A 55,975-nucleotide genomic window follows, 5' to 3' on the forward strand; every position below is an offset into this window, starting at 1 on the left:
CGTTCCGCAATAGCTCAGCGGTAGAGCAACCGGCTGTTAACCGGTAGGTCGTAGGTTCAAATCCTACTTGCGGAGCCATTTATTACTTCTTCACCACGTACAATGGAGAGCTGTCCGAGTGGCCGAAGGAGCACGATTGGAAATCGTGTAGGCGTCAAAAGCGTCTCAAGGGTTCGAATCCCTTGCTCTCCGCCATCATCACTTTCAATTCAGAATGGCCCGTTGGTCAAGCGGTTAAGACACCGCCCTTTCACGGCGGTAACACGGGTTCGAATCCCGTACGGGTCACCATTTATAGCGTCGCGGGGTGGAGCAGTCTGGTAGCTCGTTGGGCTCATAACCCAAAGGTCGTCGGTTCAAATCCGGCCCCCGCAATTACATACGGTCCTGTGGTGTAGCGGTTAACATGCCTGCCTGTCACGCAGGAGATCGCGGGTTCGAATCCCGTCAGGACCGCCATTGTTAAGGCTTTGTAGCTCAGTTGGTAGAGCAAAGGACTGAAAATCCTTGTGTCGGCGGTTCGATTCCGTCCAAAGCCACCATCTTTATTAACAACATGATTTTCCCATTTGTGGGGGGGTAGCGAAGTGGCTAAACGCGGCGGACTGTAAATCCGCTCCCTCGGGTTCGGCGGTTCGAATCCGCCCCCCCCCACCACCATAGGGGCATAGTTTAGCGGTAGAACTACGGTCTCCAAAACCGTCAGCGCGGGTTCGATTCCTGCTGCCCCTGTTTACCATGGCGATTGTGGCGAAGTGGTTAACGCACCGGATTGTGATTCCGGCATTCGTGGGTTCAATTCCCATCAGTCGCCCTCTTATTATTGGGCTGTAGCCAAGTGGTAAGGCACTGGATTTTGATTCCAGCACGCGAAGGTTCGATCCCTTCCAGCCCAGCTTTTCAAGCGGAAGTAGTTCAGTGGTAGAATACGACCTTGCCAAGGTCGGGGTCGCGGGTTCGAATCCCGTCTTCCGCTCCAATGAGTGGCGCCATAGCCAAGTGGTAAGGCAGAGGACTGCAACTCCTTTATCGTCAGTTCGATTCTGACTGGCGCCTCCAACTATTTCTCAATTAAATAGTTTTGCAAGAGATTGTGCCGGTGTGGCGGAACTGGTAGACGCGCACGACTCAAAATCGTGTTCCTTTGGAGTGTCGGTTCGATTCCGACCACCGGTATCTTGCGGGTGTAGTTTAATGGTAAAACCTCAGCCTTCCAAGCTGATGACGAGGGTTCGATTCCCTTCACCCGCTTTATACTTTTTACACAATCTGATGTTTCACCTGATCATGCGGGTGTAGTTTAATGGTAAAACCTCAGCCTTCCAAGCTGATGACGAGGGTTCGATTCCCTTCACCCGCTTACCTAAAAAGAGCAATGTGTCGTTTTCGCTGACACCTTGCTCTTTTTGTTTAGGAAGGAATCTTAAGAGGAAAGGAGCGTGTCGTAATGGATGGTGTACAATTGAAATTGGCTTTACAAGAGTACGCAGTTGAGATTGGAATCGATGAGCTGAAGGTGACGACGGCTGACCCTTTTCTTGTCTTAAAACGTCGACTTCAAGCACAACAGGAGAAAGGATTTGCTTCTGGTTTTGAAGAGCCCGATCTCGATCTACGAACGACTCCTTCGTTACTCGTAGAAGATGCGGCTTCGATCATTGCCATTGCGGTCGCGTATCCAAGTACTCTCAAAAATGCACCTCGTGGCAAGGAAGGGGAGCGGCGGGGTATTTTTTGTCGATCGTCCTGGGGACTGGATTACCATCAGGCGTTGCGACAACGTTTGACGTTGCTTGAAGAAAAAATTCAAGAGTTGAGTCCAGGTGCAAGGACGCGCTCGATGGTCGATACAGGAGAACTCGTCGATCGTGCAGTAGCAGAACGAGCAGGTATTGGATTCAGTGGTAAAAATTGCTCGATCATCAGTGAAGAGCACGGATCGTATCTTTATCTCGGTGAATTGATTACTGACCTCGTCTTGCCGCCGGATCAGCCAGTCGAAGAATTATGTGGAACATGCAATAAATGTATCGATGCTTGTCCGACGGATGCGCTAGTTGAACCTGGTGTCATCGACGCTAAACGATGTATCTCGTTTTTAACACAGACGAAAACGTTACTGCCAGAACCGTTTCGGATGGCGCTTGGGAACCGTCTGTATGGGTGTGATACATGTCAGCAAGTATGTCCATATAACCGGAAGAAGAATGCGACACATCATGTTGAACTACAACCGGATCCGGAGCAGGTCAAACCGCTCCTTGTTCCACTCTTATCAATGAGTAACCGTGAGTTCAAGAGTCGTTTCGGAACATTATCCGGAGCATGGCGTGGTAAGAAGCCGATTCAACGTAATGCGATTTGTGCGCTTGTTCATTATCGAGACAAGAGTGCTATTGACGCGCTACGGTTAATGACGGAAACAGATGCCCGCGAAGACATGCGGGCGCTTGCACTCTGGGCAGTCGGTCGGATTGGCGGAATTGATGAGAAGTCGTACATCGAATCCCGTCTTTTAGCGGATACTGCAGTGGATGTTCAGACAGAAGGACAACGGTTAATTGAAGAGTGGGGGGAAGCAGATGCCATTTCAACAGCTCACTTATAAGTTCGGTACATTGCTCGTCGCATGGGAAAAAGAGCAAATCGTGTACCTCGACTTTGGGTTGAATAAAGATCGTGCTCGGACCTATTTAGCAGAAGAGACAGACGAAGGTACATTACCGAAAGCTTGGCGTATGGCGTTTGATCGTTATGCACAAGGCGAGGTACAAGCGCTTGATGCGCTTCCTTGTCAGTTGCGTGTCACACCATTTGCAGAGAAAGTGTTACAAGCTTTGCGAACCGTTCCGTTCGGTCAGACGATCAGTTATGGTGAACTGGCTCGAATGATTGGAAAACCACAGGCAGCACGAGCTGTTGGCGGTGCCTTGAATCGGAATCCGATCGCATTGATTTATCCATGCCACCGTGTCATCGGGGCGACCGGTAAATTGACGGGTTTCGCAAGCGGAATTGCCCATAAAGAAGCGCTTTTAGCGCATGAGATAGGAGAGAATTGAACCATGGCTATTCATGTCGTTATGTATCAACCGGAAATTCCTCAAAATACAGGTAATATTTCGCGAACATGTGCAGCGACGCATTCCGTCCTTCACTTGATCCGACCGCTCGGCTTCTCGACAGACGATAAGCAACTTAAACGTGCGGGTCTTGACTACTGGGAATTTGTCGATGTCCGTTATCATGATTCGTTAGAAGAACTGTGGGAAAAACATCCGGAAGGTATTTTCTACTATATTACGAAATACGGGGAACAGTACCCAAGTCAGATTGACTTATCGGACGTTGAACAGGACTATTTCTTCGTCTTTGGTCGGGAAACAAAAGGATTGCCGCTTGAAGTCATCGATGCAAACGCAGAACGGTGTATCCGTTTACCCCAATCGAATCTCGTTCGTTCACTGAACGTCTCGAACACGGCAGCGATCATCGTCTATGAAGCATTACGTCAGCAAGGATACGCAGGTCTTCTGTAAAGCAAAAGCTCCATCCTAATTCAGGATGGAGCTTTTATGAGTTATTCGTTACCTTCAGGTTTTTTGTTGTAGCCTGCAGTGAAGATTGCTGTCAAAAACGCAAGACTTACGCCGACCATTAAGATAAATGCCATTTTTGTTTCCCCCTTCAGTCTCTTGAACCGATATAATCTATTATAGTATACCTGTAAGTGAAATTGTGTGCTACATATGAATTTTCTATGAATGGAGACTCCACATGCGTACGAACGTTTACCTATTAAGTTATGCCCCACTGATCAGCATCTTGTTATTTAGTACATCCCTTGCGATCGCGACGACGGAACTTGCATTGCATTGGCTCGATCAAGTCGGCGTGTACGATGAACTGCTCCAGCTACTGACGGCACGTGATACGAAGCTCGTCGTTTGGCTTGGTTTTTTGATCGTCTATTTCATGATCTTTAGTTCGCTTAAACTACTATCGGACACGATCAATCAGCTCGGTTTCGCCTTTTTCATCAAAGAACAAGAGGGAACGACACTCGGTATGTTACGTCCGGGCAGTATTCTCCTGCTCGTCGGAGGATGTGTCAGCTTTGCTTTCATGACGTCCTTCTTGCACGTTGGGATCGTATTGCTTGTATCCTTCTTCATCTATTTTATCTTTTACACGGTACAGATTAGTAAAATGACGAGTGCGGCTGGAGCTGTTGGGTTGATCATCTTCTCCTTCTTAGCCTGGGGCGTTCTACTCGCTGGTCTATCATGGGTTGGTCTGACCTTATTCAATTCCTTTGGAGAAGCAATTTTATTTCCGAGTTGACTCAAGGACGTAAAATCGTCGCCCACGTCTGGACCTGTAACGTTGCATTGGCTTCAGCAGGGAAAGGGCGGGGACGGTCAGCTCCTAACCAAATACCCCCGATGTGTTGATTTTTGATACCGACGAACCACATATCCTTATTATCATTCGTTGTTCCTGTTTTTCCTCCGATATAGCGCGCGGAAGGATCGTATCCTTTGCGCCCTGTTCCATACGTCATGACATTTTTTAAACCAGCCCGTAATTCACGGTTCGTCTGACTGGACCAAATCCGTTGTTCCTTTTCCTGCGGTCGTTCGACCGTTCCGTTTCGAAACGTAATACTTTTAATCATCGAAGCCGGTCGATAGAGCCCGTCATTTACGAATACGGTATAGGCATTTGTCAGTTCAAACGGACTAATGCCGTACTGCAAACCGCCCAAAGCGCTCGTGAAGGCATCATCCTTCCGTGTCCACTGACTGAAATGGAACGGACGGATGGACTTCAATCCTTCTTGGAAAGAAACAGCAAAAGCGCGGATCGCTGGTGTGTTATAAGAATAAGCGATCGCATCGGCAATCGTCACTTGTCCAAGGATCCGATTTCCGCTATTTGATGGACAGTATCCATCGATACAGACAGGACTACCGTCTAACGTACTCGACAATCGAGCTTTCGTCTTCTCGAGATAAGGACCATAGACAAGTAAAGGTTTGATGGATGAACCAGGTTGTCGGTACGACTGCACTGCTCGGTTGAACTGACCGGTCAAATTTGATTTGTAGCCGACTAAAGCCGTAACCCCGTGTGTTTGTCCATCAATGCCAACATAGGCTCCCTCAATCGGGTCTGGTAGACGACGAAGAGCTTCTTTAGCTCGTTGTTGCTCGGCTGAGTCGAGATATGTCGAGATGATCGCACCTTGTTGATGTAGATATTCCGAAGCATGCTTCTCACTCCATCCGTGCTGTTGAGCGGTCATCCGGATGGCAGCTTGGACGGTTGCATCGATATAGTCCGGATAAGGAACCCGCGGCTTATAGGATCGAGGTGTCACATGAGAAATAGTAAAATCTTTCGTCAGTACACGATCGCGCACTAATGCTTGAGCGATTCGTTGCTGACGTTTTTTTGTATTTTCAGGAAAACGAAGCGGATCGTAGAGTGACGGATTGTTCGGAATCGCTGTCAAAAAGCTGATTTCAGACCAATTTAACTCGCGCGCTGGCTTATTGAAATATGATTTTGCGGCCAGTTCGATCCCGTAAATATTATTCGCGAAATATGCTTGATTGACATACGCCGTCATTAGTTCTTTTTTAGAATATTTCTGTTCTAAAGAAACAGCGATTAACAACTCTTTTATTTTTCTAGTATATGTTTTTTCGTTTGATAGGTATGTCATTCTTGCTAGTTGTTGTGTGATCGTACTTCCGCCTTGGGATTTAGAATCAGACTGGTTTTTAGTAAATGCACGTAAGATTCCTGTGATGTCATAACCGTCATGTTGATAAAAACGTTGATCTTCGATTGCTACAAACGCTTGCTCGACTTTTTTGGGTAATGTTCGAGGCGTTAAGTCATCCCGTCGCAATCCGTCATAGAGCTCGACCTGTTTGTTTTCATAGGTTACGGTGATTGGTTGGTAGGAGGTCAGTGGATGTCGTGTCGTCTGTTCGTCGGCCCAGAAAAAAAGTGTGCGTGCTGTTTTTAACTCATCTTTAATTGAAAATAAGGAAAACAGAAGCATCATCGTAAGACCAAATAAGACGAGATATCCTGTCGTAATTCGCATGAGAACTCCTTTCAAAAAGCCATTTCATTCCTATTATCGGTCTTTTATGGAGAAATCAATAGATTTTTTTTCGATTTTTGTATTTTAATAAACCTATTTTGCAGGAATGTTATATTAAAAAGAGAAAAGATTGGGTATATAGAAGTATCTGTGGATTTTATAACTCAAATTGTCTGAAAAAAAAGAGCATAAATGGAGGGGACGAAATGGCTAAAAAGAATGTCGTTGCGATGTTACTTGCGGGCGGAGAAGGGAAACGTCTGGGAGCTTTAACGAAACATACTGCAAAACCAGCTGTTGCATTTGGAGGAAAATACCGCATCATTGATTTCCCGCTTTCGAACTGTACGAACTCAGGAATCGATACAGTCGGCGTGTTAACGCAATATGAACCACTTGAATTGAACCGCTATCTCGGAATCGGGAGTGCGTGGGATTTAGATCGACGTAACGGTGGTTTAACGATTCTACCTCCTTACCAAGCTCAAAACGGAAAGAACTGGTATGAAGGAACAGCGAATGCCATTTATCGAAACATGAGTTACATCAACCAATTCGACCCTGACTATGTACTCGTCCTATCAGGCGATCATATTTATAAAATGGATTATGAAAAAATGATCGAGGAGCATCGACTTGGTGGAGCTGACGTGACGATTTCTGTACGTGAAGTCCCATGGGAAGAAGCACCACGATTCGGAATTCTCAATACTGACGATGATCTCCGGATCAATGAATTCGAAGAAAAGCCAGAGAATCCAAAATCGAATCTCGCATCGATGGGAATCTATGTCTTTAACTGGGATGTATTGAAACGTCATTTGATTCAAGATGCAGGGGATGCGGAATCAAGTTTCGACTTCGGTAAGAACATCATTCCGAACATGCTCTTTGAAAATCTGAATATCCGTGCGTATAAATTCAAAGGATACTGGAAAGACGTCGGAACGATTCAATCGCTCTGGGAAGCAAACATGGATTTGTTGACGGCAGAACCAGAATTTGATTTATACGATCCATCTTGGAAAGTCTATTCTGTCAACCCGAACCAACAACCTCAATATATCGGAAACGCTGCAACGGTCGAGTCATCAATCATCAATGAAGGATGCCATATCGAAGGTGAAATTAATCATTCAGTCCTCTTCCATGGTGTAGAAGTAGCGGAAGGATCACTCGTCAAAGACTCAGTCATCTTCCCGAACGTTAAAATCGGACGAGACGTCACGATTCACCGGGCGATTTTAGCAGATGGTGTCATCGTTGAAGATGGTGCGACGATTGGATCTCCGGACGGAGAAGTCTTCGTCATTGAAGCAGACAGCATCGTTAAAAAGAACGAAGTCATCAAAGAAGCAATTCAATAAGGGGGATATTCGAATGAAGGTCGATTTATTAGGCGTCATCAATCTAAGTGGTGAAGAAGGATTTTTCAAAGAACTAACAGAGCATCGTAACTTGGCAGCTGTGCCATTTGCGGGTCGTTATCGATTGATCGATTTTACATTAACGAACATGGTACAAAACGATATCGCGAACATCGGAATTTTTACGCTTGAAAAATATCGTGGGATGATGGATCACCTCGGCTCAGGAAAAGAGTGGGATCTTGACCGTTCAAACGGTGGACTCTACATCTTCCCACCTGCATTATCACAAGATGCGAATGAGTTCCGGGGAGATCTCTCAAACTTCCACCTTCATCGCGATTTCTTCCTGCGCAGTAAGGAGAACTATGTCGTCGTCTCTGGTTCGAACATCTTATCAGCCGTAGATTATCGTGATGTCTTGCGCGAACATAAAGAATCGAATGCGGATATCACAGTCGTTTATACGAAGCGTGAACTGCCTTGCAAATACTGCCGTCCAATTCGCTTTGGCGAGCAGAACCGCGTGACTGCAATCGGATCACGAGGGTTCCAGCCGACTGATGAGACGTTCTACATGGAAACGGTCGTTCTATCGAAGAACCTATTCGTTCGTTTGATTGATGAGGCGATTGCGCGTGGCGAGTACGATTTACTACAAAGCATCATCCGTTCGCAGCTAAATCGCTTGCATGTACATGGTTATGAATATCGTGGTACATCACAAGTCATCCACTCACTTCGTTCATACTACCGTGAGAGCATGCTATTGCTTGAACAGTGGGGAGCAATCAACGACTTCCAGCATGTCTACACGAAAATCAAGCATGAACCGCCGACACGTTATTTGCCAGGTTCAGCGATTAAGAACTCACTCGTCGCAAACGGCTGTAAGTTAGAAGGCACGACGACGGATAGCATCCTGTTCCGTGGTGTTAAAGTCGGAAAGCATGCGCGCGTCAAAAACTCGATCATCATGCAAAAATCGGTCATTGAAGAAGGCGCGGTCGTTGAGTACGCGATTCTCGACAAAGAAGTGACCGTCAAACGCGGTCAAGTCATTCGCGGTACGGCAGAAGAACCAATCGTCATCAAAAAACAAACAATCGTTTAAAGGAGATGTCATTCATGAAGGTATGGTTTGCTGCCACGGAAGCGACACCCTTCATCAAGACAGGGGGGCTAGCTGACGTCGTCGGCTCGCTCCCTTTAGCGCTTGCTGAGGAAGGGGCAGACGTTTCGGTCGTCTTACCCAATTATGGTCAAATCAAGGAACAATACAAATCAGAGATGGAGTTTTTATTCGACTTCATCGTACCAGTTGGCTGGCGACAGCAATTTGGTGCTGTCCTCCGATTAAAACAAGATGGTGTAACGTTCTATTTCATCGATAATGAGTACTATTTCAAACGCGATGGTGTCATTTATGGACATTACGATGATGCGGAACGATTTGCGTATTTTTCACGTGCCGTTCTTGAGATGATTCAACATCTCGATCGGAAAGAAGTACCGGACGTCATCCATTGTCACGATTGGCAAACAGGTGTGATTCCGGCGTTCCTACGAATCCATTATCAGCACCTAGAGCGCTATCAAGATATTAAAACGGTCTTTACGATTCACAATCTACAATATCAAGGTGTTTTCCCGGAGGAAGTACTCGGTGATTTACTTGGATTGAGTCATGAACACTTCACAGCCGATGGTATTGCTCATAACGGTCTCGTCAATTACATGAAGGCAGGACTCGTCCATTCCAATCAAATCACGACAGTCAGTCCATCATATCGTGATGAGATCATGGATCCGTATTACGGTGAGACGCTTGAACCCGTCTTACAACATCGCGCTGTCGACGTACGCGGAATCTTGAATGGAATCGACTATCGTCAATTTGATCCTGCACATGATACGCATCTCGTTGAGACGTATTCGGTCGATACCGTCACGGAAGGAAAGGCGAAGAACAAAGCTGCCTTACAAGAAGAACTAGGTCTCCCCATCAATCCGGATGTACCATTGTTTGGTTTCGTTTCTCGTCTCGTCGACCAAAAGGGGATTGATTTGCTCGCGCATATCTTGCCAGATTTGTTTGAACTCGATGCGCAGTTCATCATCCTTGGATCAGGTGAAGCGGAATATGAAGGGTTGTTCCATCATGCGACATCGATTCGTCCAGACAAAATCGCTTCTTACATCGGGTTCGACGTTGGTCTCGCGCAACGAATCTATGCGGGCAGTGACGCCTTCTTGATGCCTTCGCGTTTTGAACCATGTGGTCTCAGTCAGTTGATTTCCATGAAGTACGGCTGTTTACCAGTCGTCCGGGAAACAGGTGGTCTTCGTGATACGGTCAAGCCATTCAATCAGTTTACGTTAGAAGGAAATGGATTCTCGTTCGCGAATTATAATGCACATGAGTTTTTAGAAGCGATTAAACGTACTATTGAGGTCTATCATGATCGCCCGGTCTTTGAGCACTTGATTGAGACGGCGATGAATGAGGATTTCAGTTGGTTGCGTTCAGCCGACGAATACTTGGCGTTATATCGTTTGATTGCACCGTCCGCCACTTGATCGTATCACTGGGAAAAGGAGTTACGTCATGTTCAAAGATATAGAGAAGTTCAAGGAGAGGTTTACGGAACGATTCGTTTCGATGCATGGCAAGGCAATAACGGAAGCAACAGAAAACGATATCTATCAGACACTTGCTTATCTGGTACGTGAGACGGTCACGACCGATTGGTTAAGGACAAAGGAAACATATACCCATAAAAAAAGTAAGCAAGTCTATTACTTTTCACTCGAGTTTTTGCTCGGACGTTTCTTGCATAACAACCTATTAAGTCTTGACGTCTTAAAGGATGTGGAACGGGGACTGGAAGAACTCGGATATCAGCTCAGTGATCTGACAGAAGAAGAGCCGGAACCAGGACTCGGAAACGGAGGTCTCGGTCGTCTCGCAGCCTGTTTTCTTGATTCCTTGGCTGCGCTTGGTCTACCGGGACATGGGAACGGTATCCGATACCAATATGGTCTGTTTAAGCAAAAAATCATCGATGGCTATCAAGTCGAGCTACCGGATAACTGGCTGAAGAACGGAAACATGTGGGAAATTAGACGTTCTGATAAAGCGGTCGATATTTCATTCGGTGGACATGTGTGGCTCGAAGAAGTCGGTGATGGGTATCGCGTCCATCATGAACCGACTGAAATCGTCCGTGCTGTTCCGTACGATATGCCGATCGTTGGCTATCAAAACAAGGTTGTCAATAACCTGCGACTCTGGAGTGCTGAGTCTCCACTTGATGATGATGAATTACTTAGTCAATACCGTGGGAACTATAAAGATTTACTGGCACATAAACAATCGATTCAGACGATTTCAGAGTTCTTGTATCCGGATGATACGACGTACGAAGGAAAAGAACTCCGTCTGAAGCAACAATATTTCTTCGTCTCTGCAGGATTACGGAGTATCTTGACGTCCTTTAAAAAACGAAACCATTCATTGAAGCAACTCGGGAATCATATTGCCATTCATATCAATGATACGCATCCGGTCGTCGCGATTCCGGAATTGATGCGGATTCTTGTTGATGAAGAAAGGTTTGGATGGGAAGAAGCATGGCGGATCACGAAGAGTGTCATGTCGTTTACGAACCACACGTTATTATCAGAAGCACTCGAACGTTGGCCGGTTGATTTGTTCCGTCGCTTGTTGCCACGCATCTATCTCATCATCGAGGAAATCAACCGACGCTTCTGTAAAGATGTGCTGGCGAACTATCCACACATGGAAGCACATATGCGAGATATCGCCATTATCGCGGACGATCGGATCAACATGGCGAATCTGGCTGTCGTCGGCACGCATTCAACGAACGGTGTCGCTCAGATTCATACTGAGATTCTGAAGCAGCGCGAGATGCGACTATTTTATGAGATGTTTCCGCTTCGATTTAATAATAAGACGAACGGGATTACACATCGTCGCTGGCTTCTCTCATCGAACCCAGCACTGGCAAACCGTGTGACAGAAGCGATCGGGGATGGTTGGATTCAGCATCCGTCCGATTTGCAAAAATTGACGAAATGGGCAGAGGATTCAGCACTGCAGAAGGACATCGCCGAGATCAAGCTTCAGCGTAAGGAAGAATTAGCGTTGCTCATTGAAAAGGAAACAGGTATCGTCGTTGATCCAAACTCGATTTTTGATGTTCAAGTCAAGCGATTGCATGCGTACAAACGTCAACTCTTAAATGCGTTACACATTCATTCGCTCTATTATCGTCTGAAGGAAGACCGTTCCTTTACGATGACACCGCGGACATTCATCTTTGGTGCAAAGGCAGCGCCAGGCTATCATTATGCAAAAGAAGTCATTCGTTATATCAATGCGTTAGCTCGCTTAATTAATCAGGATCCAGAGGTCAGCCCATACTTGAAAGTCGTCTTCCTAGAAAACTATCGTGTATCGCTTGCTGAAAAGATTTTCCCGGCAAGTGATGTCAGTGAGCAGATTTCGACTGCCAGCTATGAAGCCTCTGGAACCGGCAATATGAAGTTCATGATGAATGGCGCTTTGACGATTGGAACGCTCGACGGAGCGAACATCGAAATTCGAGATGAAGTTGGGGATGCGAACATCTTCATCTTCGGCTTAACGCCGCAGGAAGTCATGAATTATAAGCAATACGGCGGTTATAGTGCGTATGATCAATACAGTGCCCAACCCGAGTTGCGACGAATCATCGATAGTCTCGTCGACGGGACATTATTTGCTCCGGGTGAATTCCAAGCAATTTACGATTCATTATTGACGTATAATGATGAGTATCTGATCCTGAAAGACTTCATGTCGTATCAACAAGCGCAGGAACGTATCGATCGGATGTATCAGCAACCGGAAGGATGGTATAAACGTGTCATTCTTAATATTGCTCGGTCAGGTGTGTTCTCAAGTGATCGAACGATTAAAGAGTATGCGAATGCGATCTGGAACATCAAACCAATTCAACTCTAAACAAAAAAACACTGACAGATATTTCTGTCAGCGTCTGATGTTTACGAACGGGAGACGTCTTCACCGCGGCTGACCCAATCACTATAAGAGCCGGCGTAGAGCCGGACATCGATTTTCCCGAGTGAGTGGAGAGCGATGACATTGACGCACGCTGTCACACCGCTTCCACAGTAGAGGATAGGTGCCGTGACCGGCAGGATGTCGGCGTATAGTTCTTTCAAATCTTCCGCGTCTCGTAAACGACCATCTGGTGAGAGTGCTTGTTCAAAGTAACAATTTACGGCACCCGGAATGTGTCCGGCGACATGATCGAGTGGTTCGATTTCTCCGCGATACCGATCGGGCGCTCGGGAATCGATGACCAGCGTTTCTGTCAGCTGATCCTTTAGCTCTTCGAACGAGACGAGCATCTCGTCTTGGAAACGCGGCGTGTACTGAGAGGGTTCATAAGTAAAAGTCTCGTCTGTAACCGGAAGATCGAACGCTAGGTAAGAGGAGAATCCGCCCTCGAGAACGACGACACGCTCATGTCCGATCCATTTAAATAACCACCATGCACGAGCGGCATATGGAAAACCATCGTCATACAAAACGACGAAGTCTTCCGGGGTCACACCATGCTGTTCCAGTGTGTGTTGCCACGCTTCTTTTGAAGGAAGCGGATGCCTACCGCCGACCTCATCGATTGGACCAGAAAGGTCAGTCGTTAAATCCAGGTGCTGTGCACCTTCGACGTGTTGTTCTAAGAAAGCATTTCGTCCATATTCAGGTTGTTGTAAGTCATAGCGGCAGTCAAACCAGCGAATCTGATCCGTACGGACGAGCTGTTGAAGGTCTGCCATTTGAATCGTAGGAAACATGCCTCATCACCTTACCCTTTCTAGTGTTAATCATATGAAAGGTATCGCATCATCGCAAGTCTTACCCTCATTCAAAAAGGAGTCGATTTACTATGTCATGGAAAGAAACCTATCAAAAATGGGATCAGTTCGCTGATCTTGACAGTACATTAAAAGAAGAACTCGTCACGCTAGCAGCGGATGAAAAAGCAGCTGAAGAAGCATTCTATAAAGAACTCGAGTTTGGAACAGGTGGTATGCGCGGGGAGATCGGTGTCGGAACGAACCGGATGAATGTGTATACGGTTCGAAAAGCATCACAAGGGTTCGCAGCATTCATTAAGGCATCAGGAGAAGAAGCGGCAGCAAAAGGAATCGTCATCGCACACGATTCACGCCATTTCTCACCAGAATTTGCGCTGGAGGCGGCACGGACGCTCGCAAGTAACGGCATCAAAGCGTATCTGTTCGACGGTCTACGTCCGACACCAGAACTTTCGTTTGCGGTTCGGTCTTTACAAGCAGCGGGCGGGATCGTCATTACGGCGAGTCATAACCCACCAGAATACAACGGATATAAAGTGTACGGAGACGACGGTGGACAACTTCCACCAAAAGAAGCGGATGAACTCGTATCGTACGTCAGTCAAATCGAAGACGAGCTGTCGATTGAACTTGAGCAAGAAGAAGTCCTTCGTGCGAACGGTTTAATCGTCCGTGTCGGCGAAGAACTTGACGAAGCGTATCAAGAAAAATTACAGACGATTCGTGTCTTACCTTCAATCCAATCGGAATTAGCCGATCCACTAAAAATCGTTTTCACTCCACTTCACGGAACAGGTCTTGTACCGGTAACAGAAGGCTTGAAACGTTACGGTTTCGAACACGTGACAGTCGTCAAGGAGCAAGCAGAGCCAGACGGTGCATTCCCGACCGTGACGTCACCGAACCCGGAAGAACATGCTGCCTTTAAACTGGCGATCGAATACGGAGATCGTACAGATGCCGATATCTTGATTGCGACGGATCCCGATGCTGACCGCGTCGGAGTAGCAACACGTGATGCAGACGGAGAATGGACAGTCTTGACAGGGAATCAGACGGGGGCATTGTTGCTTGACTACATCCTTTCACAAAAAGCGGCGCAGGGGACACTACCAGAGAACGGATTTGTCGCGAAGACAATCGTTACTTCAGAACTAGGTGCGTTGATTGCACGTCATTATGATCTCCATGTCGAGAACACGTTGACAGGCTTTAAGTTCATCGGGGAAAAAATCAAACAATACAATGCATCGGGTCAATATGAGTATCTCTTCGGCTATGAAGAGAGCTATGGATATCTCATCGGGGACTTCTGCCGCGACAAGGATGCCGTCCAAGCGTGCTTGTTAGCTGCTGAGATGGCTGCGTATCACAAAAAAGAAGGACGGACGCTCTATGAGGCATTACAGTCGATTTACGAGCAGTTCGGGTACTTTGAAGAGTCACTCCGCTCTCTGACGCTCAAAGGGAAGGATGGCGTGGCACAGATTGCTCGTATCATGGATACGTTCCGTGAGAATCCACCAAAACAAGTGGCTGGAGAACAGGTCGTCTTGTTCGAGGATTATGATGCGAGCATCGCTCACGATCTGAAGACACATCAACCCTCACCGATCAATCTGCCAAAATCCAATGTCTTGAAGTTCACGCTCAGTGATGGATCGTGGTTCTGCCTTCGTCCATCGGGCACGGAACCAAAAATTAAGTTCTATTTCAGCGTCACGTCACCAGATGCTGCTGAGACGACACGAAAACGTCAGCAAATCGAAGATGAAGTCATGCAGGAAGTCGAGCAAATTCAATAAGTCCTAAACAGGATTCCGTCGATGACGGAATCCTGTTTTTTTGTCTTAGAGCATTGAAAATTGAAATTCGTGCAACCGTTACCATTTTGAGGTACAGTAAACGAGATAGAGTTCATACGATAGAGGAGTGGAAGAAACATGGAACGGATTCAGCTAACAGAAGATTTATCATTCTCACGGATCATTCATGGTCTGTGGCGATTGAATGAATGGGAAATGACGAAGGAAGAGCGTCTTGAATTGATTGAAGCATGCCTTGCTTTAGGAATTACGACGTTTGATCACGCAGATATCTATGGCGATTATACGAATGAACGCTTATTCGGGGAAGCTCTTGCCTTAAAACCGGAATTACGTGACCGGATGGAGATCGTCACGAAGACGGGCATCAAGATGAAAGGGAATCATTTCTCGGATCAGTCATTATCGTTCTATGATACGACGAAAGAGCATATTATCAAACAGGTCAATCGTTCCCTGCAAGAACTCGGTGTCGAGTACGTCGATACGTTGTTGATTCACCGTCCAGATCCATTGATGGATCCGAACGAGATTGCAGAAGCGTTCGTTGAGCTGAAGGACGCGGGTAAGGTACGGACATTCGGTCTATCGAACCATACACCTGCACAACAGAGTCTTATACAATCACGCTTACCGTTCATGCTCGTGACGAACCAACTCGAGTTATCGGTTTCGGAACTGAAACATTTCGAGGATGGATCCGTCGATCTGTGTCATGAAAATGAGATGCCATTGATGGCATGGAGTCCGCTTGCGGGCGGTCGTCTCTTTAAGGACGAGCGATACGCACCGTTACGTGAAAAATTAGCTGAGATCGCTGAAAAGATCGGGGCAAAAGAAATCGACGAAGTCGCATATGCATGGTTACTTAAACATCCAGCACGTATCATGCCGATCGTTGGTTCTGGTAAGATTGAACGCATCGAATCTGCTGTTCGTTCGACGAATCTGTCGTTGACGCGCGAGCAATGGTTTGAGATTTTGAAGGCATCACGAGGTCGTGATGTCGATTAATCTAGACTGTGAGATAGAAATAAACGCATAAAATATTTTCTGTTTAAGAAATGCAGCGAGAGGATCGACCAGTACACGATCTGGAAACGATCCTCTCTTTTATGAATAGAGTAACAGTAAACAAAAAAAGTCCCATCTCAAGGGGGAGGAGAGATGGGAGATCTATGAGGTTAAGCTTCTAAGCGAAGCATCTCCTGACGATATTTATCTAAACGATCTTTACTTGCTGACATGCCAGCTTGGTCATTGGCTTGAATCGCATCGAAGAGCGTACTGAGCTCATAATCGATTTCGAGACGTAGCACTGGAATTCGCTGCTCTGCATCTTGTCTACGGAAAGCTTCAATTACTTGTTTCATCTCGGCCACGCTCCTTTATAATTTGTCAGATAATTCTGATTTTTATTAGTATACTTGATTATTCCCGGATTGACTAGTGCTAAACCTCAAAAAATCTAAAAAAATACACTTGAAATCCTAACGGTTCCAAGTGTGAAAAATTCATTCTGGAATGCTGAAACGTGCTTCTAAACGATGTTGGACGCTTTGAATAAGTGTTGACATGATCCAGTAAATTGCAGCGGAGAACAAAAGTAGCGGCATGACGAGGTATGTCGTCGCTGAAATCTGGTCAGAGACGTACGTTAATTCCTCGACAGCAACGATCGTACCGAGTGATGTCGACTTGATGATATCGATGACAGAGTTCGAAAGCGGTGGAATCGCCCGAGATAGTGCTTGCGGCAAGATAACGTCCTTGAATGTCTTGCGACGCGGAATTCCAAGTGAGTCAGCAGCTTCCCATTGTCCACGATCGACAGAGGAGATGGCAGCGCGGAACGATTCCGAAATATATGCGGAAAAGTGAAGCGACAAACCGAAGGCAAGTGCTTGGAATCCAGTTAATTGAAGCGTGACGAGACCATTATAAAGAATCAAGATTTGCAACAAGAGTGGCGTTCCGCGGAAGAACGAGACGTATAAACGTGCAAAACCGCTGAAAACGGCAACGCGGCTATCACGCATGACGGCAAGAATCAACCCGAGAATAAGCGCAAAGACGATGGCGAGACCACTTGCTAGAAGGGTCGTGCCAATCGCCTTTGCGTAGACGTCCGAGTTATCTCGGACGATCGTCAGTAATTCACTCACTTACTGATATCCTCGTTGAAGTACTTCTTACCGATTTTTGCAAGAGTGCCGTCTTCTTGCATCTCAGCGAGTGCTTTGTTGAAGTCTTTTGTATACTTGCTATTTTTCGCCATCATGAAGCCAGATTCGTTCTTATCGAACGTCTCACCGACAGCTTTGACTTTATAACCCGCTTTTTTCAACTCCGTCAAAACGAAGAGGCGATCGTTCATGGCTGCATCAACGCGACCCGCTTCAAGGTCTTTTAAGACTTGATTCGCACCTTTATAGTATTTTACTTTAGCGCCTGCTTTTTCAGCCGTTTTTGCATAAAGTGAACCTTGTGTCGAACCGACTGTTTTTCCTTTTAAGTCATCGAGTGTTTTGATGTCATTCGTTTTATTGTTAACGATGATCGTTGAACCAGAAACCGTATACGCATCAGAAAAAGCGTACTTTTCTTGACGCTCAGGTGTGATCCCCATTTGGTTCGCAATGACATCGATTCGTTTTGAATCGAGTGCCGGGATGAGTCCTTTAAAGTCCATCGCTTTGTAATCGACTTTATAGCCAGCACGTTTTGCGACTTCGTTCATGACATCTACATCATAACCCATCAATTTTCCTTTTTCTTTGTACGTGAATGGTGGGTATGTTGCTTCCGTTCCGACTGTAATGACTTTTGACTCTTTACCAGAACCTGCGTTGTCGTTCGAAGCGCCGCATGCTGCAAGCACCCCCGCTGTCGATAATGCTGCTACAGCTAATTTCAAACCGTGTTTCATAGCGCTCTCTCCTTTTATAAATGAATGATTTCAATTCCTAGTTTTCGAATAGGATTAATTTTAAGCTACAAGCAGTATCATACAAAGTTACAGGAACGTCTGTCAATAAAAAAGACTGCCCTTAAATGGACAGTCTGAAACATCATAACTGATCGATGATGTGATTAACGAATCGTTGCTTCTGTTGAAGCATCGAAGAAGTGTGCTTTTGTCATATCGAAGAAGAGATCAAGCTGTGATCCCATCTCGACATGTGAACGTGAATCGACACGTGCCGTGAATGCTTGTTGTCCGACTTTTGAGTAGAGATAAGACTCTGCACCCATCAATTCAGAAACTTCGATATGCGCTGGGAAACGATGTGCTGTTTTAGTGTCTTGGTAGATCAATTCCGCATGGATGTCTTCTGGACGAATTCCGAGGACGAGATCTTTATTCGTGTAACCGCGGTCGCGGAGAACTTTCATTTTTCCTTCTGGTACTTCGAATTTCTCTTCTGTTCCTGAAACATGGAAGAGACCGTCTTCTGCCAGTTTACCTGTCAAGAAGTTCATCGATGGTGAACCGATGAATCCAGCAACGAACATGTTATCCGGGTGATCATAGACTTCCTTCGGCGTACCGACTTGTTGAATGATTCCGGCTTTCATGATGACGATCCGTGTCGCAAGCGTCATCGCTTCCGTCTGATCGTGCGTGACGTAAATCGTCGTCGTCTCAAGACGTTTGTGTAACTGAATGATCTCCTTACGCATTTGTACACGTAATTTAGCGTCCAAGTTCGAGAGCGGCTCATCCATTAAGAAGACTTTAGCATCACGAACGATGGCGCGACCAATCGCGACCCGTTGACGCTGACCACCAGAGAGTGCTTTTGGCTTCCGCTCGAGATATTCTTCAAGACCAAGGATACGAGCTGCGTTATCAACGCGTTGCTTGATTTCATCTTTCGGGAACTTCCGAAGCTTTAATCCGAACGCCATGTTATCGAAGACGTTCATGTGTGGATACAAAGCGTAGTTTTGGAAGACCATCGCGATATCGCGATCTTTTGGCGCTACATCATTCATGCGTTTACCGTCGATGATAAAGTCTCCACCTGAGATTTCTTCAAGTCCAGCGATCATCCGGAGTGTCGTCGATTTCCCACAACCAGATGGTCCAACGAAGACGATGAATTCCTTATCTTTAATATGCAGATTGAAATCATCAACCGCTTTTGCATCACCTGAGTAGATTTTATCGATATGTTCAAGACGAATTTCAGCCATGTTGTAGTTCCCCCTAGTAAATGATGAAATAATAACGCTTACAAGAAATAGTATAAAAGAAGTCAGGTAGTCTGCCTATGGACAACCTGACTAAATGCAAACGTTTTCAATTAGGCATCATGCTACAAGTAACAAGGTATAAAGAAAAGTGGCCCCTTCAAACGACCGAACATCGATTTCTGTCTGTTCCGTTAAGCGGTCAAGTCGATACTGGAGACTGTTCCGATGTAAGTATAGATGTTTTGCTGTCAAAGAGACATTCAAGTTAGCTCGGCAAAAAGCGAGGATCGTCTCACGAGACTCTGGCTCGAGGGACAGGATGAACTGATCGACGAGTGTTGCTCGATATCGGTCATCTAGACTTGCAAGACGAGTCATGGCAGGTAAAAAACGTTCGATTTGCGTAGAAGGGACGAAGGTGAGCGCTGCTTGTTCGAGTTGAAATTGAACGGCAATGTCGCCGGTAGCACGCTGTTGACCAAGCAACACCTTACCATCAAGCACAAAATCAGATTGTAGTGCTAAAAATAAATCGTGTAGTTCTGCCTCAATAACGAATTCTTCTCGTTCGATGATCGTAAAACGATGAGTACTGAAAGGAATGAGCGTACTGGTCTGCGAAAAGAAAGAGGAGAGCAGTTGTTGGATTTCCTCACTCGTACGTTCATCAGTTGGATTAAATAAAAAGTGGACAAGTCGAAATGGTCGATCTTCCACAGCATGAGCAGATTGGAGACGTTCTCGCCATAGATCGATATCTGACCGCGACGTCGTGATGATGCGCTCGGCAAATACATCAAGCAGTTGTTGTTCACGGTCGGAGATGGCAGTCGTCTTGATCCCAAAACAAAGCCCATCTGTAAGACGATATACGCTATACTGTTCCTGGCAATACAGATTCGGATCGGTCGTAAGCTGGTCATTGAATACAGTCATCAGTTGTCGTAACACACGGCATCACTCCTAAATCGTACATAACTAACTATCTCGACTTTACCATAAGTCGAAAATCGGAAGGAATGATAACTTATGTCAGACACTTTGTTACTCGTGTTGAAGCTTGTTGGAATCGTCATCATCGGTGCCCTCATCGGAGCGATCACGAACCATTTGGCGATCCGAATGTTGTTTCGACCACTTGAACCGAAATACATTGGAAAATTTCGCGTACCATTCACGCCTGGTCTGATTCCAAAACGACGGAATGAACTGGCAGCAAATCTCGGACGGACAGTCGTCAAGCATCTCTTGACGCCAGAAGGAATCGGGAAACGTCTCGCATCACCAGCTGTTCGTGGAGCCGTCACGCGTCTCGTCGAACAAGAAGTCATGAAATGGACACGCTCGGAAGAGACGACAGAAGCATGGATCAGTCGCTTTATCGATGAACCAAAACAACGGATCCAAGGGAAGATCAGTTATCACTTGGAGCAGGAGTTTTCGCGTCTGATGAATAAATGGCGGGAGCAATCTGTGCGAAAATTGATCGGAGCAAGCGGAGAACAAAAAATCGAAGAAGTCATGCCGCGACTAGTCGCATCCGTATTACACCAAGCAGAAGCATACTTTGACGGACCAGAAGGACGTCTACAACTCGAGGAAACCGTTGCTCGTTTTATCCAACAGCGTCTCGGAGGTGGGATGTTTGGGATGTTACTCGCGAACGTCAACGTCGTTGATATGATTCAGCCGGAGCTGAAACGGGTACTTCAATCAGAGTCGACGTCTCAATTCATTCTTGCCTTATTACGTCAGGAATGGCAAAAGGGGCTGGATCGTCCGCTGTCGTCTTATCTGACAGAAGAGACCGAGTCACGGATTCGACAGACTGTCAAAGAACAAATCATGGCACGTTTACCGATTGAATCGATGCTTGCTACACCGTTACGCATCTGGTTGAATCCACTCGAGTCACAACTACTCGAGCAACATGTACCTGTCGTCATCGATCACCTATTCGAACGGACGACGAATCAAATCGGACAGATCCTACAGACGCTCGACCTCGAAACGATCGTTCGAGAAGAAGTCGATTTGCTGGACACTGCGTATCTCGAGGAAATCGTCTTATCGATTTCCAAGCGGGAATTCCGGGCTATCACTTGGCTTGGAGGGTTGTTAGGTGGTTTAATTGGATTGATACAGGCGGGGCTTTATCTCGTCTAAACAAATTGGAGGTTTTACTCATGGCAGAAACAAACTTATACGATCACGCGTACACACTGGAGCGCGCATTGCGCGAAACTTCGGAGTACACGACATTAAAAGATTTGTATACGCAAGTTAACGCAGATCCGGAATCAAACGAATTGTTCGCATCGTTCCGTAACATCCAACTCGAATTACAACAAAAACAGATGCAGGGTGAAGAAATTACACCAGACGATATGGCGTCTGCCCAAACAAAGATGCTTGAAGTCCAAAACAACCCATTGATCAGTCAGCTGATGCAAGAAGAGCAACGGATGCACACGATGTTGACGGAAGTCACACAAATCATCATGAAGCCGTTAGAAGAGCTCTATGCGCCAATGATGGAGCAACAAGACGACGTGCAATAAGTAAACAAAAGGAAGACGTGCCGATATAGCGCGTCTTCCTTTTTTAGTATGGTTTAAGATGAAGCAGGAACGATTCGTGGTAAGTAAGAGCGCTCGAAATGAATGAGACGACCTGAACGTGTAATGCGAGCTGCATGATGGGCATAACCGCTTTCATTCAAGCGCCGAATCCCTGCTTCTCGTGCCTGACCATCCGTCTCTGCTTCAAAGACGTCATCGAGTAACGTTTCACCACGATCTGAAAATACTGTAATCGTATACTGCATACTTGTTCCCCCTTGTCTGATTGGTCTTGTACTCAGTATAATGAATCGCTATTCATTTCACAAGCGTAAGTCCAAGTCCTGCCACGTCAACTGTCTCGCAGCGGGAGGAGCTGTGAGGTGACTCACCGTCATACCAATCAAGCGGATTGGTCCATCGAAGGTAATGCCATTGAACAGTTTCGTTGTTTCCTCAAGTAATCGTTCTTCGTCCGCCGTCTCTTCTGCAAACGTATGCCGTTTCGAACGTGACTGGAATGTGTCGGTCTTCCACTTGATCGTAATCGTTCGGCAGACGAGTTCTTTTTTTTGAAGACTTGCAATGACAGATTTTGATTCTCGAATCAACGTCTCAAATATCGTATCGATATCCTCGGTATCTTCTTCAAAGGTAGTCTCAGAACCAATCGATTTTCGCTCGCGTTCCGGACGAACTGGTCGTTCATCGATCCCATGCGCCATCGCATGTAGTTCCGCTCCCCGATCACGTCCAAGCAAAGCCCGCAATTGTTCGACGGGCATTGCTTGGACATCTGCGACGGTTTCAATCCCTTGTTTTCGTAACGCTTGTTCCGTGACTTTTCCGACGCCATGTAAATCTCCAATTTTCAATGGAGACAAGAAATTGAGAACTTCTTCTGGTGGGACGACGGTCATCCCGTTTGGCTTCTCGTATCCGGAAGCGACCTTCGCGACGAGCTTAGAGTTAGAGACACCGGCAGAGGCTGTCAGACCCGTTCGTTCTTTAATTTGTTTCAGGATATATTGCGCGATATACGTCGCACTTTTTTGATCGAAATAATTTTCCGTGACGTCAAGATACGCCTCATCAAGCGAGAGCGGCTCGACGAGCGGTGTCACTTCTCGAAAAAGCTCCATGATTTGCGCACTGACGGTACGGTAGACGTCAAAACGAGGACGAATGAAGACGGCACGAGGGCACAGTTGGAACGCGCGTCTTGAAGGCATCGCGCTATGGATACCGTATTTCCGTGCTTCATAGGAACAGGTCGCTACGACACCACGGGCATGAGGCGGTCCACCAACGACGACAGGAACACCTTTTAATCGAGGACGATCGCGTTGCTCGACGGAAGCATAAAAGGCGTCCATATCAATATGAATGATTTTTCGTTCCATCGGACAAGCGTCTCCTTTCAGTGGATATGATACAATTAGTATAACGAACTTATGTTCTGATATCTATTTTTTTGGTCGACTATTCTTTGGCATACGCACAAGAGCGCCTAACCATCCACGCCAGCGCATCCAGTAAAAGATACCACTAGTCGATAAAAAGATTAGACCGAGGGATATGGCGTAGCCGTATTTCCAGTCTAATTCCGGCATGATTTTAAAGTTCATCCCCCAAATCGCACCGAGGGCCATCGTCGGTGTCGCGACGGCAGTAAAGATCGTTAATGCCTTCATAATCTCGTTTCCTCGGAAGTTCGAAACGGTCGTTGATAAGTCGAGAAGGACTTCAATGTCTTTTTGGTAGTGTTCAATGAGCATCAACAGACGGCGGACACGTTTCGTAGCTAGTTTCAAGGAAATGTCCTCAAGATACGTTTCTTCCTCGAGAAACGACTCTTCGCCAGCCATGACGAGTTCTTGAAATGGAACGATCAAATCGGACCAGTTCTCAATCGTGTCGCGTAGCGCGAAGATGCTATCAAGTGAATCTTCATTGATGCTGCCGCGTAGTTCATCTTGTCTTGAAAACAGTTCTGTCTCAAACTGATCGATACCGGCGAAATACGTATTCAACTGTAAAGCGAGAATCGTATAAAAAGCCGCGAATGGATGAGCGGGAGAATAGGGTGCGACTAGGGACACGATTGAATCCGACAATCCGATCGTGATCAGTTTTTCTTTCGTTACATAAAAGCAAATCGAGCGACGGTCACTTTTGTCGACAGGGTTTTGCCATGTGACGACAGCACCATAAAGAACCCCTTTTTCTGAACGCGTGAAGTTCATATCTTTCGATCGCAACTGCGTGATCCAGTCCATTTCGGATTGGTCGACGGCAGCCGTCGGAAATATTTGTTCATAGTCAGCTAAATCGAGATAGCGGGACCAATTAAATTGAGGTTCCAGTTCCATGTTCATGACTCCCATATAGTAGAATGAAATAGTATATGCCTTAAGTGTAGTCAATGGAATATAAAAAAGACACCTATTTTACAGATAAAGGACGTGTTTCAAGAATGAAAGGAATCGGGAAGTTAGCAGTTGGAGAAACGCTCGATCAACGAGCGATGATCAAGCAAGCAGTCAAAGGAATTGCAGCAAATGGAAAACCATACCTGACGCTCATCTTGACGGATAAGACAGGCGAAATCGAGACGAAGATGTGGGATACGAGTGACCTTGAAAAATATGCGCCAAAGTCAATCGTTCATGCTGCTGGAGAAGTCATGGACTATCGAGGACGGACACAACTGAAGCTCAAACAAATTACGGTCCTAGAGGAGACGAATGTCGAGGACTATGTTCAATCAGCACCTATTCCACGAGAGCAGATTGAGACGGAAGTACTCGCGTTCGTAGAATCGATTCAAAACAGTGACATGAAAAAGCTCGTCAAACATTTGATCACTTCACGATTTGACGCCTACTTCACGCATCCGGCAGCGGTCAAGAATCATCATGCCTTTTACTCGGGACTGTCGTACCACGTCCTTTCGATGTTGCGCTTAGCGGATCAAATCGCTCAACTCTATCCGACCTTAAACCGTGACGTGCTAATCAGTGGCATCATTCTACACGATTATGCGAAAATCAAGGAGTTATCCGATCCGGTTGCACCGGAATATACGTTGCCTGGTAAACTCGTCGGTCATATTACGATGATGGTAGCGGAACTCGAAAAAGTCGGAGCAGAATTACAAATTGACGCAGAAGTACTGACTGTCTTGCAACATCTCGTCTTAAGTCATCATGGACGACCGGAATGGGGATCTGCTGTAGCACCACAAATGCGTGAGGCTGAAGTCTTGTTCTTGATCGATAACCTCGATGCGCGAATGACGATGATGGATCGTCTTCTTGAATATGTCGAACCGGGACAGTTCTCAGAACGATCATTTGCACTAGATAATCGTGCTTTCTATCGTCCGAAGCTATAAGGGGGAAGAAAGATGAAGACGAAGTTGTTTGATACGGTTCAACTCGGAACGTTGACATTCCGCAATCGGGTCATTATGGCGCCAATGTGCATGTACAGTGCAAAAGAAGATGGACTCGTGACGGATTGGCACGTCACACACTATGCAACCCGTGCAATGGGAGGCGTTGGTGGTGTCATTTTAGAAGCGAGTGCTGTCACGCCAGATGGTCGCATTTCAGCTGGGGACCTTGGGATCTGGTCAGATTCACATATCGAAGGATTACAACGAATCGCACAGCAAGTCAAAGCAGCGGGCGCAAAAGCGGGGATCCAACTGGCCCATGCCGGGCGTAAAAGCACGACGGCAGAACCACCCGTCGCACCGAGCGCTTTACCGTTTGATGATACGTATATGCATCCCCGTGCATTGACACTTGAGGAAATCGCGACAATCAAACAACAGTTCATCGATGCAGCATTAAGAGCGGAACGAGCAGGATATGACTTCATTGAAATCCATGGCGCACATGGTTATTTATTGAACACGTTCCTCTCTCCGTTATCCAATATTCGAGAAGACCAGTACGGCGGATCGACTGAAAATCGGATGCGCTTGTTGTTAGAAATCATTGATGGAATTCAAGCAGTTTCACAGCTCTCGATTTGGGTCCGGATTTCAGCAGCGGATCACGCAACAGGGGGAATGACAGCGACGGATTATATTCCACTTGCGAAAGAACTAGCAGCACGTAACATCGACCTACTCGATTGTAGTTCAGGTGCTGTCGTCGCCAATGCTGTACCGGAAGTATATCCGGGCTATCAAGTCAGCTATGCGGAAGAATTGAAACGAGAGACAGGCATGGCAACAGGAGCGGTTGGATTGATTACGACAGCAGCTCATGCAGAAGAGATCGTCCGTAACGGTCGAGCAGATATTGTCCTACTCGCACGTGAACTTCTTCGCCAACCTTATTGGGTCTATCATGCGGCAGCCGAACTAGGAGATACGGTCGCCTTGCCGAAGCAATACGAACGAGCTCCGATCCGGACGGTTCGCTAATTCTTCACTCTCTATGAAAAACAACGTAAAAAAGGAAGCCTTCACGGCTTCCTTTTTTTGATTATTGCTGTTGTTGCATCATTTGTTGTTGCATTTGTTGTTGTTCTTGTTTGTCTAGATCGAAAGCGTCTTTGAAGTCTTTGTTTTCGACTTTGACATTGTATTCTTTCATGAGTGAACGATAAATATCGTTCGGGTTGACTTGTGCTGTTTTTTCTTCAGCAAGTGCTTTTTTAATACGTGCTTTTTCTTTATCGAGCGTGAAGTTTTTCTTCTCTTTACGATCGACTACTTTAATGATGTGATAGCCGAACTGTGTTTTGATCGGATCGGAGATTTTACCTTCAACGCCATCCTTGAACGCGTAATCTTCGAATTCCTTGACCATCTTTCCTTTTGTGAAGTACCCGAGGTCTCCACCTTTTGCACCGCTACCTGTATCTGTTGATTTTTCTTTTGCAAGTTTCGCGAAGTCTGCGCCTTTATCCAATTGCTTTTTGATGTCTTTTGCTTCTGACTCTTTCGCAACAAGGATATGGCTTGCTTTGACTTCGACTTTTTCTTGATCGAAACGCTCTTGGATTTCTTTATCTGTTACTTTAGATTTCGCAGATTTTGCTTCTGTTAAGAGCATTTGTGTGCGAAGTACTTTTTCGAATTCTTTTTCGTTCTTGATTCCAGCAGATTTCAGTGTTGAGCTGAACTGCTCTTTATCCGGGAACTGGTCTTTTGTTTTCTTGACTTCTGCTTCGACTTCTTTGTCCGTGACTTCCTTGCCGTATTTCTTTTCAAGCAATTTGTTCATCGTTTGCTGGAAGGCGATTTGAGCACCAGCTTTTTCGTATGCTTCATCTTGGACGTCAGCCTTGTTGACTTCGCCACCTTTGTAATTGATGACGGCTTCGTCATTTGATCCACATGCTGCTAACGTAAATACACTTGCGACTGCTGCTGCGCCTAACAATTTCTTTTTCATACATACACCCCTAATTTACCATTTATTTCAACCGTTTTATCATATCATATTCTCGTTTGGTTGACAGCTGTATCTTGTCATGCCAAGAGATACTTGCTCTTTTCCATGCTATCACATCCAGGTAGTCGGTTGAGGATAATTTTTATGGGAAATTGTGAGGGAAATAACGCTCTTGAGACATAGTAGTAATGTCCCTGTCATGAGGAAATAAGACCTAAAAAAAGCATTCTAGCTGAAGGCTAAAACGCTTTTGATGATAGTATGCTTATGCTTTTTTTATCGAGTCCATGACAGGATCTTGCGGACGGCGATCTGCTTCTTCCGTGATCATCTTCGATGTCTCGGCAAAGATGTCCATGAAGCTGTCTCCGTACAAACGACGCACGATTGCAGAAATATCCGTCAGTTCTGGGAACTTACCGTACAATTCCTGAAGAGGAAGTGATGCGCGGAAGACGCCATTTTCTTCGGGACGGAATGCTTGGATCGTCTCGAGTAAAAGTGATTCGCCTGCCGGTGTCAACTGGACATAGGTATTTCGTTTATCGGTTTCCTTTTTCGAGAACGTCAACAATCCGCGGTCCTCTAACTTCTTCGAGAAGTTGAATGCCGTCGAGACGTGCATGACACCATACTTCGCGATCTCAGAAATCGAGGCACCACCTAGGGCATGCGAAATCCATAAAATATGGTGTTCGTTGATGTTCAGATCAAAAGGCTTGATCCAATTTTGCCAATCTTTTTCTACCGTTTTCCATAGTGCTTTGCTTAATTGGACAATTTTATGGCTATACAATAATGCTTCTTGTCCAGGATATAACTTTTCGTGTTCCATATCTGACTCATCCTTTCGAAAGGTGACAATGGCTCAAACGCGCAAAATGCAAACTATACAAAAACAAATCGAAGCAACGGATCTTACTTTTGTGGAGAAAGCTGGTCTGCTTCCTGTTTCGCTTCATCAGCGAGAGACTGGATCTTCGTGAGCGATGCTTGGACTTCCGTTTGGTATTCCGAGACGCTCTGCATGACTTCTTCCTTGAAGTGCATACCAGACGCTTTTGCTGTCTCTACTAAGTTCTTGCCCTCGTGGGTCAAATCCTGCACATTCGTTACGATTGTAGAATAAGAATTTCGACGTTGATGACCGTTCGAAGAGTCGCTTTTCGTACCTTGGCGAAGCGCCTTCAGACCATAAAAAGTCACAAGTGTTAGCGTAGCACCAAAAGCGACCCAGTTACGGGCGGGACGCTTCGACATGATAAACCTCCTTTTTAATATTAAAATATTTGTTTCATATTATTTTACCGAAAATTGAATGAAAGAAACCTATTTCGGCAATATTTTTCTAAGAAGAGAAGAAAAAGAACAGCCTTAGATATGCGAAGCGATTGAATTTGCGAGCTCAGCCAATTCTTCTGCCGTATACTCGTCGTTATGGACTTCCCACTTCGCGCCGAATCCGTCTTGCTTATCGTGACGAGGAATGAGATGCAAATGGAAGTGTGAGACTGATTGACCCGCTACTTTTCCTGTATTGGATAGAAGGTTCATACCAGCTGCATTTGTCTCTTGTTGAAGCGCACGGCTGATTTGCGGAATCGTCGCAAACACGTCCTGTGCCTGTTCAGGCGAGAGATCATACATATTATCGGCATGCTGTTTTGGGATAACGAGCGTATGTCCTTTCGTCACTTGTGACAAGTCGAGGAAGGCGAGAACGGTTTCGTTCTCAAATACGATATGACCAGGGACTTCTTTGCGAGCGATTTTACAGAAGATACATGATTCTTTTTGCATGGAACAGTCACTCCTTTGGGTAAGATAATATTAGTATACGGAAAGTTTCCGCCTTCCGCACGATTGACAGTCAACTTGAACCCGATACACTTAAGACCATACAGCTAATGGAGAAAAAGGAGCGAAGTGCATGGCATCACGAATAGCCTCAACGGCACAGAAAAAACGAAAACGACGCTTACTCATTGGTAGCGCCTTCATCGCCTGTCTGTTTTTGTTAGTTGCCTTTTGGTTTGGGCGCAACATGCAAGAGGCGGCAAAAATGGAGAAAACGGACGAGCGGCTTGCTACTCTATTGAAGGAAAAGGATCAGCGTGGATTCCAACAACTAGTCATGATGAACGATAAACCATTACCGATGAGTGAGGCGACACGACTCATTACTTGGTTGACGACTGAATCAGAACGAACAGATCGGGTCATCAAACAAGTCAAACAGGATCAAGACTCTGGTAAACAAGTAAAGGCACATCTATTTACGTTACAAAAAGAGGATGGATGGCTTTGGTATGACCGGTATTCTCTCGATCTGAATCCACAACGACTGATCGTTTCAAGTGATGTCCCTAAAACAGAAGTATCATTAGACGGGGAAGTCATTGGAACGATGGATGGAACATCACTAGAAATCAAGCGTTCTCCAGGAGAATATGATGTCCAGGTGAGTGCCGACCAATCAGGACAGACCGTTCAGGACTCAAAAACCGTTCAACTCGGTGATGAACCAAACACGGCAGTTGATTTTAAATTAGCTGATCAGTTCAATACGACTGTATCAAACGAATATGCAGTCGATATTAAAACATTACTTGAGACGGAAGTGAAAGCGCGAACTGGAAAAAGTATCGATACGATGACCAGCTATCTCGGGAAATCGCGCGACGCATTCGAGAACGCGTTCGGAACGCCTGATTCGACAGTTGCGAATCGAGCACGGTACGATGGATATGAAGTGACCTATCAGTCGGGACAGGTGGAGGAGTTATTAATCCGATTGAATAAAACTCCAGATGAATTGGAAGCTGTCGCCGGAAAACCAGAACGAAAGAAGCGAGAGCGCGTCGGTACGGTTTGGGAATATCCGTCTAGCTTTCTCGAAGGCGTGTTCGAATGGTTGAATTTACGATCGGAAAAACGTGTCTTCGAGCGAGAAGATGGCATGTGGTTACAAATAAAAGATTAAAGTATAAAAAACTAACGCATAAAAAATCCTCGGACATCATGTCCGAGGATTTTTTGTTTATCGTTTATTCACCGCACGGAGAATGAACGATACAATGAGGATGAGAATAATAGCTCCGAGTAAAGCAGGTACGATTGCGAATCCAGCAACCATTGGACCCCAATTTCCGAATAATGCTTGACCAATCAATGCACCAACGAAACCAGCGATGATGTTACCAATGATACCGCCTGGTACGTCTTTACCTAAAATTAGACTTGCTAACCATCCAATAATACCACCAACGATTAATGCCCATAAGAATCCCATTTCAAAACACTCCTTTTCGATTAAAATATATGATTACTTGCGTACTGCCCGGAGAATAAGTGAGACGATGAAGATCAAAATGACTGCCCCGAGAATAGCCGGAATGACTGCAAATCCGCCAATTTCTGGTCCCATTGAACCAAAGATAGCTTGACCAATCATCGAACCGATGAAACCAGCGATGATGTTACCGATGATGCCGCCCGGCACATCTTTTCCAATGATTAAACTTGCGATCCAACCGATGAGACCACCAACGATTAATGCCCATAAGAATCCCATTTTTAAACAACTCCTCTACATATTAGTTTTACCTGTTTTCAGGCAGTTATAAACACGTGTGAAAGTGAAAAAATTGAAATCATTCATTCATTGAAAGGACTAGAAGATTAGACCACTTGATAAAGATTAAATGAACGATTCATCGTTTTCACTTTCGATTTGCATGTAAATCGTTTTCATATATTGATGTAACGATTACACTTAGAGTAATTGCCGAAAAAACAAGTATTAAAACATTATATTTTAAAAAATGAGGCACGAAGCTAGAAAGTCTAAGAAGATCTACCTTACGATGAGCTTAAAGGGAGTGGCAAACATGTTATTAGAGATCAAGGGTTTATCAGGAGGATACGGATCTAAAACAGTCCTTCATGATATCAATATTGAAGTGGATCAAGGGGAACTCGTTGGTTTAATCGGTTTAAATGGTGCGGGGAAATCAACGACGATTAAACACATCCTCGGTCTATTACCGGTCAAAACGGGATCTGTACGAATCAATAGATTGGATTTAGCGACGAACGAAACCGAGTATCGTCGTCAAGTCGCGTATATTCCGGAACAGCCGATGTTATATGAACAACTAACGTTACGGGAGCACCTTCGCCTCATGGCACAAGGATATGATGTCGAAGAAGCAGTAGCGATAGAACGAGCAAATCATTATGCTGAACGTCTTCGGATGACGAAACAATTAGAGTGGTTTCCAAGTGTCTTCTCAAAAGGGATGAAACAAAAAGCAATGATCTTGTGCGCCCTTGTCACGGGGAGTGAATTGTTGATCGTTGATGAACCATTCGTTGGACTTGATCCACTGGCAATCCGAGAGTTGCTTCAGATTTTCAGTGAACTCAAGCAGGACGGTAAAGGAATTTTAATGTCAACGCATATCCTGGAGACAGCCGAGCGCCACTGCAACCGATTCGTTCTCTTACATGAAGGACATATTGCGGCGGAAGGGACAACGGCTGCTTTACGAGCTCGCTATGGACTACAAGATGGAACGCTGGATGATCTGTACGTTGCTGCGATCGAGGAGGCAGAACGATGAATAGCCAGTCCTTATGGAAGGAACGGTATCAGGCGGCGATGACGGAAACAGTGAAATATACACGATATATGGCGAATGGTGGACTATTATTCACCGTCTACTTTGTTATTTTATACGCATTAGTCGTCTACGGTCGTTTCCTCGACCAACTCGATCCATCATTTCCAGGTCGATTCGTCATGGCAGCCTTATTTCTGATTCTGCCGCTCTACCGGACAAGTCGAACGTTTCTTGTCGAGGCGGATCAAGTGTTTCTATTACCCGTGTTAGCGAAGTTATCCAGTTTCATGCAGCAGGTGCGCGCATATAATGCGATTTTTGGTATCATTCGTGCCGTGATTCCGTTTCTAGCAGTCGTTGTTCTCTATGTTCGGACAGAACAGACGACACCGTTTGAACTTGTCTTAATGGGCGTAGCTCTTGCCCTATTCGGAGCGGCAGCGAATTTGTCGAAACTTGAAGGCATCGCACATCGAACAGTGTTATTGTATGCATTTGGAGCAGCACTACTCGTCATCATCGATATGGCGTGGATGTCGATCGTCGTTGCCTTGCTGTTAATGATCGTCCTTCATCTGAAGCGTCAGGATCATCTCCCGTTACGTGAATGGATTGCGCTCGAACGAGAATCACGTGATCGTTTTTATCGACTAGCCAACTGGTTCGTCGATGTCCCACATCTATCGGCAACGTATAAACACCGTCGTCTCTTAAGTAACATGGTCGAGCGGTTTCCGTACCAAGCCCAGACGACATTTGATTATTTGTATGTCAAACAGTTCATCCGGAGTGGGGACGGCATCGGATTGATTGTTCGTTTAACACTGATCGGGGCTGTGTTCATGTGGTTGGCGAGCGGTAACGTTTGGTTCGTTGCACTTGCGATTCCTGCATTTGGTGGATTAACGAGTTTTCAATTGGCGCCGTTTACGAAAGCAGTCGATCAGCATCTGTTGACTCGCTTATTGCCATTTGGGAATGCCGTACATGCTAAACGGAAAATCATCCGCTTCGCAGCAATCAGTCAATGCATCGTTTTGACGCTACTTGGATTCTTCTTAAGTGGATCCATGTATGTCGTTGGTGGGGCAGCCATAGCACTTGTAATTGGTGAATACTATGCTCGAAAATAATAAACAAGAAAGAGCCTACGCGATGGATGTTCATCGCATAGGCTCTTATTCATTATGAACCATTAATTGACACGTTCGTTTGATAGATCTTCTTCTTCAACCATATGCAATTCCTTGCTGACAGGAGCAGGAAGATCGTAAGAAGCTTGACCATGTTCCGCGACGTCAAGACCACGGAGTTCATCTTCGCGTGTGATTCGAAGTCCGATCGTAAGGTCGAGGACTTTTAAGAAAGCATAACTTAAGACGCTGACGATGACGATAGCAAAGACGACACCAAGAGCTTGAACACCGAGTTGCGTGAAGCCACCTCCATAGAAGAGTCCTGCTTGTCCGATACCTGTGATTTCAACGAGTCGAGGTGAAGCGAAGAATCCAGTTGCGAGTGTACCCCAGATACCAGCGACGCCATGAACGGAGAAGGCACAAAGTGGATCATCCACGCGACTTGCGAGAAGAATGCTCGTTCCATACGTGATCACACCAGCAAGGAATCCAATGACGACGGCTGCCCATGGTTCGACGAAGGCACAGGCTGCTGTGATGGCAACGAGTGCAGCTAACACACCGTTGATGATCGAAGGGATATCTGCGACGCGACGGTGCCAGAACGAGATGGCAAGAGCGCCGAGGGCACCTGCTGCAGTCGCGAGTAACGTCGTCAAAGCAACGTAACTAAAGAATCCGTCGGCAATCGTTAATGTCGAACCAGCGTTGAAGCCGAACCAACATAACCAGAGGATGAAGGCACCGACGACAGAATAAATGACATTGTGTCCAAGCAACGGTGTTTTTTCAGCACCGATTCGTTTCTTAAGCAGTAAAGCAGCAACAAGTGCAGCAATCCCACCTTGTAAGTGGACGACCGTTGACCCGGCGAAATCTTGCATTCCGAGCGAACCAAGGAATCCACCTGCCCAAACGGAACGAGCAATGATCGGATAGATGATAGCAACGAAAAACGTTCCGAACAACAAGTAAACGGATAATTTAGCACGTTCTGCGAATCCGCCCCAAGCGATTGCGAGAGAGACGGCGACAAACGAGAGTTGGAAGAGGAACTTTACATCAATCGTGATGTTCGACCAATCAAGGCTGCTGAATCCTCCATGTAAGAAGAATCCTTCTGTTCCGATAATGGAGTTACCATCACCGAACGTCAATCCGAATCCGATAGCCCAAAAGGCGAGAGCGGCAACTGAGAAGCTGATAATTTGTTTAACAGCGACGTGCCCCGCGTTCTTTGCCCGTAACATCCCTGTTTCCAGAAGTAAGAATCCGATTTGCATCGTAAAGACGAGCAGTGCTGCGAATAAGACATAAAACGTATCGACTGAAATTGCGAGTTGTTCCAGTTTCATTGTCGTTCCTCCTTTATCCATTTAAAGTATGTGTTTACTTTAGACGGAAATACTTTCAAAGAAACGTATTGTGTCAGAAAATCTGACATGGTATTTTTGTGGAAAGGAGTGACGAAGATGAAGTACCGCGAAAAAAAGGTGATGTCGATCGGAATCGTCTGTGAATTGACCGGCTTGTCAGAACGTCAGATTCGTTACTATGAAGAACGGAAATTAATCTTTCCAGAACGGACAAATGGAAAGACGCGAAAATATTCGTTTACGGATGTCGAGAGACTCGTCGAAGTCGCGGAAAAAATCGAGGATGGTTGGCGCACGCACGAAATTCGAGAAAAAGAACGTAAGGTAACGGAACAGCAACGTTCTGACTTAATTCGTGGTCAGTTAAACGCTGCATTCGGTCTTTACAAGAAACAGTGAACATTTCATGAACTGGTAACAGAACTGTCATTTTGTAAACGATTTATTGGCACAGACTTCTTAATTTCAGATATAATGTTTCTGTGTTCACAAACTTATAGTACGTTTTTTGGGGCGTTAGAACGAGTATAAAGGGGTAGTTATGATGAAGAAATTCAATGATACGTTTTTGCGGGCGATCCGTGGCGAGCAGATTGATCACGTTCCCGTCTGGTACATGCGACAAGCAGGTCGTTATCAAGCGGAATATCGTGAAATCAAGAAGACACGGACGCTTTTCGAGATCACACATGACTCGGAGCTAGGCGCATATGTGACAGAACTACCTGTAAAACAACTAGGGGTCGATGCAGCGATTCTATATAAAGATATCATGACGCCACTTCCGTCGATGGGCGTTGATGTTGAAATCAAGAGTGGCATCGGTCCAGTCATTGCGAATCCGATTCGCACGATGGCAGATGTCGAAGCACTGCAACCGTTCAACCGTGAAGATATTCCGTACATTTATGAAACAATTCGTTTATTACGGGAACGACTTGAAGTGCCGTTAATTGGTTTTTCCGGGGCGCCATTTACACTTGCGAGCTATATGATTGAAGGTGGACCTTCAAAGGGATACCATAAAACGAAAGCATTGATGTATGGACAACCTGAAGTATGGCATGCCTTAATGGAGAAACTAGGTGACATGGTCATCGATTACATCAAATCACAAGTAGATGCAGGGATTCAAGCGTTCCAAATCTTTGATTCATGGGTCGGAACGACAAGCCGGAAAGATTATGTCCGTTACATCAAACCGACGATGGAACGCATTTTCACGGAACTAAAAGATACAGGCGTGCCGATGATCATGTTCGGTGTAGGGGCGAGTCATTTGGCAGAAGAGTGGCATAGCTTACCGTTAGACGTCGTTGGACTCGATTGGCGCTTATCGATCGATGAAGCACGTGAACGTGGGCTGACGAAACCCGTCCAAGGGAACCTTGATCCGTCTTATCTGTTAGCACCATGGGATATCCTTGAAGCGAAAGCGAAGGAGATTCTCGACATGGGAATGAAACAACCAGGGTTCATCTTTAACCTCGGTCACGGCATCTTCCCGGAAGTTGATCCAGAAGTATTGAAACGTTTGACTGCATTTATCCATGATTATTCGAAAGAAAAAATGGAGGTAGAAAAATGAAGACGTTAGGATTACTTGTCATGGCGTATGGTACGCCGTATAAACCTGAAGATATCGAGCGGTATTATACGCATATCCGCCGCGGACGCAAACCGTCTCCAGAAGCATTGGCAGAGTTGACGGAACGCTACGAAGCCATTGGTGGAGTCTCACCACTCGCACAAGTCACGATTGACCAGGCAGAAGAGCTGCACCGTCAATTGTCTGAGAAATATGCCGGTGAAATCGAGTTTAAGCTTTATCTTGGTCTAAAGCACATCGAGCCATTCGTTGAGGATGCTGTCGAGCAAATGGCAAAAGACGGCATCACAGAAGCGGTCACAGTCGTTTTAGCACCGCACTATTCGACGTTCAGTATTCGTTCATATAATGGTCGTGCGAAGGAAGTCGCAGATCAGCACGGTATTCGTCTCGCATCCGTTGAATCGTGGTACAAAGAAGAAGCATTTCTCGATTGGTGGGGGAAAGAAATCCGCAAGACGTTCGACGCTTTACCAGTTCCTGAAGAAAAAGCCGTTCTCGTCGTTTCAGCGCACAGTCTGCCTGAGAAAATCATCGCAAACGGCGATCCGTACCCAGAGCAATTGAAAGAAACTGCCGAATTGATTGCACAACGTGCCGGTGTACCGCATATGATCACAGGTTGGCAATCAGCTGGACAAACACCTGAGCCATGGCTCGGCCCTGATGTTCAGGATCTGACACGTGATGTTTACGAAGAAAAAGGATACGAAGCGTTCGTTTACGTGCCAGTCGGCTTCGTTGCGGACCATCTAGAAGTATTATTCGATAATGACTATGAGTGTAAAGTCGTCTGCGACGAACTCGGAATCCATTATGCGCGACCTGTCATGCCAAACGCGGATCCTGCTTTCATGAAAGCTGTCACGGAAGCCGTCGCGAAACAGGTGGGTAGTTATGTCCAGTAAACGTCTCGTCATCGTGGGCGGCGGTATATCAGGACTTGCGGCCGCCTATTATGCAGAGAAACAGTTTCCGGAAATGAACATCACATTACTTGAGGCAGAAGGTCGTCTCGGTGGTAAGGTGGCAACATATCGGGACGAAGGATTGACGATCGAGCGGGGACCAGATTCGTATGTAGCACGAAAACACGTACTGACGGATCTCATCGAAGAGATTGGATTAGGGGAGCAACTCGTTCGTAATAACACGTCGCAAGCCTATATATTGGATGCGCGAGGTCTCCACCCGATTCCAAAAGGTGCCGTCATGGGTATCCCGACGGATTTAGAGTTATTTGCAGAGACTTCTTTGTTGACGGAAGAAGAAAAAGCAGAAGTGTCAGAACGATTGCTTCACCCGGCTCCTGATTTGACGATTCCAGAAACAGATATCCCACTAGGAGAGTATTTGCGTCCGCGTCTTGGAGATGCGCTCGTCGAGAAGCTGATCGAACCGCTTCTTTCAGGCATTTATGCTGGTGATATCGATCGGATGAGTACGTTTGCGACCTACCCGCAATTTGTTGCAAATGAACAAAAGGCAGGAAGTTTGTTTGAAGGAATGCGTCTCATGCGTCCGCTTGACCAACAACAAGGTCCGACGCTCAAAGCGACAGGTCAATTTTTATCGCTCGCTACTGGACTCGAGTCTCTCGTCGAGCGGCTAGAAGAGGTGCTTGAACGGACAGAAATTCGTCTTGAGACACCACTTCGCTCGATTAAACGGGAAGAAGATGGGCGGTATCGTCTCGAAACGGATCATGGTCCAGAGTATGCCGATGATATTTTGTTGACGATTCCGCATCGCCAAGTCGTGTCCCTGTTACCAGAAGCGACGCTGCCTGGGCTTGCGAACCTCTCAACACACTCGACAGCGACAGTCACGTTGATTTTCGATAAGGAAACAGCGTTGCCGATCGATGGAACAGGTTTCATCGTCAACCGTCAGGCACCGTATTCGATTACAGCGTGTACGGCGATTGATCAAAAGTGGAATCATGCAGCACCGAATCATACCGTGCTTCGTGCCTTCATCGGTCGTCCCGGAAAAGATGCACTCGTTCGTGAATCAGACGAAATGATTGAACGGGTCGTCTTAGAAGATCTTGAAGCCATCTGTGGTCGTCCGTTGCAACCGGAACGTGTCGTCATCAGTCGTCTATTAGACGGCTTACCGGCCTACACGGTAGGGCATGCACAGCGGATTCAAGAAGTGCGAGAAACCATCGCTTCGCACTATCCACACATTCATTTAGCCGGACTTGCTTATGATGGTGTTGGATTGCCAGACTGTGTAGCAGGTGTCAAAGCGACACTTGAACAAATGGCGTTACAACAACCGGAACCATGTCAAGAATCATGAAAGACCTAAACCTTTTTGAAGCCATTCGTGCTTTAAAAAGGTTTTTTTGTCTTCAAAAGAATGACGCGGAAGGAAACGGGAATAGGAGACAAGGGACCAAAATCGAACAATACCGTTGAAACGGGAGGGAATCGTATGGTGGAAGTATGGAGTACGTTCACGATCATCATCGTCTACGGATTGCTCATCATGAATATCTTGGCGGTCCTAACGGTTATTTTTCTCGAACGGCGCGATATTGGTGCGACGTGGGCATGGGTTTTCATCTTGTATTTCGTTCCGCTCGTTGGGTTTCTCGTCTATCTGTTTTTCGGAAGATTGTTGAAAAAATCGAATTTTTATCGTATTACGGAAGAAGAACAACTAGAACACGATAGACGGATTGCCTTACAGAAAAAAGAACTCGTGACGATGGGGCGGCACCCGATGATTCAAAAGCACCGGGATATGATTCGGATGAATCTGATGTCGAACGGTTCGTTACTCAGTCTCTCGAATCAACTGCAGATTCTTTCGGATGGAGAACAGAAATTCAATCGGATGATTCAAGATATCCGCCAGGCAGAGCATGAAGTGAATATTCAATACTACATCATTCAGAAAGATCGCCTTGGGCTAGCGTTGATCGATACATTAACCGAATGTGCCCGTCGTGGAATCAAAGTCCGTCTATTATATGATGCTGTCGGATCACGTAGTCTCAAACGGACGGATTTCAAAGATTTACTGGTACATGGGGGAGAAGTGTTCGCTTTTTTCCCGTCGACGATTGGTTTCGTTAATTTTCGCTTAAATAACCGCAATCACCGTAAATCCTGTATCATTGACGGTCGAATCGGCTACATTGGTGGATTTAACGTCGGTACGGAATATCTAGGTATCGATGAAAAGTTCGGCTACTGGCGGGATACGCATTTTCGCTTGAAAGGTGATATCGTTCACGATCAGCTCGACCGTTTTATTCTTGACTGGAATCAAGCGAGTGACGTCTATACAGAAAAATCATTGTTCTACTACGGGACACACAGGGTTCAGAATATATTACCGATGCAAATCGTCACGTCGGGTCCGGATTCCCGTTCAGAATATCTGAAGCTTGCTTTGATCAAGATGATCAATGAGGCAAAGCGGACGATTTACATTCAATCGCCTTATTTCATTCCAGACACGAGTTATTTAGATGCATGTAAGGCAGCTCTTCTGTCTGGAGTGGAGGTGCGCGTCATGATTCCGAATAAGCCGGACCATCCATTCGTTTATTGGGCGACGACAGCTGCTGTAGGAGAGTTGTTGTCGTACGGAGCTAAAGTCTACACGTATGAACCTGGATTTTTACATGCGAAGACGATTGTTGTTGATGGAGAGATTGCTTCAGTCGGGACGACGAATATCGATGCACGAAGTTTCCGTTTAAATTTCGAAATGAATACAATTGTCTATGATCAGGAAGTAGCAATTGAACTAGAACGGCTCTTCTTAGCCGATTGTGATGTATCAAAGCTCATGACGGTCGAGTCGTATGTTGCGCGTTCAAGAATGATCAAATTCAAGGAAAGTATTTCGCGTTTGTTGTCACCGATTTTGTAAACCGTGTTTACGACCAGTCAAAATGTGAAAAATGGTATAGTAGTATGGAAATAGAAAAAGAGGAGAGTGAAGACGATGGCAAATCCAATTAAATTACTCGTATCAGACATGGATGGTACCGTTCTTTCGGGCAAACAACGAATAGAGCCGGAGACGATTCAGGCAATTGAAGCAGCACGCGAACAAGGTGTCGAGTTTGCAATTGCAACAGGACGTAATTACTTAAATGCTAAAGAATTGACGGATGCCGCAGGAATTCATTGTCCGATCATTGCTTCAAACGGGGCACGTGTGATGACCGTCGATGGAGAAGAGTTGAGTGCGACGACTCTGACGACAGAACAAGCACAGCAAATTTACGGCATCATTAGCCAGTACGAAGTCTTCTTCGAGATGTTCTGTGATCAAGGACTCGTGACAGCGCAAGGAGCGACGATTGATGCAGCCTACGATTCGTTAAAAGAATTAAGTGAAGAAAGTGATCGGGCAAAACAAGTGCTTGATTTCTTCCACGATCGCTATTATGTCCACGAAGACGTCAAGATGATTGATGGATTCCGGTCATACATTCGTAATCAAGCGGGAAAAGTATTCAAGTTCATTTCGTTCTCATTTGATCAAGAATTGATGAAAACAATCTGGCAGGAAATCGAGCAGAAAGTCGAGGGTGTCTATGTCACGTCGTCAGGACACGATAACATCGAAGTCATGGCAGTCGGTGCCGATAAAGGAACGGCAGTTAAAATCCTCGCGGACCACCTTGGTGTGCCGATCGAACAAGTCGCTGTCATCGGTGATAATCTGAACGATCTTCCCATGTTTAAGGTTGCTGGAAAGGCGATCGCGATGGGGAATGGTCATGATGAAGCAAAAGCGATTGCGCATCATGTGACGAAAATAAACGATGAGCACGGCGTCGGATATGCGATTCAGCAACTGGCGTCCCGTGCTTGGTAAGGGGGACGTTTCATGTTTAAGGCATTTAAGGAGTTTGCTTTTCGAGGCAATGTGATCGATTTAGCGGTCGGAGTCATTCTCGGTGCTGCGTTCAGCGGGATTATCAAATCACTCGTCGACAGCGTCTTCATGCCGTTGATCGGTATCATCATCGGTGGTATTGATGTCAAAGGATTATCAATCATGGTCGGAAATGCAAAATTACAGTACGGTCAGTTCCTTCAGGCGAGTATCGAATTCTTATTGATTGCCTTTGCTTTGTTCATCTTCGTCAAAGGAATCACTTCGTTCCGGAAGAAGGAAGAAGTCGTCGAAGAAGAAGCGGTACCAACGACAGAAGAAAAACTATTGACAGAAATCAGAGATGCCTTGATTCGTCAAAATGAGTCATCACCTAAAAACTGATATATACCAAAAGCCTGTCTCACATATTTATGTGAAACAGGCTTTTTTGGCTCATAAAATTTCGAGTAATGCATTTTCGGAGCAGACTTGTAACGAAAGCTGTTTTTTCATTCCTTGATCAAATGAAATTTCTAGCACGTCATCAACCAGGTGCAAGACGGTTCCGGGACCAAATGCTGTATGCGATACACGCATGTTCTCAGTGATCGGAAGTGGAGGAACTTTAGCTCGCGCTGTAATGGCAGGACGTTGGCGTTCTATTTTTCGTTTTGCGGAATCCGGTGTAACAAGACGATGAACGTCTTCGACGAATGGTGAGACATCGAACGATTTCGATTTAAAACGATAAGACAGGAGATGCAGTTCGTGTCGTGCCCGTGTCATCCCGACGTAAAACAAGCGTGCTGCTTCTTCCATATCATCGAGTTGTCCATTCTTGTACGCCTTGATCGTGTCAGCCGATGGAAGAATACCAGCAACGAGATCAATCATAAAGACGCGATCAAATTCAAGCCCCTTTGCACTGTGAAAGGTCGAAAGGGTGACCGCATTTTGATTTTTGTTTTGTTTCGCATCACGCATCAACTGTTCGAGATGCGCGATCCGCTCACGAAAGGCGAGTAACGTCGGTACATCACTTGCGATGTTATCGATCGTATTTAATGTCTCAAGCAGGTGATCGAGACTAAAACCGAGACTCTCACTCATTTTCCGCAAATTCTTTTCGTAGCCCAGTTCATGACGAATCAAAGAGAGGGCAGCAGACGGTCGAACGGTCTGAATGGAAGCGAATGTGCGCTTCATTTGTTGAAGTTGTTTCTTTTGATAAAACTTCATCTCGATTTTGCTTATGAGTAGATCAAATACAGATTCACCCGAACCAAACTGTTGCAATTGAGCCAGTTGAGCTTTTGAGATGTATCCGGCGAACTTCGTATGGATGGTTGCTAGAATCTCGATATCTGTTGGATCTTGTGCGAATGTCATGAAATTTAAAATATCCTTCAAAATCCAATGACTGAAGAATTTATGATCAACATCCTTAATGTAAAAAGGAATGTTTGCTTGATCTAACGCATTCATGACGTTGATCGAAGAAGCATTGTTGCGATATAAGATGGCGACTTCGCGGTAATTCGTTTCCGTCCGTAACTGATTCAATAAATAACGAGTCTGATCTTCATAAGTCGGTAGCGTCTCTAAGATAATTGGACGAACCGCAGCATTCTCCGTGAACATCTGTTTCGGATAACGTGCTTTATTACGTTGGATGAACTGATTGGCGACTGAGACGATGTCCTTTGATGAGCGATAATTTTGTTCCATGTAAAGAATCGTCGCATTCGGATACGTATCCTTGAAGTGGAGAATCTTGGATGCATCTGCGCCACGCCAACTGTAAAGCGTCTGGTCATCGTCCGCGACGACACAAAGGCGATTGTGGGGTAAGGCTAACTTTTCAACCAGTTGATGCTGAACGAGTGATGTATCTTGACTCTCATCTGTCAGAATATAATCGAAGCGACGTTGGTAATGTTGCAATAGACGACGGTCTTGTTCCAAAATCGTATTAGCGTACGTCAACATATCATCGAAATCAAGTAACGGATGTAGAGGATCACGAGACTTGAATTGTTCATATGCAACGTAGATGTCAGGAAAGTGTTTGATCGTCGTCGGTACTGCCTTGATTTCTTTTAAAGAAAGAAGGCGATTTTTGACAAAGGAAATCATCCGTAACAACTCATCCATTTGATCATCGGTAATGACACTTCGATTAATTTCCTGGAAAATACGGCGCAGTAACATCCGTTTATGTGGCGCATTCGGATGTTGTTGATCCATCGGTCCTTCGATGATCGTATAGGAGAGGCGTTGTTGAGACGTATGGTCCCGGACGACTTGAAAAGCAAAACTGTGGATTGTCGAAAAAGCCGCTGTTGTTCCGATTAGTTCATGGAATAAATGATAAAATCGATCCGCCATCTCGCGAGCTGCCGCTTTACTGAAGGTCAGTCCAAGAATACGATGTGGTTCAATTTTTTTTTGTAAAATCAAATAGGCAATCTTAAAATTAAGGGTCGTTGTTTTTCCAGAGCCGGGTGAGGCGAGTAACAGCAACGGACCATGGTCATGTTCAATTGCCTGTTGTTGGACAGGATTCAATTGAATGCCGGTCAATCGCTCCATCTGTTCGAAAAAATCTTCATGCATGATACAGTTCACCTCGAGCGTTTAATTTCGTGTCCATTAAATCGAACTCTCCCTAGTGTAGCATTTTTAATGATCGGATTGGATTACTGAAAGACGAACCGTGGAATAAAGAGACAAAAGACTATTGGAAGCAATGTAAGAGGAGTGCCTTTAAAAGACTAGGCAAATGGACTCAAAAATATTAAAATGGGAATAGATGTAAGAGAGTACTCTCTTGTCCTGTACAAAGAGGGAAGGCGGAATGAGAATGTCTGTAGTGAAATTACACATGTATACAAATGAACATTATGAACAATGTGAGGCGTTCATTCTTCCGGAAGAACAAGTTCAGTTTACTTCTTTTCCAACGGATGTCGTTACGGATGCGGTTGCACATCCCGATAAGTTTCCGGTTGTTATTAAAAAAGACGAGCTCGTCGTCGGATTTTTTATTCTCCATCTCAATCCCCCTAAAACACACCGGACGGATGAACAAAGTGTCCTGTTACGTGCCTTTTCGATTGATGAACGGCATCAACATCAAGGATACGCGAAGGAAGCGATGATGCAGTTACCGGAGTTCGTTCATCATCATTTCCCGGAAGTCACATCGATTACACTTGCGGTCAATAAAAAGAATATCGCTGCAAAATCACTGTATTTCAAGACGGGATATGTCGATACGTTACAATCGGTCATGGGTCCAATCGGAGAGCAACATATTCTCGCCTTCGATTTAGAAAAGGAATCACGATTGAAGCAGTGAAGTAAAAAAGCATTTTCCTGATTATGTTCAGGAAAATGCTTTTTGTTATTTAAGATAAATCATAAATAGAGAGGTGGGCAGTCGCCTCACCAGAGAATCCGATACCTCGACTCGTTGCTTTTGGGAAAATACGTCCGCTTGCGACGGCTTCTCCATCATTGAGGAAAAGTTCGAACGAGGACCGGTCCACAAACAAACGTAATGTCTGCAAGTCTTTCGAAAGGACAGTCGATCGTGATGTACCAAATGATTCAGCAGGAACGTCCACACCCGAACGACTCCGGTCAATCGTAAATTGACGCGAAACGACATCATATTTAAATAGGGTTTCTTCTGTAGCGTCTTGACGAATTGAGAAGCGGAACGAATCCGACGACAGCTTCAAGTCTGTCATCACGAGTTCGAAAATCTCGGCTTCCGCAACCGTCACATCTTGCTCGAAAAGAATCGTTTCGTCAAATAAGGTTTCTTTTCGTAGCTGTGTCAGTTCATGGACAGGTCGTTGACGAAGTTGTCCCTGTTCGATCGTTAATTCACGTGGCAATGTCAAAGCATGTGCCCAGTTATAAATGTCAGAAGGATAACTAATGTCCGGTAAACCCATCCAACCAACAAGAATCCGTCGACCATCTGCCGCCTCAGTTGTTTGTGGCGCATAGAAGTCGAATCCGAAATCGAGTTCTTGGAAAGGTTCATGTGTGAATGTTAAGTTGGGTAAAGCTAACGGTTCCCCGATGAAGTAACCGGACTGGAAAATATTTTGATAGTTCGTACCATCTGGCTCAATCCCTTGAGGACTAAAGAGAAAGACGCCTTTTCCATTAAGCTCGAAATAATCAGGACATTCCCACATATAACCGAATGTCGGGTAGTTCGTCCGTAACTCACCGACAAACGTCCAGTGCTCTGCATCTTGAGACTGATAAATGACAGTACAACCTGTCAAGTCAGTGCGCTGTGCTCCAAGTATGCAGTACCAGATGCCCGATGCATCTTGAAAGACTTTCGGATCACGAAAATGTTCTGTATAGCCTTCAGGAACGGTTGGAATAGCAGGTGGTAAGTGTTTTTCAATCCGTCCATCCGAACGAAGGTGCCCAACGATTTGACTCGTATGGCGATTCCACTCTGCGTCCCGTTTGTTACCGGTATACATGATGTGCACTTGATCATCTTTGATGAAGCCACTACCGGAATAAGCGCCGTGCGAATCAGGATCGTCATTTGGAATCAAGGCGGCCCCTTCATCGAACCAATGTACGAGGTCTTTTGATGTCATGTGATACCAGTACTTTAGACCATGAACAGGACCGAGTGGGAACCATTGATAAAATAAATGATAAAGACCGTCGTGGTAGACGAAGCCGTTCGGATCATTCAAAAGTCCGGTTGGAGGTTGGATATGGTAAGAAAATCGCCAAGGAGATGTTCTTACTTCTTCCTTCATCGCTTGGTATACGGTCGGATCGACATCCGAGAGGGGACGATATCGTGCTTCACGTGTCCATTGATTCATGCTGACAGCTCCTTGTTGAAAATTTATACGCTTCTCGTTCACCTTACGGAGGAGAACCGCGCTTGTCAATCCTCCGTTCCAAAAGGTCAATGAACGGACATACATCCTTTACCATCTTGCTTCGAACGATAGAGCGCTAAATCCGCATGGTGCATGACTTGCTCGAGCGATTCACCTGCTATCTGTTCAGCGAGTCCGATGCTCATTCCGATATGGACAGTCTGTTCTTCTAAATGATAAGGCATCGAGACATGGGCAATCCATTGTTCACCTAAGTGTTGTGCTTCTACTAAAGACTGATGCGTTAAGACGATGATGAACTCATCGCCACCAAGACGAGCGACGAAGCCACCAGGTGGAAGTAACTGTTTGAGACGTTGACCGACCTCGATCAGGAGGAGATCACCAAGTGCGTGCCCATATGTGTCGTTAACTGCTTTAAAACCGTCTAAATCGAGACAAAGGTAGATGGAATGCGTTCCTATAGGTAATTGTTCGATGTATTGAGCAAGACCGTTTCGATTCGCAAGACCCGTGAGACTGTCACGTTGCGATAATCGTTCAAACGTCAGTTTTTCTTTTTCGGTATGCAGCAATCGACGAATCAGTTGCTGTAGGGCATCTGTCAATGTCTCGATTTCTCGGATTCCACGATGGTTCGGAAGTGATTTTGAAGGATCACCTTGCATTTGTTGTGCGGCATGCGTGATTTTTAAGAGTGGTCGAGTCAGCAGTTTCGCTAACATCCACCCAAGCAGAGCTGTAATGAGAGAGGCAATTAACCCAGCGATAAAAATCGTTTGGCGTAAAGCGTCGGCATCAGCGAAGGCAATCGATGTCGGTTGACGCACAAGAACCGTCCAACCTAGTCCATCATAGTCTTTGTAACCACGGCTCGTACTTTGACCAGAGACGAATTCTTTCTCTTTCCAAAAAGCGGTCGCAGGAGCATTCGAAGTGAGCGTTACACTAGTAGGCAATGTCTTACCACTCCATCCGTTTGGTCCAAGCAAAATCGTCTTTCGATCTTGACTAACGATGAAGACATCGACTTTTTGGAGAGAAGAGGTAGCGCTCTGGAAACTTTGTTCAATCGCTTTAGCCCACTCGAAACTGAGGTGTGTCGCGAGGACGCCGGAAAATCGTCCCTTATCATATAAAGGTGTACTTATATCGACAAATTGGAGTGGCTCACCACTTGGATTCGGCAATAATTTTGCGAGTAGGACGGCTTCATGAACATCACCGATGAATGGTTGCGATAATGCTTCTTGAAAAACAGGTCGTTCTTTGATCGATGTTCCTTCAAGAATCTGGTTCGTTGACGCAATGACTTTACCGTTCGCATCTAAACGACCAATCCAAGAAAAGTCGGGAATCTGTCGTTGTAACTCCTCTAGTGTCCGACGTGTTTCTACTTTTTGATCTGTTTGTTGAATCGTTGATAAAGAGCCAAGCAACTTCACTTCTGCATAGCGTGACCACATGTAATGATCGAGCTTGTCGGATAGTTGATGAGCAGTCGTTGACAGATTCATTCCGACTTCCGATTGGAGTCGGCTTGTCGCGTGTTGACTGATGAAGAAGGTCAACAACAGCGTCATGCTTAAAAATAATAGGGAAATCAATCCCGCTAACAGGATGTCAAAGCGAAGTGAGGGTCTGGACATTGTGTGATACTCCATTCATACGTTTCTCATTTGTTTTTGTTTGACTCATATACATAGACGTCTACTTGCTGTTTACGGTTCGAGATGCTCGTTCGTATGTAGCGGAATCCATGTTTTTCCCAAAACCGTCGGGCTTTTACGTTATCAGGTAATACGGCGAGATGAATCTGTGACTCTCGACTTAAGAATTGATTGAAAAAGGCGGACAGTAACCGACTACCCGTTCCGGTGCCATGATGAGAAGCATCAAGTAAAAATAAACCAATCCACGTTGTACCGTCTTGCGGATGCTTTGGGAGGTAGTCAATCAGTAAGACAGGTTCTCCATCGATATACCCGATCAGCGATACAGTATCGGGATTCAAGAATTCCTCCTGTAAGATCGAATCAGAGAGTGGTAGTGCCCGTTCTTCTAGGCATGCATACTCTGGAACGCTTGCGTACAGTGATTGAACGATCGGAAAATGTTCACGTGTCATTTCTTCAAAAAGAATCATCTGAAGACCCCATTCCTTATTTAGTCTCAAATTTCTGCGTTAGCGGATTTTTATTTGGAATCAGATTACATATTTGTAAGAAAAGAAACTTTCGCAGGGAATTCACGTACACTATATAGCATAGACAAAATATGAATGAGGAGGAAGAGCAGATGTTAAAGATTGAAAATATCTCAAAGCGTCTCGGAAAAGAGCAAATTCTAAAAGACGTCAGTTTTGAGGTATCCCCAGGAGAAGTGTTCGGCTTCCTCGGACCAAATGGGGCAGGGAAGACGACAACGATTCGTATCATCACGGGTCTGCTTGAGCAGGATGCTGGGCGAGTCACGGTCAATGGCTATGATGTCGTAGAAGAGCGTTCGAAGGCATTGACGCAAATCGGAGCAATCGTTGAAAATCCAGCTTTTTATCCTTATTTAACAGGCAAACAAAACTTGATACATGCAAAAAACCTGATTCCAGGACTCGGACAAGTCGACTATGACGCACTTGCTCGTCTCGTTGGTTTAGAAGGAAAGCTTTCGAAGAAAGTTGGAGAGTATTCACTCGGAATGAAGCAACGTCTTGGAATTGCTCGCGCGTTGTTACATAATCCGCGCGTCTTGATTTTAGATGAACCGACAAATGGTCTAGATCCGTCCGGGATCGCAGAACTTCGTGAGTATTTACGACAAATGGCGCGTGAGCAGGATATCGCAATTTTGATCTCAAGTCATATGCTGAGTGAAATGGAACAAATCAGTGATCGATATGCCATCATTGATCAAGGTGTCATCAAGTCGGTCGAATCGGTTCGTAACGAAACCGGAGCAAAGGTGGCACTTCGCGTCAATAAGGAAGCGATGACTGACGTACTTGAAGCCCTTCGCATCGCGAACTATCCATCAGAAGTACTTGATGAACAAATCATCATCACAGCACCAGAAAGTGAGTGTCCGGCGATTGCCCGACTTGTCGTGCCGATTGCTGACTTACATGAATTGACCGTCAAACGCTTGACGCTCGAAGAACAATTCCTGCAAGTAACGAAAAAAGAGGGGGATTCACATGCTTTCGCTCATACAAAATGAATGGATGAAATGGTGGACGACTAAAAAAGCGAAAATCGTCTTAGCGCTATATGTCGTCATTGCGGTTGGTATTATCATTGTGGCGAAGACAAATGATTTTGAGTTCACACGCTATGATTACTATTCCTTAACGTTTGTGTTGTTGACCTCCTTATTAGGGATCATCACGATTGTCTTCACGGCAGAAGCTATCGGGAATGAAGTACGGTATGATACGATGAAACATCTATTAATGAGTCCATATTCACGAATGACGATTTATTTCTCGAAGCTGATCTTCTCGATCTTGATCATGTTATTCCAATTCGTGTTCATTGCTGCGATCGTCTACGCAGGCTCATTTGTGTTTTCAGAGGTAGGAGATCCGATCCTGTTCCGCGACACGATCGTTGAGGTCGTCAGTCCGATTTTTACGATATTTATGACGTTGTTCTTCTCATTATTATTCCGCTCGGTCGGTATGATCATTGGCTTTACCGTATTAGCGCAGTTCTTTACGAGCATTGCGGGAAGTCTATTGATCGGCTTTAAACCAGCGATTGCCAAATGGATCGTATTCATGCACTTGGACTGGTCGATGTATTTCAAGGATTCTGTTTCCTATGGTATCAGTGAAGCAATGGGAACATCTTTAACATTCTCCGTCTTGTTCGTAATGGCGCATATCATCGTCTTATTAGGCGCGTCAATTCTTGTTTTCCAGAGAAAATCCTACACGTAAAGAAAAGAGTTGCTCACGGACGAATTTGTCTGTGAGCAACTCTTTTCTTTGAGTATTTAAGAACTAGTTCGTTTAGGCGGACGAGCCGTAATCGGGAACAGTCGCTGAAACCATTCAATCAGCGGACCATTCAATAGTAAGAAAATAAAAGTTCCGACTCCGATGCCGATCAATTGACGTTCAATCAGTGAAAAGAGACTGGCAATCAAAAAAGGAATCCCGAGACTAATCGTTGCTCCGATTGATGTACTTTTAAAGCGGGTGATGAGTGATTTCATCAAGTAATCTGGCGGCATCAACACGAAGCCGATTTGGAGATAAAGTGCAAGTCCAAGTGAAATCAACGGCATACCGATTAACATGTACAAGGCGCGCATCCATAGTCCTTGTGGTGTGTAGATCAATTGATGGATTGATAAGAAGAAATCAATTGCGGCGCCGAACAGTACGACGAGTGCGAAACTGAGGACGATCGTCCACCAACTGAAGCGGCTTCCAAGAGAAAGCGCTGCAATCAAGGCAAGCACATGTAAAACGATGATGGCCAGCCCGACAGTTAACGGTGAGATCGCCGCGACAGCTTCGCTTGCGGATGTCCAAGGTGCACTGCCGATCGAGGCGGTCACCATAAAGCTGTTACCTAGGGCATTAATTAAAATCGAAAATAAATAAATAGTGATCCGTTTTTGCTGACTCATTGACGTGCACAGACGGTAGGACTGCGCATTCACCTCCTGAAAATAAATCGTTTCGTTAAGCTATACCCTAATCGTAGCGCTCTTTTCACTTATTTTCATGAAAAGAGCATTGCCTAATACCTCAGTTTCACGACATACTTAGGACACATTACGAATCAGGGGGAGAACGCATGACATATTTTGGACAGAAGATCCTGCCTTCCGTTAGAAAATTAGAAGACTTTGAAAAGATGCTGAAGAGTCCATATGAGTATGGGGTCTTACTCGAAATGCACGTCTCGCGTTTAAAAGCAGTCTATGAGATGGCACATCGATACGATAAAAAAATGTTTTTGCATATGGATCTCGTCCAGGGGTTAAAAAATGATGAGTACGCGACGGAATATGTTTGCCAAGAACTGAAACCGTATGGCGTCATTTCGACGAAGGCGAGTGTCATCTTGAAGGCACGTCAAAAAAAGGTCAAGACGATGCAGCGTATGTTCTTACTCGATTCCAGTTCACTTGAAAAAAGTTATCAACTTATGGAACGCACACAACCTGATTACATCGAAGTATTACCAGGGTTGATGCCGAAGTATATTCAAGAAGTGAAGGAAAAGACAGGACGTCTCGTATTCGCAGGGGGACTGATTGATACAGTAGAAGAAGTCGAACAAGCGATTGAAGCAGGTGCCTCAAGCATTACGACATCGAATAAGGATTTATGGCGGCATTTTGAACCACGCTCTTAATCGGATTGTGAGAAAAATCATTTGGAACGTTTGACAGCGTTTTCACCGATTGTTATAGTGATATCAAGTTGATACAAAGTGACGGAGAAAAGGGAGATTCACGTGTGAGTTCTACTTGAAGAAAATTCAAGTATGAGCTGACGTGGATCTCCTTTTTATGTTGCTTTTTTCACATAATAAAAAAGGAGGAACACTTATGTCACCTTTATTAGCAGAATTTTTAGGTACAGCCTTGCTAGTCGCGCTTGGAAATGGTGTTGGCGCAGGCGTTAGCTTAACGAAATCGTTCGCGAAGGACGCAGGATGGATCGTCATCACGTTTGCATGGGGATTTGCCGTAGCGATTGCCGCGTATGCCGTTGGTCAATTCAGTGGGGCACACCTTAATCCAGCAGTGACGCTTGGTTTAGCATTTGACGGCTCATTTGCATGGGCGGATGTACCAGGCTATATCGTCGCTCAAATCGCCGGCGGGATATTAGGTGCAAGTCTTGTTTTCGTGCACTACTTACCACATTGGGCGGAAACGAAGGATCCAGCAACGAAGCTTGGCGTCTTTGCAACGTCTCCAGCGATTCCATACACATTTGCTAATCTAATGAGTGAAATGATTGCGACGTTCTTACTTGTTATCGGGTTGTTATCAATCGGAGCGAATAAGTTCTCGGATGGTCTGAATCCTCTAATTGTCGGCTTCTTGATCGTCAGCCTCGGTATGTCATTCGGAGGTACGACAGGATATGCGATGAACCCGGCGCGGGACCTTGGTCCTCGTATTGCCCATTTCATCCTACCGATTCATGGAAAAGGATCATCAAATTGGGGATACTCTTGGATTCCGGTTCTTGGACCAGTTCTTGGTGGAAGTCTTGGCGGATTGTTTTATCGTTCGGTCTTCACAGGAAAAGATACACCGGCTTTTTGGATTGTAGGACTTGTGACAATCATCATATTAGGCTTATGCTATAGATTCGGTGTTCGTCCGAACAAAACAACGTCAGTGAAGTCAAAGTCAGCTTAACTTATTTAGATACAAAAGGATGGGGAAGAGATGGAGAACTACATTTTGTCATTGGATCAGGGAACGACAAGTACACGTGCGATCCTGTTTAATCGTGCTGGTGAGATCGTACATTCAGCGCAACAGGAATTCACGCAGTATTTTCCAAAACCAGGTTGGGTCGAACACAACGCAAACGAGATTTGGGGAAGTGTCCTTGCGGTCGTGGCGACTTGTCTGACGGAAGCAAACATAAAACCGTCGCAGATTGCCGGCATCGGGATCACGAACCAACGTGAAACAGCCGTCGTCTGGGAAAAAGAAACAGGGAAACCGATTCACAATGCAGTCGTGTGGCAATCGAGACAAACGGCTGAAATTTGTGAAGCGCTTCGAGCAGCCGGTCATGCCGAGCTCTTCCGTGAGAAGACAGGTCTATTGATTGATGCTTATTTCTCTGGTACGAAAGTCAAATGGATTTTGGATCATGTCGAAGGAGCACGAGCGCGTGCTGAACGTGGTGAACTATTATTCGGGACGATCGATACGTGGCTCATCTGGAAATTATCTGGCGGAAAAGCACATGTGACCGACTATTCGAATGCGAGTCGTACGTTGATGTACAACATTCATGAATTAAAATGGGATGACGAATTACTCGACATCTTAGACGTCCCGAAAGCGATGCTTCCAGAAGTACGACCTTCTTCTGAAGTGTACGCAGAAACAGCAGGTTATCATTTCTTCGGAGAAGCGGTTCCGATCGCTGGTGCAGCGGGTGATCAACAAGCCGCCTTGTTTGGTCAAGCGTGTTTTGACACAGGAATGGCGAAAAACACATACGGTACAGGCTGCTTCATGTTGATGAACACAGGCGAAGAGGCTGTGAAATCAAATCATGGACTGCTCACAACGATTGCGTGGGGCGTCGATGGTAAAGTTGAGTATGCCTTAGAAGGAAGTATCTTTGTCGCAGGATCCGCAATCCAATGGTTACGAGACGGATTACGCATCATTGATGATGCAAAGGAATCAGAAGGATACGCAACGCGTGTCACGTCATCAGAAGGTGTCTACGTCGTACCGGCATTCGTTGGTCTTGGAACACCTTACTGGGATTCAGACGTTCGTGGTGCAGTCTTCGGTTTGACACGTGGTACGGAAAAAGAACACTTTATCCGCGCAACATTAGAATCACTCGCTTATCAAACACGTGACGTCTTATCTGCGATGGAGCAAGATTCAGGTATCGAGATGAAGACACTTCGTGTTGACGGTGGAGCGGTTAAAAATAACTTCTTAATGCAGTTCCAAGGTGACATCATTCAAGCGCCGGTCGAACGTCCGGAAATCAATGAGACGACGGCATTAGGTGCAGCCTACTTGGCAGGTCTTGCTGTCGGATTCTTTGAAAACCGTGAACAAATTGCTACGCAATGGAAAAAAGAACGCCGTTTCGAGCCGAGTATGGCAAAAGAAGAGACGGATGCGCTTTATGGCGGATGGCAAAAAGCTATTCAAGCTACGATGTTGTTCAAATGATGTGATCTATGTTATAGTAAGGTCAAGTTAATAAACCGGTCGGAGAATATGGAGAGACCACAGCAACAGTTGACATAGTCAGCGTGTTTGTTGTGGTCTCTTTTTTTTTCGAACCTAAACAGGAGGAACTATTCATGGCTAACCAACCATTCTCAAGCAAAAACCGTGCAGATGTCTATAATCGATTAACACGTGAAGAACTCGATCTACTTGTCGTAGGTGGCGGGATCACAGGTGCGGGAATCGCCCTCGATGCGGCGTCACGCGGTATGAAGATTGGCCTCGTCGAAATGCAGGATTTCGCATCTGGTACATCTAGTCGTTCAACGAAATTAGTCCATGGTGGTCTACGTTATTTAAAACAATTCGAAGTTCAAATGGTCGCCGAAGTCGGTAAAGAACGTGCGATTGTTTACGAAAACGGCCCACACGTTACGACACCAGAGTGGATGTTACTTCCGATGCATAAGGGCGGTACATTCGGACCGTTCAGTACGTCAATCGGTCTTCGTGTCTATGACTTCTTAGCAGGTGTTAAACGTTCTGAATGGCGTACGATGTTATCTGCAAAAGAAACATTAGCAAAAGAACCACTCGTTAAACAACAGGGTCTTAAAGGTGGCGGTTACTACGTCGAGTACCGCACAGATGACGCTCGTCTAACGATTGAAGTCATGAAAGAAGCAGTCGAACATGGCGCACGTGTCGTCAACTATACAAAAGCAGAAGAAATCATCTACGATGCTGGAAAAGTCGTCGGGATGCGTGTGACAGACCTCTTGACAGGTGACGTGCATGAAATCCGTGCGAAAAAAGTCGTCAACGCGACAGGTCCATGGGTTGATGAATTACGTGAAAAAGATGGCTCGAAAGTCGGGAAACAACTTCGTTTGACAAAAGGTGTCCACGTTGTCATCGATCAATCGAAATTCCCACTCAAACAAGCGGTCTACTTCGATACACCAGACGGTCGTATGATTTTTGCGATTCCACGTGATGGAAAAGCATACGTTGGTACGACAGATACGTTCTTCGATAAAGATACAGCACATCCGAAGTTCACAGTCGAAGATCAAGACTACGTCCTAGACGCGATCCACTATATGTTCCCAGATGTTAAAGTAACAGCGGAAGATATAGAATCAAGCTGGGCTGGTGTACGTCCGTTGATCTATGAACAAGGAAAAGACCCTTCTGAAATCTCTCGTAAAGATGAAGTATGGCAATCTGAGTCAGGTCTCATCACGATTGCTGGTGGGAAATTGACTGGATACCGTAAAATGGGTGAGCACGTCGTTGATCTCGTTGCAAAACTCTTGAAAAAAGAAGAAAATGTTGCGTATGCACGTTGCTCGACGAAAAACATGCCAATGTCGGGTGGACATGTCGGCGGAGCAAAAGGATTTGCTGAATTCCTAAAAGCTCAAACAGCAACGAATGGTCTAACAACAGAGGAAGTTCAATTCTTAGCAAAACGCTACGGTTCGAACCTACCGAAAGTGCTTGAATATGCAGCAGCATATGATTCTGCTACGACAGATCTTCCACGTTCTGTCTACGCACAACTTCACTATGGTATCGAACATGAAATGGTCGCTCGTCCGATCGACTTCTTCATCCGGCGTACAGGTGCTGTCTTCTTCGACATCGCTTGGGCTCGTGCTCACAAAGACGCGGTCATCGAAGAAATGAAAACTGTCTTGAACTGGACAGCAGAACAAACAGCTGCTTACACGAAAGAACTCGATATTGAGATCGAAGATGCAGCACACGCGCTTGTAACAGAATAAGCGATGAACGCACTAAAGAACCAAGATCAAAACGATCTTGGTTCTTTTTTCGCACATATTCGAATCGACCTGGGCGGAAAGATTGCAACTCTGTCTAGAGGCGACTATGCTTAATGTATGAAACTGCACAAAAGGAGAGAACACAGATGAAAGTAGAAGTATGGTCGGATTATGCATGTCCGTTTTGTTATATTGGGAAGCGTCGTTTAGAACAAGCAATTGCGAACGAAAAGTTGGATGTTGAGGTCGAATTCAAAAGCTTTGAACTTGACCCAGATGCACCAGCAGTGCCGACGCAAGGGTTATACGAAATTCTTGCTTCGAAATATGGGACGACTCTCGAACAAGCACGGAATATGTCGCAA

Annotated in this window: 54 protein-coding genes and 15 tRNA genes (1 of these 69 cut by a window edge); 47 read left to right on the plus strand and 22 right to left on the minus strand. The window is 45.5% G+C overall.

Annotated features, from left to right (window positions below; translation table 11 throughout):
- Window positions 1-3 precede the first annotated feature (3 nt).
- The 19 genes from Q7C19_RS00005 (at window position 4) to Q7C19_RS00095 (ending at window position 4,344) form a co-directional block, all read left to right on the plus strand.
- Window positions 4-78, plus strand: a tRNA-Asn gene (locus Q7C19_RS00005).
- 26 nt (window positions 79-104) lie between these two features.
- Window positions 105-195 (plus strand) — tRNA-Ser (locus Q7C19_RS00010).
- Between the two features lie 21 nt (window positions 196-216).
- Window positions 217-291 (plus strand) — tRNA-Glu (locus Q7C19_RS00015).
- Window positions 292-301: 10 nt separating this feature from the next.
- Window positions 302-375: transfer RNA gene (locus Q7C19_RS00020), tRNA-Met, on the plus strand.
- Window positions 376-383: 8 nt separating this feature from the next.
- Window positions 384-459, plus strand: a tRNA-Asp gene (locus Q7C19_RS00025).
- Window positions 460-466: 7 nt separating this feature from the next.
- A tRNA-Phe gene (locus tag Q7C19_RS00030) sits at window positions 467-542 on the plus strand.
- Between the two features lie 31 nt (window positions 543-573).
- Window positions 574-657: transfer RNA gene (locus Q7C19_RS00035), tRNA-Tyr, on the plus strand.
- 4 nt (window positions 658-661) lie between these two features.
- Window positions 662-732: transfer RNA gene (locus tag Q7C19_RS00040), tRNA-Trp, on the plus strand.
- Window positions 733-741: 9 nt separating this feature from the next.
- Window positions 742-814: transfer RNA gene (locus Q7C19_RS00045), tRNA-His, on the plus strand.
- Window positions 815-824: 10 nt separating this feature from the next.
- A tRNA-Gln gene (locus Q7C19_RS00050) sits at window positions 825-896 on the plus strand.
- 8 nt (window positions 897-904) lie between these two features.
- Window positions 905-979, plus strand: a tRNA-Gly gene (locus Q7C19_RS00055).
- A gap of 6 nt (window positions 980-985) precedes the next feature.
- Window positions 986-1,059 (plus strand) — tRNA-Cys (locus Q7C19_RS00060).
- 36 nt (window positions 1,060-1,095) lie between these two features.
- Window positions 1,096-1,176 (plus strand) — tRNA-Leu (locus Q7C19_RS00065).
- A 4-nt stretch (window positions 1,177-1,180) separates the two neighbouring features.
- Window positions 1,181-1,251, plus strand: a tRNA-Gly gene (locus Q7C19_RS00070).
- Between the two features lie 38 nt (window positions 1,252-1,289).
- Window positions 1,290-1,360, plus strand: a tRNA-Gly gene (locus Q7C19_RS00075).
- Window positions 1,361-1,447: 87 nt separating this feature from the next.
- On the plus strand, window positions 1,448-2,608 hold the full coding sequence (queG, locus tag Q7C19_RS00080; protein WP_035409457.1) for a tRNA epoxyqueuosine(34) reductase QueG: 1,161 nt from the start codon (window positions 1,448-1,450) through the stop codon (window positions 2,606-2,608).
- A complete protein-coding gene (locus Q7C19_RS00085) occupies window positions 2,583-3,062 on the plus strand; it encodes a methylated-DNA--[protein]-cysteine S-methyltransferase (protein ID WP_035409455.1) in 480 nt (159 codons plus the stop codon). The genes queG and Q7C19_RS00085 overlap by 26 nt, the downstream gene beginning before the upstream one ends.
- 3 nt (window positions 3,063-3,065) lie before the next feature.
- Window positions 3,066-3,539 carry a tRNA (uridine(34)/cytosine(34)/5-carboxymethylaminomethyluridine(34)-2'-O)-methyltransferase TrmL gene (trmL, locus tag Q7C19_RS00090; protein ID WP_023467320.1) on the plus strand — a complete coding sequence of 158 codons (474 nt, stop codon included), beginning with the start codon at window positions 3,066-3,068 and terminating at the stop codon, window positions 3,537-3,539.
- 238 nt (window positions 3,540-3,777) lie between these two features.
- Window positions 3,778-4,344 (plus strand): DUF5366 family protein, encoded by a 567-nt coding sequence (locus tag Q7C19_RS00095; RefSeq protein WP_035409453.1) that lies wholly within the window; start codon window positions 3,778-3,780, stop codon window positions 4,342-4,344.
- Window position 4,345: 1 nt separating this feature from the next.
- On the opposite strand, the gene Q7C19_RS00100 is transcribed toward Q7C19_RS00095, so the two are convergent.
- Window positions 4,346-6,121, minus strand: coding sequence for a transglycosylase domain-containing protein (locus Q7C19_RS00100; protein WP_375091390.1), 1,776 nt, complete (start codon window positions 6,119-6,121; stop codon window positions 4,346-4,348).
- A gap of 206 nt (window positions 6,122-6,327) precedes the next feature.
- Here Q7C19_RS00100 and Q7C19_RS00105 point away from each other — a divergent pair, with 206 nt between their 5' ends.
- From Q7C19_RS00105 to Q7C19_RS00120, 4 genes are read left to right on the plus strand one after another with little or no spacing between them, the layout of a single operon-like run.
- Window positions 6,328-7,488: a glucose-1-phosphate adenylyltransferase gene (locus Q7C19_RS00105; protein WP_290748557.1), complete on the plus strand. Its 1,161-nt coding sequence runs from the start codon at window positions 6,328-6,330 to the stop codon at window positions 7,486-7,488.
- 13 nt (window positions 7,489-7,501) lie between these two features.
- Window positions 7,502-8,602: a glucose-1-phosphate adenylyltransferase subunit GlgD gene (gene glgD / locus Q7C19_RS00110; RefSeq protein ID WP_035409446.1), complete on the plus strand. Its 1,101-nt coding sequence runs from the start codon at window positions 7,502-7,504 to the stop codon at window positions 8,600-8,602.
- Window positions 8,603-8,616: 14 nt separating this feature from the next.
- Complete coding sequence (glgA, locus tag Q7C19_RS00115) at window positions 8,617-10,068, plus strand: glycogen synthase GlgA (RefSeq protein ID WP_029340919.1); 1,452 nt, start codon at window positions 8,617-8,619, stop codon at window positions 10,066-10,068.
- Window positions 10,069-10,096: 28 nt separating this feature from the next.
- Window positions 10,097-12,520, plus strand: coding sequence for a glycogen/starch/alpha-glucan phosphorylase (locus tag Q7C19_RS00120; protein WP_375091391.1), 2,424 nt, complete (start codon window positions 10,097-10,099; stop codon window positions 12,518-12,520).
- Between the two features lie 41 nt (window positions 12,521-12,561).
- Here the strand turns inward: Q7C19_RS00120 and Q7C19_RS00125 are convergent, their stop codons facing one another.
- Window positions 12,562-13,380, minus strand: a complete 819-nt coding sequence (locus Q7C19_RS00125) for a sulfurtransferase (protein ID WP_375091392.1) — start codon at window positions 13,378-13,380, stop codon at window positions 12,562-12,564.
- Window positions 13,381-13,472: 92 nt separating this feature from the next.
- Between Q7C19_RS00125 and Q7C19_RS00130 the strand changes: the two genes are divergently transcribed.
- Window positions 13,473-15,209, plus strand: a complete 1,737-nt coding sequence (locus tag Q7C19_RS00130; RefSeq protein WP_375091393.1) for a phospho-sugar mutase — start codon at window positions 13,473-13,475, stop codon at window positions 15,207-15,209.
- A gap of 138 nt (window positions 15,210-15,347) precedes the next feature.
- Entirely contained in the window at window positions 15,348-16,244 is an 897-nt protein-coding gene (locus Q7C19_RS00135; protein ID WP_056059936.1) for an aldo/keto reductase, read from the plus strand.
- A 170-nt stretch (window positions 16,245-16,414) separates the two neighbouring features.
- On the opposite strand, the gene Q7C19_RS00140 is transcribed toward Q7C19_RS00135, so the two are convergent.
- From Q7C19_RS00140 to Q7C19_RS00160, 5 genes are all read right to left on the minus strand, one after another.
- Window positions 16,415-16,603, minus strand: a complete 189-nt coding sequence (locus Q7C19_RS00140) for a hypothetical protein (protein WP_035409434.1) — start codon at window positions 16,601-16,603, stop codon at window positions 16,415-16,417.
- A gap of 141 nt (window positions 16,604-16,744) precedes the next feature.
- Complete coding sequence (locus Q7C19_RS00145; protein ID WP_035409432.1) at window positions 16,745-17,395, minus strand: amino acid ABC transporter permease; 651 nt, start codon at window positions 17,393-17,395, stop codon at window positions 16,745-16,747.
- The gene (locus tag Q7C19_RS00150; RefSeq protein WP_056059940.1) at window positions 17,392-18,159 is read right to left on the minus strand and encodes a transporter substrate-binding domain-containing protein; all 768 of its coding nucleotides are present in this window, start codon (window positions 18,157-18,159) and stop codon (window positions 17,392-17,394) included. Before Q7C19_RS00150 ends, Q7C19_RS00145 begins: the two co-directional genes overlap by 4 nt.
- A gap of 164 nt (window positions 18,160-18,323) precedes the next feature.
- On the minus strand, window positions 18,324-19,430 hold the full coding sequence (locus Q7C19_RS00155; protein ID WP_035409428.1) for an ABC transporter ATP-binding protein: 1,107 nt from the start codon (window positions 19,428-19,430) through the stop codon (window positions 18,324-18,326).
- A 117-nt stretch (window positions 19,431-19,547) separates the two neighbouring features.
- Window positions 19,548-20,381 carry a PucR family transcriptional regulator gene (locus Q7C19_RS00160; protein ID WP_056059943.1) on the minus strand — a complete coding sequence of 278 codons (834 nt, stop codon included), beginning with the start codon at window positions 20,379-20,381 and terminating at the stop codon, window positions 19,548-19,550.
- A 78-nt stretch (window positions 20,382-20,459) separates the two neighbouring features.
- Here Q7C19_RS00160 and Q7C19_RS00165 point away from each other — a divergent pair, with 78 nt between their 5' ends.
- On the plus strand, window positions 20,460-21,596 hold the full coding sequence (locus tag Q7C19_RS00165; RefSeq protein ID WP_375091394.1) for a DUF445 family protein: 1,137 nt from the start codon (window positions 20,460-20,462) through the stop codon (window positions 21,594-21,596).
- Between the two features lie 20 nt (window positions 21,597-21,616).
- Window positions 21,617-21,991 (plus strand): YlbF/YmcA family competence regulator, encoded by a 375-nt coding sequence (locus tag Q7C19_RS00170; RefSeq protein ID WP_023467337.1) that lies wholly within the window; start codon window positions 21,617-21,619, stop codon window positions 21,989-21,991.
- Between the two features lie 53 nt (window positions 21,992-22,044).
- Here Q7C19_RS00170 and Q7C19_RS00175 read toward each other — a convergent pair whose 3' ends face one another.
- From Q7C19_RS00175 to Q7C19_RS00185, 3 genes are all read right to left on the minus strand, one after another.
- Window positions 22,045-22,257, minus strand: a complete 213-nt coding sequence (locus tag Q7C19_RS00175; protein WP_375091395.1) for a YhzD family protein — start codon at window positions 22,255-22,257, stop codon at window positions 22,045-22,047.
- A gap of 57 nt (window positions 22,258-22,314) precedes the next feature.
- On the minus strand, window positions 22,315-23,394 hold the full coding sequence (gene dinB, locus Q7C19_RS00180) for a DNA polymerase IV (RefSeq protein ID WP_375091396.1): 1,080 nt from the start codon (window positions 23,392-23,394) through the stop codon (window positions 22,315-22,317).
- A 63-nt stretch (window positions 23,395-23,457) separates the two neighbouring features.
- Entirely contained in the window at window positions 23,458-24,363 is a 906-nt protein-coding gene (locus Q7C19_RS00185) for a magnesium transporter CorA family protein (protein ID WP_290773580.1), read from the minus strand.
- A 104-nt stretch (window positions 24,364-24,467) separates the two neighbouring features.
- Between Q7C19_RS00185 and Q7C19_RS00190 the strand changes: the two genes are divergently transcribed.
- Together Q7C19_RS00190 and namA are read left to right on the plus strand one after the other, a co-directional pair.
- The gene (locus Q7C19_RS00190) at window positions 24,468-25,388 is read left to right on the plus strand and encodes an HD domain-containing protein (protein WP_029340932.1); all 921 of its coding nucleotides are present in this window, start codon (window positions 24,468-24,470) and stop codon (window positions 25,386-25,388) included.
- Window positions 25,389-25,400: 12 nt separating this feature from the next.
- Window positions 25,401-26,432: an NADPH dehydrogenase NamA gene (namA, locus tag Q7C19_RS00195; RefSeq protein WP_329470203.1), complete on the plus strand. Its 1,032-nt coding sequence runs from the start codon at window positions 25,401-25,403 to the stop codon at window positions 26,430-26,432.
- Window positions 26,433-26,493: 61 nt separating this feature from the next.
- On the opposite strand, the gene Q7C19_RS00200 is transcribed toward namA, so the two are convergent.
- From Q7C19_RS00200 to Q7C19_RS00215, 4 genes are all read right to left on the minus strand, one after another.
- Window positions 26,494-27,408: a peptidylprolyl isomerase gene (locus Q7C19_RS00200; protein ID WP_375091397.1), complete on the minus strand. Its 915-nt coding sequence runs from the start codon at window positions 27,406-27,408 to the stop codon at window positions 26,494-26,496.
- A gap of 265 nt (window positions 27,409-27,673) precedes the next feature.
- The gene (locus Q7C19_RS00205; protein ID WP_035409411.1) at window positions 27,674-28,243 is read right to left on the minus strand and encodes an HTH-type transcriptional regulator Hpr; all 570 of its coding nucleotides are present in this window, start codon (window positions 28,241-28,243) and stop codon (window positions 27,674-27,676) included.
- An 83-nt stretch (window positions 28,244-28,326) separates the two neighbouring features.
- On the minus strand, window positions 28,327-28,668 hold the full coding sequence (locus Q7C19_RS00210; protein WP_214856756.1) for a hypothetical protein: 342 nt from the start codon (window positions 28,666-28,668) through the stop codon (window positions 28,327-28,329).
- A 114-nt stretch (window positions 28,669-28,782) separates the two neighbouring features.
- A complete protein-coding gene (locus Q7C19_RS00215; RefSeq protein WP_290748603.1) occupies window positions 28,783-29,208 on the minus strand; it encodes an HIT family protein in 426 nt (141 codons plus the stop codon).
- A 130-nt stretch (window positions 29,209-29,338) separates the two neighbouring features.
- Here Q7C19_RS00215 and Q7C19_RS00220 point away from each other — a divergent pair, with 130 nt between their 5' ends.
- On the plus strand, window positions 29,339-30,391 hold the full coding sequence (locus Q7C19_RS00220) for a TcaA second domain-containing protein (RefSeq protein ID WP_290786549.1): 1,053 nt from the start codon (window positions 29,339-29,341) through the stop codon (window positions 30,389-30,391).
- Between the two features lie 57 nt (window positions 30,392-30,448).
- Here Q7C19_RS00220 and Q7C19_RS00225 read toward each other — a convergent pair whose 3' ends face one another.
- On the minus strand, window positions 30,449-30,700 hold the full coding sequence (locus Q7C19_RS00225) for a GlsB/YeaQ/YmgE family stress response membrane protein (RefSeq protein WP_023467348.1): 252 nt from the start codon (window positions 30,698-30,700) through the stop codon (window positions 30,449-30,451).
- Window positions 30,701-30,733: 33 nt separating this feature from the next.
- On the minus strand, window positions 30,734-30,982 hold the full coding sequence (locus tag Q7C19_RS00230; RefSeq protein WP_035409405.1) for a GlsB/YeaQ/YmgE family stress response membrane protein: 249 nt from the start codon (window positions 30,980-30,982) through the stop codon (window positions 30,734-30,736).
- 316 nt (window positions 30,983-31,298) lie between these two features.
- On the opposite strand from Q7C19_RS00230, the gene Q7C19_RS00235 reads away from it, so the two are divergent.
- A complete protein-coding gene (locus Q7C19_RS00235; RefSeq protein WP_035409404.1) occupies window positions 31,299-32,033 on the plus strand; it encodes an ABC transporter ATP-binding protein in 735 nt (244 codons plus the stop codon).
- Window positions 32,030-33,166 (plus strand): ABC transporter permease, encoded by a 1,137-nt coding sequence (locus Q7C19_RS00240; RefSeq protein WP_290773568.1) that lies wholly within the window; start codon window positions 32,030-32,032, stop codon window positions 33,164-33,166. The genes Q7C19_RS00235 and Q7C19_RS00240 overlap by 4 nt, the downstream gene beginning before the upstream one ends.
- Window positions 33,167-33,228: 62 nt before the next feature.
- Here Q7C19_RS00240 and Q7C19_RS00245 read toward each other — a convergent pair whose 3' ends face one another.
- Entirely contained in the window at window positions 33,229-34,527 is a 1,299-nt protein-coding gene (locus Q7C19_RS00245) for an ammonium transporter (RefSeq protein ID WP_035409402.1), read from the minus strand.
- Window positions 34,528-34,644: 117 nt separating this feature from the next.
- Here Q7C19_RS00245 and Q7C19_RS00250 point away from each other — a divergent pair, with 117 nt between their 5' ends.
- The 7 genes from Q7C19_RS00250 (at window position 34,645) to mscL (ending at window position 41,413) form a co-directional block, all read left to right on the plus strand.
- Window positions 34,645-34,947 (plus strand): MerR family transcriptional regulator, encoded by a 303-nt coding sequence (locus Q7C19_RS00250; RefSeq protein ID WP_035409401.1) that lies wholly within the window; start codon window positions 34,645-34,647, stop codon window positions 34,945-34,947.
- A gap of 142 nt (window positions 34,948-35,089) precedes the next feature.
- Entirely contained in the window at window positions 35,090-36,136 is a 1,047-nt protein-coding gene (gene hemE / locus Q7C19_RS00255) for a uroporphyrinogen decarboxylase (protein WP_035409400.1), read from the plus strand.
- Complete coding sequence (gene hemH / locus Q7C19_RS00260; RefSeq protein ID WP_023467355.1) at window positions 36,133-37,065, plus strand: ferrochelatase; 933 nt, start codon at window positions 36,133-36,135, stop codon at window positions 37,063-37,065. Before hemE ends, hemH begins: the two co-directional genes overlap by 4 nt.
- A complete protein-coding gene (gene hemG, locus Q7C19_RS00265; RefSeq protein ID WP_035409399.1) occupies window positions 37,055-38,464 on the plus strand; it encodes a protoporphyrinogen oxidase in 1,410 nt (469 codons plus the stop codon). Before hemH ends, hemG begins: the two co-directional genes overlap by 11 nt.
- Window positions 38,465-38,599: 135 nt before the next feature.
- Complete coding sequence (gene cls, locus Q7C19_RS00270) at window positions 38,600-40,051, plus strand: cardiolipin synthase (protein WP_375091398.1); 1,452 nt, start codon at window positions 38,600-38,602, stop codon at window positions 40,049-40,051.
- Between the two features lie 75 nt (window positions 40,052-40,126).
- A complete protein-coding gene (locus tag Q7C19_RS00275) occupies window positions 40,127-41,008 on the plus strand; it encodes a Cof-type HAD-IIB family hydrolase (protein ID WP_214747401.1) in 882 nt (293 codons plus the stop codon).
- Window positions 41,009-41,020: 12 nt separating this feature from the next.
- A complete protein-coding gene (gene mscL / locus Q7C19_RS00280; protein ID WP_035409394.1) occupies window positions 41,021-41,413 on the plus strand; it encodes a large-conductance mechanosensitive channel protein MscL in 393 nt (130 codons plus the stop codon).
- A gap of 51 nt (window positions 41,414-41,464) precedes the next feature.
- Here the strand turns inward: mscL and Q7C19_RS00285 are convergent, their stop codons facing one another.
- Entirely contained in the window at window positions 41,465-43,627 is a 2,163-nt protein-coding gene (locus Q7C19_RS00285; protein ID WP_375091399.1) for an ATP-dependent helicase, read from the minus strand.
- A 268-nt stretch (window positions 43,628-43,895) separates the two neighbouring features.
- On the opposite strand from Q7C19_RS00285, the gene Q7C19_RS00290 reads away from it, so the two are divergent.
- A complete protein-coding gene (locus tag Q7C19_RS00290) occupies window positions 43,896-44,372 on the plus strand; it encodes a GNAT family N-acetyltransferase (protein WP_290782421.1) in 477 nt (158 codons plus the stop codon).
- Window positions 44,373-44,421: 49 nt separating this feature from the next.
- On the opposite strand, the gene Q7C19_RS00295 is transcribed toward Q7C19_RS00290, so the two are convergent.
- The 3 genes from Q7C19_RS00295 to Q7C19_RS00305 all read right to left on the minus strand — a co-directional run bounded on the left by Q7C19_RS00295 (window position 44,422) and on the right by Q7C19_RS00305 (window position 48,037).
- On the minus strand, window positions 44,422-45,888 hold the full coding sequence (locus tag Q7C19_RS00295; protein ID WP_035409786.1) for a glycoside hydrolase family 32 protein: 1,467 nt from the start codon (window positions 45,886-45,888) through the stop codon (window positions 44,422-44,424).
- Between the two features lie 86 nt (window positions 45,889-45,974).
- A complete protein-coding gene (locus Q7C19_RS00300) occupies window positions 45,975-47,558 on the minus strand; it encodes a diguanylate cyclase domain-containing protein (RefSeq protein WP_375091400.1) in 1,584 nt (527 codons plus the stop codon).
- A 26-nt stretch (window positions 47,559-47,584) separates the two neighbouring features.
- A complete protein-coding gene (locus Q7C19_RS00305) occupies window positions 47,585-48,037 on the minus strand; it encodes a GNAT family N-acetyltransferase (protein WP_375091401.1) in 453 nt (150 codons plus the stop codon).
- A 170-nt stretch (window positions 48,038-48,207) separates the two neighbouring features.
- Between Q7C19_RS00305 and Q7C19_RS00310 the strand changes: the two genes are divergently transcribed.
- On the plus strand, window positions 48,208-49,125 hold the full coding sequence (locus Q7C19_RS00310; protein WP_035409389.1) for an ABC transporter ATP-binding protein: 918 nt from the start codon (window positions 48,208-48,210) through the stop codon (window positions 49,123-49,125).
- Window positions 49,103-49,846, plus strand: a complete 744-nt coding sequence (locus tag Q7C19_RS00315; RefSeq protein WP_035409387.1) for an ABC transporter permease — start codon at window positions 49,103-49,105, stop codon at window positions 49,844-49,846. The genes Q7C19_RS00310 and Q7C19_RS00315 overlap by 23 nt, the downstream gene beginning before the upstream one ends.
- A 56-nt stretch (window positions 49,847-49,902) precedes the next feature.
- Here Q7C19_RS00315 and Q7C19_RS00320 read toward each other — a convergent pair whose 3' ends face one another.
- Window positions 49,903-50,544 (minus strand): YczE/YyaS/YitT family protein, encoded by a 642-nt coding sequence (locus tag Q7C19_RS00320; protein ID WP_035409385.1) that lies wholly within the window; start codon window positions 50,542-50,544, stop codon window positions 49,903-49,905.
- Window positions 50,545-50,714: 170 nt separating this feature from the next.
- Here Q7C19_RS00320 and Q7C19_RS00325 point away from each other — a divergent pair, with 170 nt between their 5' ends.
- From Q7C19_RS00325 to Q7C19_RS00345, 5 genes are all read left to right on the plus strand, one after another.
- Window positions 50,715-51,278, plus strand: a complete 564-nt coding sequence (locus Q7C19_RS00325; RefSeq protein WP_023467370.1) for a glycerol-3-phosphate responsive antiterminator — start codon at window positions 50,715-50,717, stop codon at window positions 51,276-51,278.
- 196 nt (window positions 51,279-51,474) lie between these two features.
- The gene (locus Q7C19_RS00330) at window positions 51,475-52,299 is read left to right on the plus strand and encodes an MIP/aquaporin family protein (protein WP_035409382.1); all 825 of its coding nucleotides are present in this window, start codon (window positions 51,475-51,477) and stop codon (window positions 52,297-52,299) included.
- A gap of 30 nt (window positions 52,300-52,329) precedes the next feature.
- Window positions 52,330-53,820 carry a glycerol kinase GlpK gene (gene glpK, locus Q7C19_RS00335; protein WP_313491543.1) on the plus strand — a complete coding sequence of 497 codons (1,491 nt, stop codon included), beginning with the start codon at window positions 52,330-52,332 and terminating at the stop codon, window positions 53,818-53,820.
- 134 nt (window positions 53,821-53,954) lie between these two features.
- Window positions 53,955-55,610 (plus strand): glycerol-3-phosphate dehydrogenase/oxidase, encoded by a 1,656-nt coding sequence (locus Q7C19_RS00340; protein WP_375091402.1) that lies wholly within the window; start codon window positions 53,955-53,957, stop codon window positions 55,608-55,610.
- 146 nt (window positions 55,611-55,756) lie between these two features.
- Window positions 55,757-55,975 carry the beginning of a DsbA family oxidoreductase gene (locus tag Q7C19_RS00345; protein ID WP_375091403.1) on the plus strand. Its footprint extends 462 nt past the window's final position, so 219 of the gene's 681 nt are visible here — the first part of the coding sequence; the start codon lies at window positions 55,757-55,759; its stop codon lies off the right edge, out of view.

It is taken from the genome of Exiguobacterium sp. PHA03, from assembly GCF_041945985.1.
GTDB lineage: Bacteria > Bacillota > Bacilli > Exiguobacteriales > Exiguobacteriaceae > Exiguobacterium_A.

What these genes read in the sequence shown, in the direction of transcription:
- glgD (WP_035409446.1), top strand. Translation starts at nt 7,502, where the DNA reads ATGAAGGTCGATTTATTAGGCGTCATCAATCTAAGTGGTGAAGAAGGA.
- Q7C19_RS00135 (WP_056059936.1), top strand. Translation starts at nt 15,348, where the DNA reads ATGGAACGGATTCAGCTAACAGAAGATTTATCATTCTCACGGATCATT.
- glpK (WP_313491543.1), top strand. Translation starts at nt 52,330, where the DNA reads ATGGAGAACTACATTTTGTCATTGGATCAGGGAACGACAAGTACACGT.
- Q7C19_RS00340 (WP_375091402.1), top strand. Translation starts at nt 53,955, where the DNA reads ATGGCTAACCAACCATTCTCAAGCAAAAACCGTGCAGATGTCTATAAT.
- dinB (WP_375091396.1), bottom strand. Translation starts at nt 23,394, where the DNA reads ATGGAACGAAAAATCATTCATATTGATATGGACGCCTTTTATGCTTCC.
- Q7C19_RS00220 (WP_290786549.1), top strand. Translation starts at nt 29,339, where the DNA reads ATGGCATCACGAATAGCCTCAACGGCACAGAAAAAACGAAAACGACGC.
- Q7C19_RS00120 (WP_375091391.1), top strand. Translation starts at nt 10,097, where the DNA reads ATGTTCAAAGATATAGAGAAGTTCAAGGAGAGGTTTACGGAACGATTC.
- hemE (WP_035409400.1), top strand. Translation starts at nt 35,090, where the DNA reads ATGATGAAGAAATTCAATGATACGTTTTTGCGGGCGATCCGTGGCGAG.
- Q7C19_RS00150 (WP_056059940.1), bottom strand. Translation starts at nt 18,159, where the DNA reads ATGAAACACGGTTTGAAATTAGCTGTAGCAGCATTATCGACAGCGGGG.
- cls (WP_375091398.1), top strand. Translation starts at nt 38,600, where the DNA reads ATGGTGGAAGTATGGAGTACGTTCACGATCATCATCGTCTACGGATTG.
- Q7C19_RS00235 (WP_035409404.1), top strand. Translation starts at nt 31,299, where the DNA reads ATGTTATTAGAGATCAAGGGTTTATCAGGAGGATACGGATCTAAAACA.
- Q7C19_RS00245 (WP_035409402.1), bottom strand. Translation starts at nt 34,527, where the DNA reads ATGAAACTGGAACAACTCGCAATTTCAGTCGATACGTTTTATGTCTTA.
- Q7C19_RS00170 (WP_023467337.1), top strand. Translation starts at nt 21,617, where the DNA reads ATGGCAGAAACAAACTTATACGATCACGCGTACACACTGGAGCGCGCA.
- Q7C19_RS00225 (WP_023467348.1), bottom strand. Translation starts at nt 30,700, where the DNA reads ATGGGATTCTTATGGGCATTAATCGTTGGTGGTATTATTGGATGGTTA.
- Q7C19_RS00300 (WP_375091400.1), bottom strand. Translation starts at nt 47,558, where the DNA reads ATGTCCAGACCCTCACTTCGCTTTGACATCCTGTTAGCGGGATTGATT.
- Q7C19_RS00320 (WP_035409385.1), bottom strand. Translation starts at nt 50,544, where the DNA reads ATGAGTCAGCAAAAACGGATCACTATTTATTTATTTTCGATTTTAATT.
- Q7C19_RS00295 (WP_035409786.1), bottom strand. Translation starts at nt 45,888, where the DNA reads ATGAATCAATGGACACGTGAAGCACGATATCGTCCCCTCTCGGATGTC.
- Q7C19_RS00240 (WP_290773568.1), top strand. Translation starts at nt 32,030, where the DNA reads ATGAATAGCCAGTCCTTATGGAAGGAACGGTATCAGGCGGCGATGACG.
- hemG (WP_035409399.1), top strand. Translation starts at nt 37,055, where the DNA reads ATGTCCAGTAAACGTCTCGTCATCGTGGGCGGCGGTATATCAGGACTT.
- Q7C19_RS00310 (WP_035409389.1), top strand. Translation starts at nt 48,208, where the DNA reads ATGTTAAAGATTGAAAATATCTCAAAGCGTCTCGGAAAAGAGCAAATT.
- Q7C19_RS00190 (WP_029340932.1), top strand. Translation starts at nt 24,468, where the DNA reads ATGAAAGGAATCGGGAAGTTAGCAGTTGGAGAAACGCTCGATCAACGA.
- Q7C19_RS00315 (WP_035409387.1), top strand. Translation starts at nt 49,103, where the DNA reads ATGCTTTCGCTCATACAAAATGAATGGATGAAATGGTGGACGACTAAA.
- Q7C19_RS00095 (WP_035409453.1), top strand. Translation starts at nt 3,778, where the DNA reads ATGCGTACGAACGTTTACCTATTAAGTTATGCCCCACTGATCAGCATC.
- Q7C19_RS00200 (WP_375091397.1), bottom strand. Translation starts at nt 27,408, where the DNA reads ATGAAAAAGAAATTGTTAGGCGCAGCAGCAGTCGCAAGTGTATTTACG.
- Q7C19_RS00100 (WP_375091390.1), bottom strand. Translation starts at nt 6,121, where the DNA reads ATGCGAATTACGACAGGATATCTCGTCTTATTTGGTCTTACGATGATG.
- Q7C19_RS00210 (WP_214856756.1), bottom strand. Translation starts at nt 28,668, where the DNA reads ATGTCGAAGCGTCCCGCCCGTAACTGGGTCGCTTTTGGTGCTACGCTA.
- Q7C19_RS00230 (WP_035409405.1), bottom strand. Translation starts at nt 30,982, where the DNA reads ATGGGATTCTTATGGGCATTAATCGTTGGTGGTCTCATCGGTTGGATC.
- Q7C19_RS00330 (WP_035409382.1), top strand. Translation starts at nt 51,475, where the DNA reads ATGTCACCTTTATTAGCAGAATTTTTAGGTACAGCCTTGCTAGTCGCG.
- Q7C19_RS00125 (WP_375091392.1), bottom strand. Translation starts at nt 13,380, where the DNA reads ATGTTTCCTACGATTCAAATGGCAGACCTTCAACAGCTCGTCCGTACG.
- glgA (WP_029340919.1), top strand. Translation starts at nt 8,617, where the DNA reads ATGAAGGTATGGTTTGCTGCCACGGAAGCGACACCCTTCATCAAGACA.
- mscL (WP_035409394.1), top strand. Translation starts at nt 41,021, where the DNA reads ATGTTTAAGGCATTTAAGGAGTTTGCTTTTCGAGGCAATGTGATCGAT.
- Q7C19_RS00275 (WP_214747401.1), top strand. Translation starts at nt 40,127, where the DNA reads ATGGCAAATCCAATTAAATTACTCGTATCAGACATGGATGGTACCGTT.
- Q7C19_RS00085 (WP_035409455.1), top strand. Translation starts at nt 2,583, where the DNA reads ATGCCATTTCAACAGCTCACTTATAAGTTCGGTACATTGCTCGTCGCA.
- Q7C19_RS00140 (WP_035409434.1), bottom strand. Translation starts at nt 16,603, where the DNA reads ATGAAACAAGTAATTGAAGCTTTCCGTAGACAAGATGCAGAGCAGCGA.
- Q7C19_RS00215 (WP_290748603.1), bottom strand. Translation starts at nt 29,208, where the DNA reads ATGCAAAAAGAATCATGTATCTTCTGTAAAATCGCTCGCAAAGAAGTC.
- Q7C19_RS00250 (WP_035409401.1), top strand. Translation starts at nt 34,645, where the DNA reads ATGAAGTACCGCGAAAAAAAGGTGATGTCGATCGGAATCGTCTGTGAA.
- Q7C19_RS00285 (WP_375091399.1), bottom strand. Translation starts at nt 43,627, where the DNA reads ATGCATGAAGATTTTTTCGAACAGATGGAGCGATTGACCGGCATTCAA.
- Q7C19_RS00305 (WP_375091401.1), bottom strand. Translation starts at nt 48,037, where the DNA reads ATGACACGTGAACATTTTCCGATCGTTCAATCACTGTACGCAAGCGTT.
- Q7C19_RS00175 (WP_375091395.1), bottom strand. Translation starts at nt 22,257, where the DNA reads ATGCAGTATACGATTACAGTATTTTCAGATCGTGGTGAAACGTTACTC.
- Q7C19_RS00165 (WP_375091394.1), top strand. Translation starts at nt 20,460, where the DNA reads ATGTCAGACACTTTGTTACTCGTGTTGAAGCTTGTTGGAATCGTCATC.
- Q7C19_RS00290 (WP_290782421.1), top strand. Translation starts at nt 43,896, where the DNA reads ATGTATACAAATGAACATTATGAACAATGTGAGGCGTTCATTCTTCCG.
- Q7C19_RS00130 (WP_375091393.1), top strand. Translation starts at nt 13,473, where the DNA reads ATGTCATGGAAAGAAACCTATCAAAAATGGGATCAGTTCGCTGATCTT.
- namA (WP_329470203.1), top strand. Translation starts at nt 25,401, where the DNA reads ATGAAGACGAAGTTGTTTGATACGGTTCAACTCGGAACGTTGACATTC.
- Q7C19_RS00205 (WP_035409411.1), bottom strand. Translation starts at nt 28,243, where the DNA reads ATGGAACACGAAAAGTTATATCCTGGACAAGAAGCATTATTGTATAGC.
- Q7C19_RS00185 (WP_290773580.1), bottom strand. Translation starts at nt 24,363, where the DNA reads ATGGAACTGGAACCTCAATTTAATTGGTCCCGCTATCTCGATTTAGCT.
- Q7C19_RS00325 (WP_023467370.1), top strand. Translation starts at nt 50,715, where the DNA reads ATGACATATTTTGGACAGAAGATCCTGCCTTCCGTTAGAAAATTAGAA.
- Q7C19_RS00155 (WP_035409428.1), bottom strand. Translation starts at nt 19,430, where the DNA reads ATGGCTGAAATTCGTCTTGAACATATCGATAAAATCTACTCAGGTGAT.
- hemH (WP_023467355.1), top strand. Translation starts at nt 36,133, where the DNA reads ATGAAGACGTTAGGATTACTTGTCATGGCGTATGGTACGCCGTATAAA.
- queG (WP_035409457.1), top strand. Translation starts at nt 1,448, where the DNA reads ATGGATGGTGTACAATTGAAATTGGCTTTACAAGAGTACGCAGTTGAG.
- trmL (WP_023467320.1), top strand. Translation starts at nt 3,066, where the DNA reads ATGGCTATTCATGTCGTTATGTATCAACCGGAAATTCCTCAAAATACA.
- Q7C19_RS00105 (WP_290748557.1), top strand. Translation starts at nt 6,328, where the DNA reads ATGGCTAAAAAGAATGTCGTTGCGATGTTACTTGCGGGCGGAGAAGGG.